The organism is Ruminococcus bromii, assembly GCF_928721825.1.
GTDB lineage: Bacteria > Bacillota > Clostridia > Oscillospirales > Acutalibacteraceae > Ruminococcoides > Ruminococcoides bromii.
In genome coordinates this window covers 807,402-865,072 of the sequence record NZ_CAKMVP010000003.1, presented here as the reverse complement: position 1 = coordinate 865,072, position 57,671 = coordinate 807,402, and the positions used below count along the sequence as shown (strand labels likewise).

The 57,671-nt window shown below is 39.4% G+C and carries 55 protein-coding genes, 3 tRNA genes and 1 pseudogene (2 of these 59 cut by a window edge); 49 read left to right on the top strand and 10 right to left on the bottom strand.

What is annotated here, in order from left to right; translation table 11 throughout:
* The 5 genes from QDI94_RS04385 to mscL form a co-directional block, all read left to right on the top strand.
* Positions 1–308 carry the final stretch of a DNA translocase FtsK gene (locus QDI94_RS04385; protein ID WP_278867454.1) on the top strand. It extends 2,449 nt beyond the left edge of the window, so only the last 308 of its 2,757 coding nucleotides appear in the window; the start codon falls outside the window, past its left edge; it ends in the stop codon at positions 306–308.
* A 30-nt stretch (positions 309–338) separates the two neighbouring features.
* Positions 339–2,252 carry a YgiQ family radical SAM protein gene (locus QDI94_RS04380; RefSeq protein ID WP_278867451.1) on the top strand — a complete coding sequence of 638 codons (1,914 nt, stop codon included), beginning with the start codon at positions 339–341 and terminating at the stop codon, positions 2,250–2,252.
* Between the two features lie 130 nt (positions 2,253–2,382).
* Entirely contained in the window at positions 2,383–3,144 is a 762-nt protein-coding gene (locus QDI94_RS04375) for a ComEC/Rec2 family competence protein (RefSeq protein WP_278867449.1), read from the top strand.
* A 73-nt stretch (positions 3,145–3,217) separates the two neighbouring features.
* Positions 3,218–4,444 carry a tyrosine--tRNA ligase gene (gene tyrS / locus QDI94_RS04370; protein ID WP_278867446.1) on the top strand — a complete coding sequence of 409 codons (1,227 nt, stop codon included), beginning with the start codon at positions 3,218–3,220 and terminating at the stop codon, positions 4,442–4,444.
* A gap of 33 nt (positions 4,445–4,477) precedes the next feature.
* Positions 4,478–4,915 carry a large conductance mechanosensitive channel protein MscL gene (gene mscL / locus QDI94_RS04365; protein ID WP_101029152.1) on the top strand — a complete coding sequence of 146 codons (438 nt, stop codon included), beginning with the start codon at positions 4,478–4,480 and terminating at the stop codon, positions 4,913–4,915.
* Positions 4,916–5,053: 138 nt separating this feature from the next.
* Here the strand turns inward: mscL and QDI94_RS04360 are convergent, their stop codons facing one another.
* The 3 genes from QDI94_RS04360 to QDI94_RS04350 all read right to left on the bottom strand — a co-directional run bounded on the left by QDI94_RS04360 (position 5,054) and on the right by QDI94_RS04350 (position 8,509).
* On the bottom strand, positions 5,054–5,359 hold the full coding sequence (locus QDI94_RS04360) for a phosphatase PAP2 family protein (RefSeq protein WP_278867442.1): 306 nt from the start codon (positions 5,357–5,359) through the stop codon (positions 5,054–5,056).
* A gap of 239 nt (positions 5,360–5,598) precedes the next feature.
* On the bottom strand, positions 5,599–7,431 hold the full coding sequence (gene asnB, locus QDI94_RS04355; protein ID WP_278867439.1) for an asparagine synthase (glutamine-hydrolyzing): 1,833 nt from the start codon (positions 7,429–7,431) through the stop codon (positions 5,599–5,601).
* 13 nt (positions 7,432–7,444) lie between these two features.
* Positions 7,445–8,509: a nucleoside recognition domain-containing protein gene (locus tag QDI94_RS04350; RefSeq protein ID WP_278867437.1), complete on the bottom strand. Its 1,065-nt coding sequence runs from the start codon at positions 8,507–8,509 to the stop codon at positions 7,445–7,447.
* A gap of 78 nt (positions 8,510–8,587) precedes the next feature.
* Here QDI94_RS04350 and QDI94_RS04345 point away from each other — a divergent pair, with 78 nt between their 5' ends.
* The 13 genes from QDI94_RS04345 to tnpA all read left to right on the top strand — a co-directional run bounded on the left by QDI94_RS04345 (position 8,588) and on the right by tnpA (position 20,580).
* The gene (locus QDI94_RS04345) at positions 8,588–8,860 is read left to right on the top strand and encodes a YabP/YqfC family sporulation protein (protein WP_278867434.1); all 273 of its coding nucleotides are present in this window, start codon (positions 8,588–8,590) and stop codon (positions 8,858–8,860) included.
* A 9-nt stretch (positions 8,861–8,869) separates the two neighbouring features.
* Positions 8,870–10,048 (top strand): sporulation protein YqfD, encoded by a 1,179-nt coding sequence (locus QDI94_RS04340; RefSeq protein WP_278867431.1) that lies wholly within the window; start codon positions 8,870–8,872, stop codon positions 10,046–10,048.
* Between the two features lie 81 nt (positions 10,049–10,129).
* On the top strand, positions 10,130–10,903 hold the full coding sequence (locus tag QDI94_RS04335) for a TIGR00282 family metallophosphoesterase (RefSeq protein ID WP_278867428.1): 774 nt from the start codon (positions 10,130–10,132) through the stop codon (positions 10,901–10,903).
* A gap of 221 nt (positions 10,904–11,124) precedes the next feature.
* Positions 11,125–12,771, top strand: coding sequence for a DAK2 domain-containing protein (locus tag QDI94_RS04330; protein WP_278867425.1), 1,647 nt, complete (start codon positions 11,125–11,127; stop codon positions 12,769–12,771).
* A 122-nt stretch (positions 12,772–12,893) separates the two neighbouring features.
* Positions 12,894–14,939 carry an ATP-dependent DNA helicase RecG gene (recG, locus tag QDI94_RS04325; RefSeq protein WP_278867423.1) on the top strand — a complete coding sequence of 682 codons (2,046 nt, stop codon included), beginning with the start codon at positions 12,894–12,896 and terminating at the stop codon, positions 14,937–14,939.
* 27 nt (positions 14,940–14,966) lie between these two features.
* Complete coding sequence (locus tag QDI94_RS04320) at positions 14,967–16,319, top strand: D-alanyl-D-alanine carboxypeptidase family protein (protein WP_278867421.1); 1,353 nt, start codon at positions 14,967–14,969, stop codon at positions 16,317–16,319.
* Between the two features lie 99 nt (positions 16,320–16,418).
* Complete coding sequence (gene nrdR / locus QDI94_RS04315) at positions 16,419–16,877, top strand: transcriptional regulator NrdR (protein WP_015524137.1); 459 nt, start codon at positions 16,419–16,421, stop codon at positions 16,875–16,877.
* Between the two features lie 368 nt (positions 16,878–17,245).
* Positions 17,246–17,752 carry a flavodoxin gene (locus tag QDI94_RS04310; RefSeq protein WP_278867418.1) on the top strand — a complete coding sequence of 169 codons (507 nt, stop codon included), beginning with the start codon at positions 17,246–17,248 and terminating at the stop codon, positions 17,750–17,752.
* A 20-nt stretch (positions 17,753–17,772) separates the two neighbouring features.
* Positions 17,773–18,207: a cupin domain-containing protein gene (locus QDI94_RS04305; protein ID WP_101029140.1), complete on the top strand. Its 435-nt coding sequence runs from the start codon at positions 17,773–17,775 to the stop codon at positions 18,205–18,207.
* Between the two features lie 20 nt (positions 18,208–18,227).
* Positions 18,228–18,701, top strand: a complete 474-nt coding sequence (locus tag QDI94_RS04300) for a flavodoxin (protein ID WP_046433678.1) — start codon at positions 18,228–18,230, stop codon at positions 18,699–18,701.
* A gap of 164 nt (positions 18,702–18,865) precedes the next feature.
* Positions 18,866–19,216 carry a DUF5412 family protein gene (locus QDI94_RS04295; protein ID WP_278867415.1) on the top strand — a complete coding sequence of 117 codons (351 nt, stop codon included), beginning with the start codon at positions 18,866–18,868 and terminating at the stop codon, positions 19,214–19,216.
* Positions 19,217–19,454: 238 nt separating this feature from the next.
* Positions 19,455–19,922, top strand: coding sequence for a hypothetical protein (locus tag QDI94_RS04290; protein WP_278867412.1), 468 nt, complete (start codon positions 19,455–19,457; stop codon positions 19,920–19,922).
* A gap of 196 nt (positions 19,923–20,118) precedes the next feature.
* Positions 20,119–20,580: an IS200/IS605 family transposase gene (tnpA, locus tag QDI94_RS04285; RefSeq protein ID WP_101105764.1), complete on the top strand. Its 462-nt coding sequence runs from the start codon at positions 20,119–20,121 to the stop codon at positions 20,578–20,580.
* Between the two features lie 210 nt (positions 20,581–20,790).
* Here the strand turns inward: tnpA and QDI94_RS04280 are convergent, their stop codons facing one another.
* Positions 20,791–21,846 carry a sodium-dependent transporter gene (locus tag QDI94_RS04280; RefSeq protein ID WP_341460958.1) on the bottom strand — a complete coding sequence of 352 codons (1,056 nt, stop codon included), beginning with the start codon at positions 21,844–21,846 and terminating at the stop codon, positions 20,791–20,793.
* Between the two features lie 570 nt (positions 21,847–22,416).
* Between QDI94_RS04280 and QDI94_RS04275 the strand changes: the two genes are divergently transcribed.
* The 11 genes from QDI94_RS04275 (at position 22,417) to QDI94_RS04225 (ending at position 29,908) form a co-directional block, all read left to right on the top strand.
* Positions 22,417–23,772 (top strand): AAA family ATPase, encoded by a 1,356-nt coding sequence (locus QDI94_RS04275; RefSeq protein WP_015524132.1) that lies wholly within the window; start codon positions 22,417–22,419, stop codon positions 23,770–23,772.
* A 4-nt stretch (positions 23,773–23,776) separates the two neighbouring features.
* The gene (locus tag QDI94_RS04270; RefSeq protein ID WP_278867408.1) at positions 23,777–24,088 is read left to right on the top strand and encodes an RloB domain-containing protein; all 312 of its coding nucleotides are present in this window, start codon (positions 23,777–23,779) and stop codon (positions 24,086–24,088) included.
* A 7-nt stretch (positions 24,089–24,095) separates the two neighbouring features.
* The gene (locus QDI94_RS04265) at positions 24,096–24,479 is read left to right on the top strand and encodes an RloB domain-containing protein (RefSeq protein WP_278868704.1); all 384 of its coding nucleotides are present in this window, start codon (positions 24,096–24,098) and stop codon (positions 24,477–24,479) included.
* An 86-nt stretch (positions 24,480–24,565) separates the two neighbouring features.
* Positions 24,566–24,910 carry a hypothetical protein gene (locus QDI94_RS04260; RefSeq protein ID WP_181980373.1) on the top strand — a complete coding sequence of 115 codons (345 nt, stop codon included), beginning with the start codon at positions 24,566–24,568 and terminating at the stop codon, positions 24,908–24,910.
* Between the two features lie 123 nt (positions 24,911–25,033).
* The gene (locus tag QDI94_RS04255; protein ID WP_278867403.1) at positions 25,034–25,495 is read left to right on the top strand and encodes a DUF2712 domain-containing protein; all 462 of its coding nucleotides are present in this window, start codon (positions 25,034–25,036) and stop codon (positions 25,493–25,495) included.
* A 120-nt stretch (positions 25,496–25,615) separates the two neighbouring features.
* Entirely contained in the window at positions 25,616–26,308 is a 693-nt protein-coding gene (locus QDI94_RS04250; protein ID WP_101070937.1) for a DUF4352 domain-containing protein, read from the top strand.
* 18 nt (positions 26,309–26,326) lie between these two features.
* On the top strand, positions 26,327–27,151 hold the full coding sequence (locus QDI94_RS04245; protein WP_278867400.1) for a hypothetical protein: 825 nt from the start codon (positions 26,327–26,329) through the stop codon (positions 27,149–27,151).
* On the top strand, positions 27,141–27,842 hold the full coding sequence (locus QDI94_RS04240) for a hypothetical protein (protein WP_278867397.1): 702 nt from the start codon (positions 27,141–27,143) through the stop codon (positions 27,840–27,842). Before QDI94_RS04245 ends, QDI94_RS04240 begins: the two co-directional genes overlap by 11 nt.
* Positions 27,764–28,675 carry a hypothetical protein gene (locus QDI94_RS04235; RefSeq protein WP_153045010.1) on the top strand — a complete coding sequence of 304 codons (912 nt, stop codon included), beginning with the start codon at positions 27,764–27,766 and terminating at the stop codon, positions 28,673–28,675. Before QDI94_RS04240 ends, QDI94_RS04235 begins: the two co-directional genes overlap by 79 nt.
* A 14-nt stretch (positions 28,676–28,689) precedes the next feature.
* Positions 28,690–29,346: an ATP-binding cassette domain-containing protein gene (locus tag QDI94_RS04230; protein WP_015524127.1), complete on the top strand. Its 657-nt coding sequence runs from the start codon at positions 28,690–28,692 to the stop codon at positions 29,344–29,346.
* Positions 29,330–29,908: a hypothetical protein gene (locus QDI94_RS04225; protein WP_015524126.1), complete on the top strand. Its 579-nt coding sequence runs from the start codon at positions 29,330–29,332 to the stop codon at positions 29,906–29,908. The genes QDI94_RS04230 and QDI94_RS04225 overlap by 17 nt, the downstream gene beginning before the upstream one ends.
* A gap of 688 nt (positions 29,909–30,596) precedes the next feature.
* On the opposite strand, the gene QDI94_RS04220 is transcribed toward QDI94_RS04225, so the two are convergent.
* The 3 genes from QDI94_RS04220 to QDI94_RS04210 form a co-directional block, all read right to left on the bottom strand.
* Positions 30,597–30,827 carry a DUF4368 domain-containing protein gene (locus QDI94_RS04220; RefSeq protein WP_242985671.1) on the bottom strand — a complete coding sequence of 77 codons (231 nt, stop codon included), beginning with the start codon at positions 30,825–30,827 and terminating at the stop codon, positions 30,597–30,599.
* On the bottom strand, positions 30,760–31,122 hold the full coding sequence (locus QDI94_RS04215) for a recombinase family protein (RefSeq protein ID WP_242958589.1): 363 nt from the start codon (positions 31,120–31,122) through the stop codon (positions 30,760–30,762). Before QDI94_RS04215 ends, QDI94_RS04220 begins: the two co-directional genes overlap by 68 nt.
* Positions 31,123–31,563: 441 nt before the next feature.
* Positions 31,564–32,919, bottom strand: a complete 1,356-nt coding sequence (locus QDI94_RS04210; protein WP_278867390.1) for a sodium-dependent transporter — start codon at positions 32,917–32,919, stop codon at positions 31,564–31,566.
* A gap of 193 nt (positions 32,920–33,112) precedes the next feature.
* Here QDI94_RS04210 and QDI94_RS04205 point away from each other — a divergent pair.
* Positions 33,113–33,487: pseudogene (locus QDI94_RS04205) on the top strand (response regulator); the annotation flags it as partial.
* A gap of 63 nt (positions 33,488–33,550) precedes the next feature.
* Here the strand turns inward: QDI94_RS04205 and QDI94_RS04200 are convergent.
* Both QDI94_RS04200 and QDI94_RS04195 read right to left on the bottom strand, forming a co-directional pair.
* Positions 33,551–35,635 carry a glycogen debranching protein gene (locus QDI94_RS04200; protein WP_278867389.1) on the bottom strand — a complete coding sequence of 695 codons (2,085 nt, stop codon included), beginning with the start codon at positions 35,633–35,635 and terminating at the stop codon, positions 33,551–33,553.
* 223 nt (positions 35,636–35,858) lie between these two features.
* Positions 35,859–37,535, bottom strand: coding sequence for a DUF1653 domain-containing protein (locus tag QDI94_RS04195; protein ID WP_278867386.1), 1,677 nt, complete (start codon positions 37,533–37,535; stop codon positions 35,859–35,861).
* Between the two features lie 169 nt (positions 37,536–37,704).
* Between QDI94_RS04195 and QDI94_RS04190 the strand changes: the two genes are divergently transcribed.
* From QDI94_RS04190 to QDI94_RS04120, 15 genes are all read left to right on the top strand, one after another.
* Positions 37,705–38,196, top strand: coding sequence for a hypothetical protein (locus QDI94_RS04190; protein ID WP_117519649.1), 492 nt, complete (start codon positions 37,705–37,707; stop codon positions 38,194–38,196).
* Positions 38,197–38,482: 286 nt separating this feature from the next.
* Entirely contained in the window at positions 38,483–39,748 is a 1,266-nt protein-coding gene (gene yfmF / locus QDI94_RS04185) for an EF-P 5-aminopentanol modification-associated protein YfmF (RefSeq protein WP_278867382.1), read from the top strand.
* 14 nt (positions 39,749–39,762) lie between these two features.
* Positions 39,763–41,040, top strand: coding sequence for an EF-P 5-aminopentanol modification-associated protein YfmH (gene yfmH, locus QDI94_RS04180; RefSeq protein ID WP_178586172.1), 1,278 nt, complete (start codon positions 39,763–39,765; stop codon positions 41,038–41,040).
* Between the two features lie 2 nt (positions 41,041–41,042).
* Positions 41,043–41,918, top strand: a complete 876-nt coding sequence (gene lgt / locus QDI94_RS04175) for a prolipoprotein diacylglyceryl transferase (RefSeq protein ID WP_278474729.1) — start codon at positions 41,043–41,045, stop codon at positions 41,916–41,918.
* Positions 41,851–42,702 carry a bifunctional methylenetetrahydrofolate dehydrogenase/methenyltetrahydrofolate cyclohydrolase FolD gene (gene folD / locus QDI94_RS04170; protein ID WP_278867381.1) on the top strand — a complete coding sequence of 284 codons (852 nt, stop codon included), beginning with the start codon at positions 41,851–41,853 and terminating at the stop codon, positions 42,700–42,702. The genes lgt and folD overlap by 68 nt, the downstream gene beginning before the upstream one ends.
* A 133-nt stretch (positions 42,703–42,835) precedes the next feature.
* On the top strand, positions 42,836–43,144 hold the full coding sequence (gene rplU / locus QDI94_RS04165; protein WP_101029331.1) for a 50S ribosomal protein L21: 309 nt from the start codon (positions 42,836–42,838) through the stop codon (positions 43,142–43,144).
* A 2-nt stretch (positions 43,145–43,146) separates the two neighbouring features.
* Entirely contained in the window at positions 43,147–43,464 is a 318-nt protein-coding gene (locus QDI94_RS04160) for a ribosomal-processing cysteine protease Prp (RefSeq protein WP_278867378.1), read from the top strand.
* 4 nt (positions 43,465–43,468) lie between these two features.
* Positions 43,469–43,753, top strand: coding sequence for a 50S ribosomal protein L27 (gene rpmA / locus QDI94_RS04155; protein ID WP_015523724.1), 285 nt, complete (start codon positions 43,469–43,471; stop codon positions 43,751–43,753).
* Between the two features lie 136 nt (positions 43,754–43,889).
* Positions 43,890–45,161, top strand: coding sequence for a GTPase ObgE (obgE, locus tag QDI94_RS04150; RefSeq protein ID WP_278867374.1), 1,272 nt, complete (start codon positions 43,890–43,892; stop codon positions 45,159–45,161).
* A gap of 22 nt (positions 45,162–45,183) precedes the next feature.
* Positions 45,184–45,585 carry a Mini-ribonuclease 3 gene (locus tag QDI94_RS04145; RefSeq protein WP_278867372.1) on the top strand — a complete coding sequence of 134 codons (402 nt, stop codon included), beginning with the start codon at positions 45,184–45,186 and terminating at the stop codon, positions 45,583–45,585.
* Between the two features lie 4 nt (positions 45,586–45,589).
* The gene (locus tag QDI94_RS04140; protein WP_176790103.1) at positions 45,590–46,483 is read left to right on the top strand and encodes a YitT family protein; all 894 of its coding nucleotides are present in this window, start codon (positions 45,590–45,592) and stop codon (positions 46,481–46,483) included.
* Between the two features lie 706 nt (positions 46,484–47,189).
* Positions 47,190–53,027, top strand: coding sequence for an InlB B-repeat-containing protein (locus QDI94_RS04135; RefSeq protein WP_278867369.1), 5,838 nt, complete (start codon positions 47,190–47,192; stop codon positions 53,025–53,027).
* A 65-nt stretch (positions 53,028–53,092) separates the two neighbouring features.
* Complete coding sequence (locus QDI94_RS04130) at positions 53,093–53,218, top strand: hypothetical protein (protein WP_270204139.1); 126 nt, start codon at positions 53,093–53,095, stop codon at positions 53,216–53,218.
* A gap of 4 nt (positions 53,219–53,222) precedes the next feature.
* Positions 53,223–54,098, top strand: a complete 876-nt coding sequence (locus tag QDI94_RS04125; RefSeq protein ID WP_278867366.1) for a leucine-rich repeat protein — start codon at positions 53,223–53,225, stop codon at positions 54,096–54,098.
* A 53-nt stretch (positions 54,099–54,151) separates the two neighbouring features.
* Positions 54,152–54,865 (top strand): hypothetical protein, encoded by a 714-nt coding sequence (locus QDI94_RS04120; protein ID WP_278867364.1) that lies wholly within the window; start codon positions 54,152–54,154, stop codon positions 54,863–54,865.
* 47 nt (positions 54,866–54,912) lie between these two features.
* Here the strand turns inward: QDI94_RS04120 and QDI94_RS04115 are convergent, their stop codons facing one another.
* Positions 54,913–55,938, bottom strand: a complete 1,026-nt coding sequence (locus QDI94_RS04115) for a branched-chain amino acid aminotransferase (RefSeq protein WP_015524014.1) — start codon at positions 55,936–55,938, stop codon at positions 54,913–54,915.
* 279 nt (positions 55,939–56,217) lie between these two features.
* Between QDI94_RS04115 and QDI94_RS04110 the strand changes: the two genes are divergently transcribed.
* The 4 genes from QDI94_RS04110 to QDI94_RS04095 form a co-directional block, all read left to right on the top strand.
* Complete coding sequence (locus QDI94_RS04110; RefSeq protein ID WP_278867362.1) at positions 56,218–57,318, top strand: AAA family ATPase; 1,101 nt, start codon at positions 56,218–56,220, stop codon at positions 57,316–57,318.
* 115 nt (positions 57,319–57,433) lie between these two features.
* Positions 57,434–57,510: transfer RNA gene (locus tag QDI94_RS04105), tRNA-Arg, on the top strand.
* Between the two features lie 6 nt (positions 57,511–57,516).
* Positions 57,517–57,593 (top strand) — tRNA-His (locus tag QDI94_RS04100).
* A 3-nt stretch (positions 57,594–57,596) separates the two neighbouring features.
* A tRNA-Lys gene (locus tag QDI94_RS04095) sits at positions 57,597–57,671 on the top strand (it continues 1 nt past the right edge of the window).

The window sequence follows — 57,671 nt, the reverse complement described above, 5'->3', positions numbered from 1 at the left end:
GAATTGCAGCTGAAGAGATTGCTCAGGGCAAAAAATCGGGTGACTCCGATTCAGCATCTGACGAAGGTCTTGATGTTGACAGCAAAATGGAAGAGGCAATCAAGTGCGTAATTGAGGCAGGACAGGCGTCAACCTCACTCTTGCAGAGAAGACTCAAGGTCGGCTACGCAAGAGCAGGCAGAATGATTGACGATATGGAACAAATGGGAGTTGTAGGTCCTCATCAGGGTTCAAAACCGAGAGATGTTCTTATGACCTACAACGAATGGCTCGAACGCAGAAATGCACTTGAAAACAGAGCCGATTGATAAACATTGAAAACAAAAGGAGGGTTCAATATGGCTTTTTTACCGATGAACGCAAAGGAAATGCGTGATCGAGGTTGGAGCGAAGTCGATTTTGTATATGTTTGCGGTGACAGCTATGTTGACCATCCGTCATTCGGTGCGGCAATAATCACGAGAGTTCTTGAGGATTGCGGTTACAAAACAGCATTCCTTGCACAACCTAATTGGAAAAACGATGATGATTTTACACAGTTCGGTAAGCCAAGGCTCGGTTTTATGGTGTCAGCAGGCAACATTGACAGTATGGTTGCCCACTACACGGTTGCAAAGCGTAAAAGACATGATGATGCCTATACGGCAGGCGGTAAAAACGGCAGGCGTCCCGACAGAGCCGTCACCGTTTACTGCAACATAATCAGAAAGCTATATCCCGATTCTCCCATTATAATCGGAGGTCTTGAGGCATCACTCAGAAGATTTGCTCATTATGATTATTGGAAAAACGAGGTAATGCCCTCAATTATTTTCGACAGCAAGGCAGATTTGCTTGTGTACGGAATGGGCGAGCTACAGACAATTGAAATTGCAAAAAGACTTTCCGAGGGCTATCCTGTTGAATCGCTTTACGACATCAGAGGTGTTTGTTATAAAATTCGTACAGACGATTATGTGCCAAAGTCGGTTGTCGAACTTCCAAGCTACGAGCGTGTAAAAGAGGACAAGCGTGACTATGCAATTGCATCACGCAGGGAGCTTGAGGAGGCTGATGCAGTAAGGGGCAAAACCCTCATTCAAAGGCACGGAAAGTATATTCTTGTGCAGAATCCTCCGATGCAGCCGCTTGACACAAAACAGCTTGATTATGTCTATTCTCTGCCGTATGAGCGTTGGTATCCAAAGTGTTATGAAAGTCTCGGCGGCGTACCCGGTATCAACGAAGTACTGTTTTCAATCACACACAACCGTGGTTGTTTCGGTGCTTGTAATTTCTGCTCACTCGCATTTCATCAGGGCAGAGCGGTAACCGTCAGAAGTGAAAAGAGTATTATTGAGGAGGCTGAAAGTTTTCTTGATAATCCACGATTCAAGGGCTACATAAGCGATGTCGGAGGACCTACCGCAAACTTCAGACTTCCGTCATGCGAAAAGCAGAAAAAGCTCGGACTTTGTAAAAACAGAAGATGTCTTGCACCGACACCCTGTCCGAATATGCAGGTGTCGCACACGGAATACCTTGATATTCTGCGAAAGCTGAGAAATCTCAAGGGCATTAAAAAGGTGTTTATCCGCAGCGGAATCCGTTTTGATTACCTTATTGAAGATGAAAATGACGAATTTTTCCGTGAACTCGTAAAGTATCACATCAGCGGTCAGCTGAGAGTTGCCCCCGAGCATTGTTCAGCGGCAGTTCTCGACAAAATGGGCAAGCCGCATATTGAAAGCTACAAGCGTTTTTGTAAGATGTTCTACGATTTTACGGGCAAGGAAAATAAAGACCAGTATGTAGTGCCGTATCTGATGAGCTCACACCCCGGGTCAACACTTTCGGATGCCGTAGAACTTGCACTTTTCTGCAAGCGTGAAAACATTCACCCAAAACAGGTTCAGGACTTCTATCCGACTCCGGGTACAATTTCAACGAGTATGTTCTATACGGAGCTTGATCCGTACACTCTCAAAGAGGTTTATGTTCCGAAGTCTGAAAATGAAAAGGCAATGCAAAGGGCGTTGCTGCAGTATTTCATTCCCGAAAACAAACCGCTTGTAATCAAAGCACTCATCAAAGCCGGCAGACGGGATTTAATCGGTAACGATAAAAAATGTCTTGTAACTCCGATGGCAGGACAAACACAGGGCGGTTACTCAAAGCAGAACAACAACCGCAATTCGCAGAATCAGAAGGGAAGAGGCAAAAACGGCAAAGATAAGTTCGCAAAGTACAGACGAAAAAATAAAAAGAAATAAAATCTTTTTCATACTGAAAATATCGGTATGTGTACTTTTTATTGCCTGTGTACTGCTTGTTTCATTCGGAAAACCTCTCGGAATTCCCGATTGGAACGATGTCTATACATTTTTTGGGATTTCAGCCGATATGGAGTCCGATTTTTCTGTTTCGTTTATCAATGTCGGTTCGGCGGATTGTACGCTGATTAAATGCGGAGATAAAAGCGTGCTGATTGACGGAGGAACAAATCTTGTTACCGATAAAATTACTGCCTATCTCAAACGCAGTTCGGTAACTCATCTTGATGCCGTAATCGTGTCACACCCCGACAGCGACCACATCGGTTCGCTGCCCGATATCATAGATGAATTCGGTACGGATGTTGTTTATTTCGGAAAATATTCCGACAGCCACAAAACACCCGAATACGAAAAGCTTGTTAATTCTATAAAAGAAAATAATATAAAAACCATAATTCCGGTTTCAGACAAACCCGTTGAAATCGGAAATATGACCTTTAAATTTTATCAACCCGAAAAGGACTTCGGCAACACAAACGATAATTCGCTTGTAACAATGCTTGAATATGACGAAAAGCGATTTCTTTTTACAGGCGACATTTCGTCAAAAAGGGAAGAATCAATGGTTAATTCTGACAAAGAATTAAAATGCGATGTTCTCAAGGTTGCACACCACGGCAGTAAGTATTCTTCAAGTGAAGATTTTCTTGCAAAGGCAAGCCCCGAAACCGCTGTAATAAGCGTTTCGGCTGACGATACGGCACTTCCCGATTACTACATAACAGCCTTGCTTAACAGCGTGTGCAAAAATGTTTATCGGACAGACAGCGATAAAACCGTTATGATAACAGTCGAAAACGGTGAGATTTGCACCAAAACTCATGCCTGAAAGGTTGACTATAAATTAAATAATGTTATAATATTATTGTTTAACTGACAAAAATCGAAAGGAATTTTTAAATATGGGAGTATATGAAGAACTCGTAGCCAGAGGACTTATCGCTCAGGTTACGGACGAAGAAGAAATCAGAGAGCTTGTAAACAGCGGTAAAGCTACATTCTATATCGGCTTTGACCCGACAGCCGACAGTCTCCATGTAGGTCACTTTATGGCTCTTTGCCTTATGAAAAGACTTCAGATGGCAGGCAACAAGCCAATTGCACTCGTAGGCGGCGGCACAGGTATGATCGGTGATCCGTCAGGCAGAACAGATATGCGTCAGATGATGACAAAGGAAACAATTCAGCACAATGTTGATTGCTTCAAAAAGCAGATGAGCCGTTTTATCGACTTTTCTGATGGCAAGGCTCTTCTTGTAAATAACGCAGACTGGCTTCTTGACCTTAACTATGTTGAACTTCTCCGTGATGTAGGTGCTTGCTTCAGCGTTAACAATATGCTTCGTGCAGAGTGCTACAAGCAGAGAATGGAAAAGGGACTCAGCTTCCTTGAATTTAACTATATGATTATGCAGTCATACGACTTCTATGCTCTCTATCAGAAGTACGGCTGTAATATGCAGTTCGGCGGCGATGACCAGTGGAGCAATATGCTCGGCGGTACAGAGCTTATCAGAAGAAAGCTCGGCAAGAACGCATATGCAATGACAATCAATCTTCTCCTTAACTCAGAGGGTAAGAAAATGGGTAAAACCCAGTCGGGTGCAGTATGGCTTTCAGCCGAAAAGACAAGCCCCTACGATTTCTACCAGTATTGGAGAAATGTTGATGACGGCGATGTAATCAAGTGCCTTAAAATGCTCACATTCCTTTCGCTTGAAGAAATTGATGAGCTTGCAAAGCTTGAGGGCAGTGAAATCAACAAAGCAAAAGAAATTCTTGCTCATGAGCTTACAGAGCTTGTTCACGGCAAAGAGGAGGCTGACAAGGCTCAGGAGGCCGCAAGAGCAATCTTCAGCAACAAGACAAATACTGACAATATGCCTTCAACAACTCTTACAGAGGCTGATTTTACAGACGGTGAAATCGGAATTCTTGACCTCATGAAGAAGTGCGGACTCATTCCTTCAAACGGTGAGGGCAGAAGACTTATTCAGCAGGGCGGTGTTTCTGTTGATGATGAAAAGGTAACAGATGTTTACGCAAAGGTTGCAAAGTCTGATTTTGAAAAAGGCTATGTTGTAATCAAAAAGGGTAAAAAGGTTTACCATAAGGCAATTCTTGGCTGATTTTGAAAATTAAATAAAGGGGATTAGGGCAAAATGAAAAAGTTTTTTTCGGAGTTTAAGGAATTCATAATGCGTGGAAATGTGCTTGATCTCGCAGTCGGCGTTATCATCGGTGCGGCTTTTCAGGCAATTGTAACTTCTCTCACAAGCGACATCATTTCGCCGATTCTCGGTATCTTCGGCGGTGTCAACTTTGACCAGTTTCAGGTTACAATCAACGGCGCAACAATTATGTACGGTAAGTTTATCACAGCGGTAATCAACTTCCTGATTATGGCTTTCGTAATCTTCCTTATCGTAAAGCTTGTCAACAAGGTTATGTCACTCGGCAAAAAAACTGAACCCGAAGAAGCTCCCACAACAAAAAAGTGTCCGTTCTGTTTCAGTGATATTGATATCAAAGCCACAAAATGTCCCCATTGCACAGGCGATATCATCGACCTTACAGAAAAAACAGACGACAAAAAATAATATCGCTGTTACATAAACAGATATTACACAACTTAACAACCAACAAAAAGCCACAGTAGAAAGTTAAAATCTACTGTGGCTTTTTAAATTGAAAATTATGATTGAGCGTAACATTGTTACTGTCTGCACAATTTTATATTAAAATACCAAAAACAAAAATACAATTCCGCAGAGGATTGCTATTGCTGCACCGACTATGACATCACGCACATAATGCACTCCTGCACACACTCTTGACACGGAAATCATAACCGCAATGAAGAGGTATGCAATCCCTGCCCACACATTGAACTGCAAAATTGTCATTGCAATGATGAATGCGCTTGCGGTGTGGCGGCTCGGCATACTGTCGGGCTTGCTGTTCTTTGAAAAAACAGGCGCAACTCCGTACCGCACATACGGGCGTTCTTCTTTTATGATAATTCGCAGAAGTGTTATTCCCAAAAACACCCCCGCAGGCACAGTCAGCGACTTTAAAAACAAATCTTTTTGCCACAAAAATGTATATACAAGCAAAATCGGATAGCTTGCAAATACTGTCAGCGGAAAAATTTTATATACGAATTTCAACACATTTTTTGCGGATTTGTTATTCTTGAAGAAATCGGTCAGTTTAATATATTGTTTACGGCTAATTTTCTACATCTCCCGGAGCTTTTTACACTCCGATTTTAACATAACCGTTACACTATTTCAACATTATATTTATCAAACCAGTAGTCAAGTTCGATTATATACGCAAGAATCTGCGGTGCTTTCATCAGTTGACCGTACCACGGATTTGTGATTTTATCGGGATTTTCAATGATATCTTCAATCCCTTTACTGTCAAGCAGTTCGTTTAGAATTGAACGCTTTTTAAGAATTTTTCTAACCCTTTTTACACACTCATTGAAGTAAATCGGATTGTGTGTTTTCGGGTACGGGCTTTTCTTGCGCCAGCAAATTTCTTCGGGCAGAATATTCTCAAAAGCCTTTCGCACAATTCCCTTTTCACGGTTGCCCCATGCCTTTAATTCCCACGGCATATTGTACGCATATTCAACAAGTCTGTAATCGCAGAACGGCACTCTTACCTCAAGTCCGCTGAACATTGAGCATCTGTCTTTTCGCTCAAGCAGACATTGCATAAACCAGTAAAAATTCAGGTAGAACATCTCTCGCATTCGCCTGTCAAGGTCGGTGTCGCTTTTAAGCTTTGGGGCAAGGCTTATTGTGTCAAGATACCTTTGTCTGACATACTCTTCGCCGTTTTTCAGCACACCGTCCTTGAGAATGCTCCTGCGAATATCCTGACTTTTTGACCACGGAAAACAATCCTCAAAAAGTATTTCATGGTTGTGATACCACGGATATCCGCCGAAAAGTTCATCGGCACATTCTCCCGAAAGTGCAACGGTGTAGTTTTGCTTGATTTCTTTGCAGAAGAGCAAAAGTGATGAGTCAACATCAACATACCCCGGCAAATCCCTTGCCTGAACACTTTCATAAAGTGCGTCGCACACAAGCGTGTTGTCAAGGACAATTTCCCTGTGCTTTGTGTCGGCATTTTTTGACATCATCGAAATAAATTCGTAGTCGGGAGTAGGCTGAAAATTGCTCTTCTGAAAATATTTTTTGTTGTCACGGTATTCAACCGAATAGGTGTTGATTTTGCCGAGTTTGTGTTCCTTGTTGTACATTGATGCGGTCTTGACAATTATACTGCTGTCAAGCCCTCCCGAAAGGAAAAAGCACAGCGGAACATCACTCACAAGCTGTCGCTGAATTGCATCAGTCAGCAGATATCTCGTCTTTTCAATGGTAGTAACTTCATTGTCGGTATGCTCTTTTGCCTCAACGGTGTAGTATTTTTTTCGGCGAAGCTTTGAGTGCCTATACATTGCACATTCGCCCGGATTAAGCTCAAATACTCCCTTGAAAACTCCGAACGAAGGCGTTCTTGCAGGTCCTAAAAAGAAAATTTCATTGAGTCCCTGTTCGTCAATTTGAGGCTTTACAACCTTGCTTGCAAGCAACGCTTTTATTTCTGACGCAAACAGCAAGCCACCGTTGTATTCGTAGTAAAACAGAGGCTTAACGCCGATTCTGTCCCTGCACAAAAACAGCGATTTGTCGCTTGTGTTGTAGATTGCAAAGGCAAAAATTCCGTTCAGCTTTTTGCAGCAGTCCGCACCGTATTTAATGTACGATTTCAGCACAACCTCCGTGTCGCTGTGACCTCTGAAATGAAAACCCGATGCTTTCAGTTCCTCACGAAGCTCGGCTGTGTTATAGAGTTCGCCGTTATAGACAATGACATAGGTCGTGTCCTTGTGACGAACCGACATCGGTTGTTTGCCGTTTTCACGGTCAATTACAACAAGCCGCCTGTGCATAAGCGCCGCCCCTCGGTTAATGTACAAACCGTTTTCGTCAGGACCTCGCCTGTCAAGCGTTTCAGACATTCTGTTGAGCAAATCAATTCTTTCGCTCATATCCTGTGAGTGGTCAATCCATCCTGCTATTCCGCACATAAAGTAACCTCCGTCAATTTTGTTTGTAATTTTTGAGTGAATATAAAAAGCATAAAGCGGTAAAAAGCAAAGCCGCTCCCGAAAGGACAGTTCCTCCGAAAAAGCCGGAGTTTTCAACCGTTGATGTTGAAAAAACATCGGTTGTGACGGAGAAAAGTTTTATTCCTAAATGCGTGAGCAATGCGGTGATAAATCCTTGCAAAATTCTGCAAAAGAAAAATAACAGTTTATTCACCTTAATATCTCCAAGTGCCGAGAAAATCTGAAAATGTACGCAAAGTCCGCCGAATCCTGCCGAAAACGCAACAACCTCAATCGGCAAATCTTTCGATACCGCAGTAACCGCATTGCAAACTTCCGTGAGTATCAAAAACGGTTTTTGAATATTTTCATCCGTAATGTGTGAGCAGAAAATCTCAGTAAATGCCGAAAACAGCACCACAAATGCACAGATTGCAAACATTCCCCTTGCACCTTCAAGAACAGACTTTACAAGTGCGTCGCCTTTTTGCGGAGTGCTTATTAATGTTTCTGAATTGGAATTATCATCAAGTTTATTTCTGCAAACGAATTTTAAAGCAAATCCGAGTGCTAAAACCGAGATGCATTGGGCGGCAAATATAATAAACCCGACTTCAATGCTTGAATAAAGCTGTACACCGATAAAATTCACAAGAAATCCCGGTCCCGAACACACCAAAAACAGACCTGCCCGTTTACACTCACTTTCACTTGCCGCACCTTTTTTATAAAGCGAATTTACCGTCTTTGCACCAACGGGATAACCTCCGACAAGGGAGAGAATTATTGCCGAGGCAAAACAACCGTCAAGTCCGAAAATCGGTTTTGTCAGCCATGAAAGATGTCTGCCGATTTTTTCTGCAAGACCGCTTTCGGTGATGTATGAGGCAAGCACCATAAACGGAAACAGTGACGGTACAAGCGTTGAAAGACACAAGCCTATGCCGTTTTCAGCTCCCTTTGAACATTCCTCCGAAAAACGCAAGGAGACAACGCACAACAGAAAAATCCCTGTTGCCTTAAAAATATTCACCGTCCTTGCGGCATTTTTACTCATAAACAAAACAATCACCAATTATATATATGAGCTGTATTGCATAAAAATAAATAAGAAACAAAAATAGGGGAGATTTTTTTGCCAAAGAACAAACGAACTGCCGATAAAAACGAAAGATTGCCTTCTCCGATGTTCGATATGGGAACAATGCCGTACATAGAAATGCTCGGAAACCGCAGGATAACAGTTGAGGGTTCAACGGGAATTTTGCTCTATGACAGCGAAAGCATAAAAATTAATACCTGCAAAACCGTAATTTCATTTTGCGGAAGAGGAATGAAATTGAGATGTATTTCAAGCTCCTGTGTTGAAATTGAAGGCTTTGTAACCGACATCAACTTTCTCTCGTGAGGTGAAACTATGCTCCTTAAAATAATACGCTTTCTCAGAGGAAATGTTGACTTTACCGCAAGCGGAAAATTTCCCGAAAGATTTATGAACATAACCTCAAAAAACGGTGTAAATCTCTGGAATCCCATACCGAAAAAGAACGCAATATCAGCCTCAATGTATCTTTCCGACTACAAAAAAATCCGAATTCTTGCACGCAAATCAAGGGTTAAAACAAGAGTAACCGCAAAACACGGACTGCCGTTTATTATTAACCGCTATAAGGCAAGGACAGGACTTTTTGCAGGTGCGGTATGTGGAATTATTCTCTGCATTTTTCTTTCAAATTTTATCTGGTCGGTCAAAATTTCAGGAACAGAGGAAATCAGCAATACATATCTTGAATCGTTGCTTGAAGATAACGGAATTTCTGTAGGTATGTGGAAAAACAATTCCGATGTTGACCAGATAGAACGCAATATTCAGCTGAAATGTGACGATATCCGCTGGATGAGCATAAACATAACGGGCAGTCTTGTTACGGTTGAAATTAAAGAAACCTACAAAAAGCCGAAGCTTGACACCTCAAAAAATCCTTGCAATGTAAAAGCCGTTAAGGACGGCGTCATAACACGGATTCAGGCATATAACGGCAGACCCGTTGTCACGAAGGGAAGCGGAGTTGTGAACGGTCAGCTTCTTGTCAGCGGTCTTGACGAAACCAAGCAGGGCGATATGCGTTACTTGAGAGCAAACGCAAAGGTCTTTGCCGATGTTTCAGAGCAGAGAACGCTTTCACTTCCTAAAAAAATAACTTACAGTACCGTTACCGATAATTATGTTGACAGGAAAAATTTCAGATTTTTATGGCTTGATTTTCCCTGTAACCTTGCCTTTGAAAACTACGACAATTTTGTAAGCACAGTTCACGGAGAAAATCTGTTTATAAATGATGTTGTTCTGCCGGTAGGACTTAAAATCAGAACCGACCGTGAACTTGTAACAACCGAAAACTCTGTAAGTAAAAACAAGGCTGAGGAGATTGCAAAGGCTGATTGTATTCTCTATGAGATTTTTACAAAGAATAAAAGCGAAGTTATTTCAAAACAAATTTCCGTTAAAGAAAATAAAGACGGCTACAGGGTGACAACAGATTATATTTTTAACGAAAATATTGCAGATCAGGTTGATTTTGATGTGACAGAATAGAAAAGTTGTGTTATAATCAACTTGTATGTTTTGCTTTGAACGGCTGAAATTTTGCAGTCGGACACAAACGGAGGGATAACTATGAGAATTTTATGTATAGGTGATGTCGTAGGCAGTATCGGATGTGAATTTCTTCGCAGTAATCTTCCCACGCTCAAAAAGGTAAAAGGCGTTGATTTTGTAATCTGCAACGGTGAAAATTCCGCTGATGGCAACGGATTGACTCCCGTGTCTGCAAAACACCTTTTTGACAGCGGAGTTGACGCAATTACTCTTGGAAACCATTCGTTTCGCAGAAAAGAAATCTACGACTATCTTGACTCAAATCCCTTTGTTGTCAGACCTGCCAATTTTCCCGAAAATTCAACACCCGGCAAAGGTATAATTAATGTTGACACAGGGCGAAGAATTGTGTCGATTATAAATATTATGGGTAATTCCTATATGGATAACAACCTGAATTGCGCCTTTGAATGTGTAGATAAAATGATTAAACAGGCTGAAAGCAAAATCATAATTGTTGATTTTCACGCAGAGGCAACGGGTGAAAAAAGGGCAATGGGTTATTACCTTGACGGCAGAGTTTCCGCAATGTTCGGAACACACACCCATGTTCAGACCTCGGACGCACAGGTTCTCCCGAAGGGAACCGGCTACATAACCGACACGGGAATGACGGGTACAATCCATTCCGTTCTCGGTGTAAAGAGCGAAATTATAATTGCAAAGCTGAAAAATAAGCTTCCGCAGCGTTTTGACCTTGCAAGCGGAGAATGCAAAATGGAATGTACGCTTTTTGATGTTGATGACAAAAGCGGAAAGTGCGTTTCAGCCGAGTCAATGCGTATTGAATAACACAAATCAGCATAAAGTAAATTGTTTCCAATTGTCAAAAAATATGAAACAATCCCGATTAAGTCGGCTTTTTTTGCAGATAATTAGTGTATTATACTATTGCAAAAAACAAGCTGATAATGTATAATGTTATAATGTGAATTATTGTAAAACTGCGTTTGTCGGTGCAAAATCGGCTTATGCAGTTGATTAAGAAATGTACATTAAAAGGATGTGCCTAAATGATAAACGGACAAATTCTCAAACAGGCTGTTATTTCGGGTGCGAATAATATTTCAAACCAAAAAAACAGTATAAATGATCTTAATATTTTCCCTGTACCCGACGGAGACACAGGTACAAATATGTCAATGACAGTCAATGCGGCTGTTGCAGCGCTTGAAGATTTTGACGGCTCCTGTGCAGGTGATGCCGCAGGTATCACAGCCTCTGCAATGCTCCGTGGAGCAAGAGGCAATTCGGGTGTTATCACTTCACTGATATTCCGTGGCTTTGCCCAGGGACTTAAAGACATTGAAGAAGTTGACGGCAAAAATCTTGCCGCAGCACTCGGAATCGGTGTTGACGCCGCTTACAAGGCTGTTATGAAACCGACAGAGGGAACAATTCTCACGGTTGCAAGAATGGCTTATGAGGCAGGTATCGAAGCCGCTAAGTATGACAGAGATGTTGTGTCTGTATGGCAGACAATCGTTGACAAGGCTAACGAGGCGCTTGCAATCACTCCTCAGCTTTTGCCTGTGCTTAAAAAGGCAGGCGTTGTTGACGCAGGCGGTAAGGGCCTTTGCGTAATCTTTGAGGGTATGCTCTCTGTAATTAAGAACGGCATTATGATTGAAGCTGACGATGACACAGCTCCTGCAACCGTCAGCACATTTGAAAGTGCCGCCGCTGAATTTGACGATGACATCAGATTCACATATTGCACAGAGTTTATCGTTGGCAGAAATGCCGAGATTGAAACCGAAATCGGCGAGCTTCGCAGTTATCTTGAATCAATCGGTGATTGCGTAGTTGTTGTAAATGATGATGAGATTATCAAGGTTCATGTTCATACGGAACAGCCGGGCAACGCTCTTTCAAAAGGACTTGAGTTCGGTCAGCTTCTCACGGTTAAGGTTGAGAATATGAAGGAACAGCACAAGAATGTCAAGTCAACAAAGAAAAAGGCTGAAAAGGAAAAGTTTGTTCCCGCAGAACCTGAAAACGATTTCGGCTTTGTTGCAGTTGCCGCAGGAAACGGTCTTAAAGACCTTTTTAAAGACCTCGGTTGTGACAATGTTGTTTCGGGCGGTCAGAGTATGAACCCCAGTACAGATGATATATATGAGGCAATTATGGCAACGCCTGCCAAGAATGTCCTTGTTCTTCCGAATAACAAAAATATAATTCTTGCCGCAGAACAGACAATCCCGATGGTAAAAGACAGAAATGTCGTTATTGTTCCGACAAGAACAATTCCGCAGGGTATGACGGCAATGCTCAACTTTGATCCCGAGATTTCTGCCGAAAGCAACGCACAGCTTATGACTGACGCACTTGCATCGGTGGGAACAGGTCTTGTAACCTTTGCCGCAAGAAGCAGTGAATTTGGCGGTAAGAAAATCAAAGAGGGCGACATTATCGCTCTTGAAAACGGCAAGCTGACAATTACGGAAAAGAGCACCGTTAAGGCTCTTGTTAAGCTTGCAAAGAATATGGTCAGCCGCGACACTTCATTTATCACTCTCATATACGGCGAGGATGTTACCGAAGAAGAGGCGGAAAAGGCTTATGAAGAGCTTCGTGAAAAATTCGGTTCAAAAACCGATATTACACTTGTCAAGGGCGACCAGCCTGTTTACTATTTCATTTTAAGCGTAGAATAAGCATTAAATCAGTTTTTTCAGGGAGCATAATTTTTTCGGTTATGCTCCCGATTTTGTAATGACAGGCTGTCCTGCGAATACGGATAGGCTGTTCTGAAATAAATAAAAACGGAGGTGCGGTAATGACATCACTTTATAAAACTCCTGTTTCAAGACTGAACGGAATAGGTGAAAAGCGTGCCGCACTTTTTGCAAGACTCGGAATAAAAAGCGTTGGAGATTTGATAAATTTTTATCCTCGAACATACGAGGACTGGAGCAATATCAAGCATATCAATGAACTTGAATACGGTGAAACCGCCTGTATAAAGGCGATTGTTGCAACCTCGGTAAATGACACACGCATAAGCGGCGGAAGAATTATTTCAAAAACCGCAGTCTATGATGACACGGGTTCAATCCAGCTTGTGTTTTTTAACAATAAATACATAAGCTCAATGCTCAGACAGGGCGGAGAATATTTCTTTTACGGAAAAACTTCATCCGACAGCTATGGAATGCAGATGCTGTCTCCGACCTTTGCGCCTGCAATTAAAGGAACGCAAATCCGCCCGATTTACAGGCAGACAGCAGGACTTCCGAGCAAATCGGTTGAATCGGCCGTGCGACAGGCACTTTCAATGCTGCCATCAAAAATCAATGACCCTTTGCCGGATGCCGTAAGAGAAAGATTTGACCTTTGCCCGCTCAGACAGGCATTGTTTGATATTCACTTTCCAAAAAATTGCCAACAGCTTGAAACAGCCCGAAAAAGGCTTGTTACCGAAGAGCTTGTTGTGCTGAACCTCGGAATGAGAAATCTGCGTGACCACAGCAGGGGAGTAACCTCGCTTAAAATTACAAAGGATTATTCAGAAGAATTTGAATCGCTTTTGCCGTTCACAATGACAAATGCCCAAAAACGGGCGGTGTCGGACTGCATAAACGATATAATCAACAAATCATCTCCAATGAACCGACTTGTTCAGGGCGATGTAGGTTCGGGTAAAACGGCGGTTGCCGCCTCGGTCTGCTACACGGTTGCCAAAAACGGATTTCAGACCGCGTTTATGGCACCTACGGAAATCCTTGCCCGACAGCATTACAAAACATTTCAAAGGCTTTTTGAAAATACGGATATCAAGGTTGGTCTGCTGACAGGCGCACTCAAGGAGTCCGAAAAAAAACAAATCAGAAAATCGCTTGCAGACGGTTCAATTGATATGGTAATAGGAACACACGCTCTTATTACCGATAAAACCGAGTTTAAAAATCTTGCACTTGCCGTAACCGACGAACAGCACAGATTCGGCGTTGCACAAAGAGCAAAGCTTCTCGGCAAGGGCAACAATCCGCATCTGCTTGTAATGAGTGCCACCCCGATTCCGAGAACCCTCGGACTTATTATTTTCGGCGACCTCGACATTTCAATAATTGATGAGCTTCCGCCGTCAAGAAAACCTGTGAAAACCGTGTTGCGAACTTCTGCGATGCGCGGCGGAGTGTATGATTTTATCCGCAGTGAGGTAAAACACGGCAGACAGGCGTACATAGTCTGTCCCCTTGTTGAAGAAGGCGAGCTTGACGATGTTGCGTCAGCCGAAGAATATGCCGCAGATTTGATGCTGAGGGAATTTCCTGACATAGCAGTCGGCATTGTTCACGGACAGATGAAGCCCGACGAAAAAGACGAGGTTATGCGTAAGTTTGCCGAGAATGAATATTCCGTTCTCGTTGCCACAACGGTAATAGAAGTCGGCGTTGATGTTCCTAATGCTACGGTTATTGTGATTGAAAACGCCGAAAGATTCGGACTTTCACAGCTTCATCAGCTGAGGGGAAGAGTAGGCAGAGGTAGTTCGCAGTCCTATTGTATTCTCATCAGTGACAAAGGCAGCAGAACAACAAGAGAACGGCTTGAGGTTATGTGTTCAACGAACAACGGCTTTGTCATTGCCGATGAGGATTTGAAAATGAGAGGTCCGGGCGACTTTTTCGGTCACAGACAGCACGGTCTGCCGCAGATGTCAATTGCCGATTTTGCCGACACAAAAAGCCTTGAGCTTTCGCAAAAAATTGCAGATTATATAATGAACCGTTACGGTGATATCCGAAACGATGAAATACGACTTTTAAAAGCAGAGATTGACCGCCTGTTTGATCGCGGCGGACAAAATGCTTTAAACTGACAAACTATAAATGGGAGAATTAAGTAAATGAGAAAAACAGCAATCAAAACACTTTCACTTCTCTGTATGCTTTGCATCATTATCTGTTCCGCCTTTACAACAGCGGGTGCTGCGTCCTATCCCAATGATGTAAAAACACAGTCGGATTCAATATTGCTTGTGAATATGGATTCAGGTCAGACCGTGTATGAAAAAGATGCAGATTCAAAGCGTTATCCTGCATCCACAACAAAGATTATGACCTACATAATTGCGGTTGAAAACATTGCCGACCTTGACAACACAAAAATTCCGATTAAACAGTCGGTTCTTGATGTTCTCAAAAACACAGGCAGTTCCCTTGCGAATGTTGAAAATCATGTCGGCAAGAGTATGACAGCAATCGACCTGCTCTACAGCATGATGGTTCCCTCGGGTAACGATGCCGCAATGGTTCTTGCCGATTATATCGGCGACGGAAATGTTGACAATTTTGTTGAGATGATGAACGAAAAGGCAAAGGAGCTTGGCTGCAAAAATACCCATTTTGCAAATCCTGATGGACTTCACGACCCTAACCACTATACAACTGCCCGTGATATGTACAAAATCACTACATATGCGCTCACGCTCCCTCGTTTTGAAGAAATCACAAACACCTGCACATACACTTGTGACGGTGACGATACACCCCTTGTTACCACTAACTACCTCATTGACGCTAACCGAGGCGGCGAGTATTATTATATGTATGCAAAGGGCATCAAAACAGGTACAACCAACGAGGCAGGCAGATGCCTTGTAACAACAGCGTCGGCTGACGGCTATTCATATATGGCAATTCTTCTTCACGCTCCTTATGAAGAGGGTGTGACCGAGGATTACGCAACAATGACCGATGCCGCTGACCTTTTTCGATGGGCATTGACAAGTCTTGAAATGAACACGGTAGCAACATCGTCAAAGCCGCTTTGCGAAGTAAAGGTTAACCTTGCTTGGGGTAAAAACAGTACATTGCTTTATCCCGAAACCGACCTCAGCGCAATTGTTCCTAAAGACTGCACAGATGAGAATATAATTATTGAACAGGATGTTCCTGAAAGTATTGACGCTCCAATCGACAAAGGCACGGTAGTCGGCAAGGCTACAATTTACTATAAGGCAGACGAAAACAGCAAAAAGCAAAAGCTTGCCGAGGTTAATGTTGTTGCAGGCGAAAAAATAGAACTCAGCGGAATCCTTTATGTGTTCAATGTTATCGGCACAGTGTTCCAATCATACTGGTTCATTGTGGTTATCGCACTCATTGTTCTTATCCTGATTATTTACCTTATTATTTCAAAAATCAGCTCGAAACGCAAAAAGAAGAAGAGAAATGTCAAGCATTACCGCAATCTCTGATGAAATAAAAGTGTAATTAAATTGTAAATTTTCTATACTTGAAATTTGAAAACGGTATGTTATAATTATTTTAGGGAATAATTATTCGGAGGTTTTCATATGAAGTGTCCATATTGCAGTTATGAAGAAAGCAAGGTTATCGACTCTCGTTCTGCCGATGACGGCGAAAGAATCCGTAGAAGAAGAGAGTGCCTGAGATGCGGCAAACGCTTTACCACACATGAGGTGATTGAAACTGTTCCGATAATTGTTGTTAAGCGTGACAAATCCCGTGAGGTTTTTGACCGCAACAAGCTTACAGGCGGAATTCTCCGTGCCTGCGAGAAGCGTCCCGTTTCAATTGAACAGATTGAAAATATGGTCAATGATATTGAGGCTCAGCTTCAGTCAAGCCTTGACCGTGAAATTACTTCAAAGCAAATCGGTGAGCTTGCAATGGATCAGCTCAAGAATATTGACGAGGTTTCATATGTCCGTTTTGCGTCAGTTTATCGCCAGTTCAAGGATATTAACACCTTTATGGACGAACTCAATAAACTTCTTACTGAAAAGAAATAGTTTCTTATAAAGAATAATTCCGATACTGTACAGCCTTTTTCGGTTGTACAGTATTTTTTTGCGGTGTACCGCAACTCTCCGTTCGTGCAGATAGTTTGCAATATCAAAAACATACTATGCCCGAGCGTAAGTATAGCGATTGCTTTTGCAATTTTAAATAGAGGAGTTCATCGGATGCCCACAAGTAACAGCAGAATATTTAAGCTAAGAGTGTTGTACGGAAAGCAACCTATGCAGTTAATTAAAAATTATACGAAAAAATCAAAAATGCCTCTTGACTTAAAGTCAACTTCAGGGTGTAATATATTCCTGTAAAGTAAAAAACAAACTGAAAAATAGTAAAAATTCTGAAACAAAGGAGATTTACAATGGCAAAGTTAATTGCATTTTATTCACGAGCAGATGAAAATTATTTCGGCGGTCAGTACCGCTATGTAAAAGTCGGCAACACCGAAAAGGTTGCAAAAATGATTTCAGACCTCACAGGAGCCGATATGTTTAAAATTGAGCAGAAAGTTCCGTATTCTGCAAACTACAAGGAATGTGTTGCTCAGTCGGTTAAAGACCTTAAATCAAAGGCAAGACCCGAACTTGTTTCATTGCCGAATCTTGACGATTACGATGAAATTTATCTCGGCTATCCAAACTACTGCGGAACAATGCCTATGGCGGTTTATACTTTCCTTGAAGCATTTGATTTTACGGGCAAAACAATTCATCCGTTCTGCACTCACGAGGGAAGCGGACTTTCAAACACAGTCAATGATATTAAAAATACTGCCAAAGGTGCAACCGTAACAAACGGACTTCCCTTGTTCGGAAGTGATGCCGATAAGGCAGAAGGCATTGTTAATGATTGGATTAAAAAATTTTAATTAAACAAGGAGATAATATTATGAAAATTGCAGACAAGGATGAATTTGAAAAGCAGAATGTATTCGGCACAGGCACTCCAAACACAGCCTATGCAAAGTATTTTATCGGAGAGTCATACCTAAATCCACTCACAAAGCCCGAGGACGGACTTCACCTTTTAAATGTAACATTTGAACCTGGTTGTCGTAACAACTGGCACATTCACCACGCAAAGAGCGGCGGCGGTCAGCTCCTCATCTGCACAGCAGGTGAGGGTTGGTATCAGGAAGAGGGCAAAGAGCCTGTAAGCCTTACACCGGGTAAGGTAATCGTAATTCCAGCCGAGGTTAAGCATTGGCACGGTGCTAAAAAGGACAGCTGGTTCTCACACATCGCAACCGAAATGCCGGGCGAAGAATGTTCAAACGAGTGGTGCGAACCCGTAACCGATGAAGAATATAATAAACTCGGTTAATCGAAAGGCGGTTTCTGAATATGAAAAAAGTTATCGTTTATTATTCCTATCGTGGCAACACAAAAAGCATTGCCGAGATGATTCAGAAAAGCACGGGTGCTGACATTGCAAGAATCGAAACTGTTGTTCCGTATGACGGAGACTACAACTCGGTTGTAAATCAAGGACAGGATGAAGTGAACAGCGGCTATTGTCCCAAAATAAAACCGCTTAATATTGACCTTAGCAAGTATGACGAGGTAATTCTCGGAACACCTGTTTGGTGGTACACTTTTGCCCCTGCAATGCACACATTTCTCAAGGAAAATGACCTTTCGGGCAAGACGGTTTATCCGTTTGCAACCAACGGCGGTTGGATTGGTCACACATTCAAAGATTTTGCAAATGCCTGCGGTACAGCCGATGTAAAGCAGGGAATGAATATCCGTTTTGACGAATCGGTTCTGCGTACACCAAAGTCTGAAATTCAAAAATGGATTGATTCAATTAAATAAGCCTTTCTGTAATGCGGTTCTACCGCAAAAATAAAAAACTGTACAGCCTTTTTCGGTTGTACAGTTTTTGTATATTGAGCAAATAATTTGTTATATGAGTATTGCTATAACTTGTTGCATTGTGTATAATACGATTAAAGGTTGGTGCTTTAAGGGACATTAAAATGCAAAGTAAACGCATTATTACAAACTTTCTTGCCGTTTTGATGATTATGCTATGTGCTTTCCTTTCAGGGTGTGGCTTAGATAATTTGCCTCAAGTCGAATTGATTGATTCCTCAGTATCTCCAAATGGAAAATATACGGTTAATGCTTATCTTTGTTCAGAAAATGCGACTACGGATTTTTCGGTAAGATGTGAGGTAGTGGATTCCGAAACAAGTAAATGCCGTAACATTTATTGGAAATATCATCAGGAAGATGTTTCTTTATACTGGAAATCTGATGAGGTTGTGGTAATAAATGATGTTGAACTTAATGTTTTAACTGATAAATACGATTGGCGAACAGATTGATAATTACATGAACAACAATTTGAATGGGTGGATGATGTTGAATTATACTGCAGCTTATTTTTATTCAGAGGGTAATCCGTTTGGCATAGTTTTTCTAATATTATTGCTTCTGTTTCAATTATCAAGATTGATTGTTTCACATATATTAGATAATCGAAATTTTGATTCTGTTGAGGTGGAAACTTCTTTTACAAATAAAAGAAAAAACAGAATTAAACATTTTGTTTATGATTCTTTAATGGATTTGCCAAGTAGTAGTTTTGTACTTGTGCTTGACAAAGGAACTAATTTAGTTTCTCCTGCAGTTTATACAAAGCAAAGCAACAGAATTTCTATGATTAACCGAAATGCCGAATATACTGCATTTGAACACATTGAACTTTCGGACGATACTTATTCAGGTGAATATACCTTTATCAGAACTTGCAAAGTAAAAGACAAGAAAACAGGTGAACAGGTTCTTTTCGCAGCAGTTCCGAATAGAGAAACGAATATTCTTGCATATTCCGATTCTGCACATAAAGCCGACAAAACCGTAACTTTCGGAAAATTCAGAATATTCTGTTTTGTCGAATCTGAAAACAGTCCCTATACTGATTTGCTTGCTGATTCCGAAAAAATTCATCTTGAAAAAACAAAAAGAAAAGGTATGCACTTTATAGGCTTGAATGAAGTTATAAAAACAAATCCTAAGTCTAAAAAGTAATACAAGATATAAAAAAACTGTACAGCCGATTATGGTTGTACAGTTTTTGTTTTAATGGGTTTACCCAGTGCCACGCTTGCGTGGCACAAACAACCACCCGCTATGCGGGTGTGCATAAAAAGTTATACAAAAAAATCACCAATCGTATTACAATAAGAATGTTCAAGTCTATTGTAAAAAAAGAAAGGTGATTTTAATGGCAAATAAAACAAATAGTTTATCCCACACAAAATGGATGTGCAAATACCATGTAGTGTTTGTGCCAAAGTATAGAAGAAAAATAATATATGCACAGTATCGACAGAGTTTGCAAGACATAATAAGATTGTTATGTCAGTACAAAGGAGTGGAGATACTAGAGGGGCATATGATGATAGATCATGTACACTTGCTCTTAAGTATACCACCGAAGATGAGTGTGTCAAGTTTTATGGGATATTTAAAAGGAAAAAGTGCGTTAATGATGTTTGAGAAACACGCAAATCTGAAGTATAAGTTTGGAAATAGGCACTTTTGGGCAGAAGGATATTATGTGAGTACAGTAGGTCTAAATGAAGCAACCATAAGGAAATACATAGAAGACCAAGAAAAGCATGATATAGCACTAGATAAATTAAGTGTACGAGAATATGAAGACCCTTTTAAGGGTGGCGAGTAATACAAACACCCTTTAAGGGGTGGCGAAAGAGGCAAAGGCAATAGGCTTGAACCAAGTGAAAGCCAGCGTCTTGAGACGCTGGCCGGTAGCATGGGCTTATAGCCCTAGAGCAAACCACCCGTTGGACGGGTGGTTTTGATTATATGTTATTTTGTCGGAATGTAACATTGTGTGAATTTGCACAATTTGAGCCGTGGGGGATTGTTAATCCTACCCGATAAAGCCTTGAACGAACACAATAACAATCAGCACGGGGAGTGCGTATTTAAGGTACGGTTTCAGCACCCTTGAAAGTTTAAGACCTTTACCCGTGTTACATTCTTCAAAGTAATTGTCAAAGCCCCAGCCGAATTTTGTTGTGCAGAACAGGAGGTAAACCATTGCACCGATCGGAAGAAGAAGGTTGCTGACAACGAAGTCCTCAAGGTCAAGCACACCCTTGCCGAGAATGTTGAAGTCGCTCCAAATGTTGAATCCGAAAATACACGGCAGACACGCAAAGAACATAATAATTCCGTTGATTATTGACGCCTTTGTTCTGCTCATGCCGAATGTGTCGGTAAGAAAAGCAACAAGGTTTTCAAACACGGCAATAACCGTTGAAAAGCTTGCAAATGTCATAAACAGAAAGAAAAGCGTACCCCAAATCCGACCTCCCGTCATATTTACGAAAACATTCGGAAGCGTCACAAAAATAAGGGCAGGTCCTTGGTCGGGCTGAACGCCAAATGAAAAGCAAGCAGGGAAGATGATAAGTCCGGCAACAATTGCAACAAAAGTGTCCAATGCACAAATCTGAACAGCCTCACCGTAAAGCGTGCGGTTTTTGTTCATATAACTGCCGAAAATTTCAATTGATGCGATTCCGAGTCCGAGTGTGAAAAATGCCTGACTCATTGCAGATGTGATTACCTTGCCGAGTCCTACATCTTTAACCTTTCCAAAATCGGGAACAAGGTAAAAGCTCAGGCCTTCTCCCGCATTTGAAAGCATCATACTGTTGATTGCAAGAATGACAATCAGCGCAAGCAACGCAACCATCATAACCTTGCTGACCTTTTCAATGCCTTTTTGAAGTCCTCGACTGCATACAAAAAATCCGAATACAACGATTATCGCAAGCCATATAATCATCTCAACAGGCGATGCCATAAGGTCGTTAAACACTCCCGAAACCTGTTCTGAGTTCATTCCGCTTTTAAATGTTCCCGTTGCAAATTTATAGAAGTAATCTAACATCCAACCAGAAACAGGTGAGTAGTTCACTAAAAGTGTACCATCGTATGAGTCAAAACAAATTATACATAAAGAAGTATGTCGAATTATAAATAGTTATGTTACGAGCCAGTAGGCTCTTTTTTTATACCCAAATTTAGGTCGTAAAAGTCTATTAACAGGTAATTTGTATAAATATAAGTATTTTATATTGCCAGATTTTACAAAAATAAAACAACGTTCAAAATTATATTTACAACTTTGCATAATGTGATATATAATAACACTATGCAAAAAATATATGCTAAACCAATAACATATTCACCGTATAACCAAAGTGAGGTGATAAAAACAATTTTTAGTAAAAATTAAGAAGAGGTGATAGTTGTAAAAAGAAAATGAGATTGTTACAGGTGAGCCTGATGAGGGTGAATCGAAAACAAGATACAAGAAAAGAAAGCGAACAAGATGAAATGTAAAATTCATCAAAAACAATCGCTCTATGGTTAAGTTTGTCGAGATAAATAGGTCATTTAGAGAAAATTTCTCCAAATAAACGGATACATATTGACTTTTTTGTAATTCTCCTTTACAATATTAAATAAGAAGGAGAGATTGATAATGCTTATTAAAGTGACAGTTGAGAATTTTAAATCGTTTTCTGAACCAACAGAGATGACTATGATTTCTTCTACAAAAATTCAAAAAGGCACTGATCATAGGGTTAAAATTAAAAGTACGAATATACTTAAATACGCAGTAATCTATGGTGCTAATGCGGCAGGTAAATCTAATCTTATTGATTTTTTTTGGTTTTTGAAAAGTACGCTTAATGATACAATTCCTATGGTAGCTACAAAATGGTTTTGTAAATGTAAGGAAGAAAATATAAATAAGAATAGCTCGTTTGAAATTCAGTTCACGATTGGTGATAAATTCTATGCTTATGGTTTTACGGCTTTATTAAATCAACGAAGAATCACATCTGAGTGGTTATATGAGCTTTATCAAAATGGTAATGCAAAATGTTTATTTGAAAGAAATGAAGAAGAAAAATTTCCACACTTGGGCGAAGATGTAAAATTAAACAAAATTGATGAAGCAAAATTCAAAACATATACTGATGATTTTGATGGTAATGAATCAATTTTGTTTCTTACGGAAATGAATAGAAACAAAAAATATTCTGAAGACTCCAAGCTGGTTTTCTTCAAGGAGGTTTATAGTTGGTTATCACAAAACATAATTATCGTTAAGCCTAATACTTCTTTTGATAACTTTCAATATTATAATGATGAAACATCCTTAGAGTTAATCAATAAATTAATAAAAACCTTTGATACTGGTATTGATAAAGTTAGAGTTGAAAAAACTGATTTTGAGGAATTTAGAAAAGCTTTACCGGCTAAGGTTTTTGATTTAGTTATGAAGGACATACGAAACAAGATGGCTCACAAGTCATTATATTCTTCGGCACGAATGACCATGAGAACTGACAAAAGCTTTTTTACTGTTACTTTGGATGACGATGAACCGATTGTATCTACTTTGAAACTCTATCATGGAAAATCATTTTATGATTTTAATTTCGATGAAGAATCAGATGGTACAAGAAGAATTTTCGATTTACTCGATATGTTACTTAACAAAAACGATGACATTATTTATGTTGTTGATGAATTAGAAAGAAGTCTTCATCCAAAACTTACAGAACATTTTCTTGAGCTTTTTATGAATTTCCATAAAGGCCATAAAACTCAGTTGTTGTTTACAACCCACGAAGCATCTATTATGGAGCAAAAGCTTTTTAGACGTGATGAAATATGGTTTGTTGAAAGAGATGGAAATAACACAAGTAATGTTTATTCGTTGGATAAGTTCAAAGAAAGATATGATAAAACATTGAGCAAAGCTTATCTTGAGGGGCGTTATGGTGCAATTCCTGTGTTTTCTAATTTTGATTTGACGGAGGAATAAATATATGGCACCGGTAAGAAGTTATTATAATTGGAATCAAAGAAAGAGCGACACAAATGAGGCTATAGAGCCTTATAGAAAGTATTTCTTTATTTGTGAAGGTGCAAATACTGAAACGTGGTATTTCGAAAAGCTGGTTGACTATAAAAAAGAATTGGGAATTAATCCTAATATTGATATTCGCTTTCTCGAAAAGACTCAACAAGATAAGAATATATCTTTCCCCAGAAGACTTATAGAGTTTGCCGAGGAGCAAAAACTTAACTCAGATATATCTTTTGATGCTGAAATGGATAGGATGATTATCGTTTTTTGATGCAGATATTTTCGAAGAAAAAGTTAAGGATTTTGATGAAGTTGTAGCATTTGGAGAAAATAATAATATACTTGGTATATCTAATCCTGCATTTGAATTGTTTTTACTTTTGCATTATAAAGATGCTTATGAGAAATATATTAAACCAAATGAAAAGGAGATAATTTCTAACGAAAAGGTAGGAAATCAAAGATATATAAGAAATTTGTTTACTCAGGTGTTTGGTATTAATCCAAAGAAAAATAAATCTATAGGAGAACTGGTTAAGCAAGTTGATTTTGCAATCGTTGAAGAATGCAAAATTAATGAAGATATCCACCAATGCTCAGGACAGGTAACTTGTAACATTGCAAAGATAATCAATGATATTCGCAATAACAAAGCAATTTAATAATACGCAAAAGAGTTAAGTCAAGAAATAAAAATTTCTTGGCTTTTCTTTTTGCGATAAAATAACAGAAATGGAGGTATGAATAAGTGCCATATATAGACCCTAAAGTAGTGCTTGAAGCAAAGAAAATGAACTTGCTAACCATTCTTAAAAACTTTGAGCCACACGAACTTGTAAGACTTGATAAGAACAATTACACCACACGAACACACGATAGCTTGAAAATTTCAAACGGAAAATGGATGTGGTTTTCTCGTGGGATTGGAGGTACAACAGCTCTCAATTATCTAATTGAGGTTAAAGGTTATAGCTTTATTGAAGTGGTGGAAACAATCACAGGTAAACAGGTTGTAGTTGTTCCAAAACCTATCAAACAGGATAATAAATATTATGAAAGACCACTTCTACTATATCGGTTCAGTTCATTATAAAATGATTAGATTTTTGTCTTGACAACTGAACCACTATATTCTATAATGGAGATGAAGTGAGTCCGGTGTTTTAATATTTCAAATCTTGAAAACTTTTAATTTTTTATTAACAGGAGATAAAAGATGAAGAAACTAAAAAAGATGATTGTGTTGGGTATGGTCGTTCTTTCTTTGATGTCTGCTCTTACTTTTTCAGTATTCTCTGCCGGTAATGTTTCAGATACAATTATCAACATTAGTGCGAGAAGTAACAACGGAGGTACTCCGTGCAGATCTATTTGGCGTGAGAAGAAAGATTATACATCTGTTTGGTGCGAAAACAAGAGCACATCAGGAGGTTCTCTGAGTGCTTGGGTTCAGCGTACAAATAATAAGAATACTTTCTCCGTAAAAACTGTAGACAGATATTACGGTTCATGGAGCTATAATGGGGCAACTAAGAATATGAAAAATTTACCAAAGAGTACATATTATTATTTGCCTAACTATGTTAAAGAAGACGGCTATAAATATGCTACTTTGGGCTACATTATGAATAAGGAAGCTGTGAGTTACCACATAGCATGGAGTCCTGACAGCATATAAAATATTTGTGGCTTTGTAAGTTATGCTCTGTGCCTTTTAATGAAGTTTTGACTTTATATATGCACGCAGAGCATGACTTTTAGACTGCGGTAGGGAGTTGCTTATAGAGGTGTTTATATATTGAATAAAAAAATAACAACCGTAATTATTTTGATTATCATCTGTGCTTCATCTATAATAGTTTCCATCTTATACTTGATAAAAAATGATATTATTGACATCAACGATATATACACTAATGCTGATGCAAAAAACACACAGGTTGCAAATGGAAGTAATATCTCTTCCACAGAAAATTCAGCGTTGGGCTCAAAAAGTTGTGTTCTGCTTGAGGAAGGTGCTGAATACGATACTATGTACGACGATAGAACAAGCATTTATGTTAAATTAAATGATATAAGCATTTCAAAAAACAAAGCAGAACTTCCCGAATTTGACACATTTGAGGACTGGGATGAAATTAAAGATAGCCAAGGAAATATTACAAATGAATATTCATATGTAGTGCTTAACATTACAATGATGAATAAAGGAAATGAAAATGTGGAGGTATCATTGAACAGCTTACTTTTGCATTTTGGTACAGACGGTGGATATAACGAAGCACGAAGTTTTAATTCAAGTGAGAAAAAGACTTCAAAAAATTATTTTGTAGAAAAACTTGAACCCGGTAAAAAATTGAATGTTAATGTAGCATATGTTGCTGAGGACAAACAACTTAATGAGTACAAAGACCAACTTTATTTGATGACAGTGCTCTCAGGCAATCCTTTAGGAGAAGGAACTATGCAAGTCATCAAATCCGAAAAATAATAAATGGAGAATGATAAAATGCAAAGAATGATTAAATTCGAACTGAAAAGAAGTTTTAAAAACAGGCTGTTTTTAATTTCTTTGCTAATTTCATTAGCATTGGTAACATGGTATTCGATTGAAAGAATACCATACTGTGTGCAGTTGAATTCTGAATTTTTAAATGATGAAAATTTAATGGGATTTTTTGAAATTTCATATACAAACTGGATTGGCAGTCATAATATCTATCTTCAGCAAAACATTTTTTATATGGCTATTCCAATTCTCGCCACTTTGCCATTTGGTAGTTCCTTTTATGATGATATAAACAGGGGATATGCAAGGAATGTGTGCGTTCGTGCCAAGAAAAAATATTATCTTGTGGCAAAATACATAGCTGTTTTCGTAAGTGGTGGTTGCGTGGTTGCTATTCCAATGGTTCTTAGTTTTCTCATTTCTTCAATGTTTTTACCAACAATGCTTCCTGAAGCATCTTATACATTTACTAACATATATCCTGCTTATAAATGGGCTGATTTGTTTTATGTGCAACCGTTATTATATACATCGATATATATTTTTATCACATTTTTGTTTTCGGGAGTAACAGCAAGTTTGTCATTGTTTATTACATTCTTTTTAAACAGAAAATTTGTGACTTTTGTTTTTCCTTTTTTCATTTACATTTTTTCATCATTTTGTCTTGAAATGTTGGGATTTGATGCCTACAGTATCAGAAATCTTGTCACGACTACAAGTGAAAGTGGGACTACCTTTTCTGTAACAATTTTATTTTTGATTTTCTTTTGCCTTTCATTTTTTCCGTATTATTTTATTGGAGCGAAAAAAGATGTTTTTTAAAGCGTGTAGAAAAACTTTTGTTGCAATGACATATTTTAAATATTTGGTTGTTTTCTGTTTACTCTGCAGTTTTGTATTGTTTTACTTTTTTGCTTTTTTAAAAAAAAATATGATGGATATAACAGACAACATATGTATGGCAGATTTTGTGGAAGCCGCCGGGGGTCACACGACAACTATCTTTTTTGTACCAACCGCCGCATTACTTTCAACGATATTTTCCGAAAAAAACAGTAACTTTACAAATGTCTATATTCGCTTTAGATTTAGAAATACATTGGTTGTCAGAAATAGTTTGAAAGTTCTTGCTTTTTCTGTGGCTTTTTGCATTTTATTCCTCGTCGCAGTTCTTGGTATGTCGAGATTTTTTTCACGAACAGTAATTAATTGGAATTCATATGAAAGCTATTATTATCTGTGTGAAGGATGCATAAGCAATGTAAGCTTTGCAAAAGTAGTGATGAAAACTTTTGTATGTCTTTTAATTCCTACAATATTTTTTTCTGAATTAATATGTGCTTTTGGCTGTATAATAAACAAAGTATTTCCGTTCTTAGTGACGGTCACAACATGTATTGCAGTTTCATTTGATGGTGATTGGAATATTGACTTTTGGCTCTTGATTTTTGGGACAATTATAGTATTCGTACTAAATTTATTGTTCATGAAAAGAAAGGATTTTTTAAATTGAAAGTTCGTCTTTTTTTTCGTTTGCTTTCGCATGATATAACAGAGGGAATCATACATAATCGTAAATTTTTTATTTTTGCTGCGTTGCTGTTCATATTTATTGATTTCGTGTATTGGCATAATATTAGCTTATATTTTAGTGATTATAATTCGGTTGTAGACTGCGGTGTTCTGGATTTTTTTATGAATGTTTTTGCCGGATGTGACCCTTTTGATCCGGAGGCAAATAAGGGTGTAGATATTCCCATAACGTGGTTTTCTTTTAATGTACTTCCTTATTTGTTTGTGGGATTATACATTACAAACGATTTGCAGACAAGTGCCGATACCTTTATTTTGCGGGTAAAATCCCGATATTTATGGTGGTTGAGTAAAATAGTTTGGTGTGTTGTTTCTTCAACTTTGTACTATTTACTGTTTTTTGTAATTTCGACAGCTTTTACATTGCTTTCCGGTAATTTTTCATTAACTCAAAACAGTTTAATAACTGAAGAATTTTTGGAGCTAAGCACTTATGGAAAAAGTATGACAGAAATTTTCATTTCCTCAGTACTGTTACCTTGGATGATTACAACTTGTCACATGACATTTGATGCAATTATCAGTATTACATTTGGACCTGTTGTCGCGTTTTTGATGATAGTCTGCCTTATGACCACATCTGTGTTTTATTGCAGCGAATTTTTGCCGTTTAACTTTTCAATGTTGATAAGAACTGATTTTTGCGCCATAAATAATATATCAATATATACAGAACTGGAGGTTGCCTTTTTAATAATCGTTATATGTTTATTTTTAGGCTTGCCAATTATCAAAAGAAAAAACATTATTTAAAGTAGGAGAGATTTATGAATATAGAAATTTGTAATTATACAAAAAAGTTATCAAAAAATCTTGTACTGGAAAATATAAATTTATCACTTTCCGGAGGAAAAATTTACGGTTTTGTAGGTAAGAACGGTTCGGGGAAAACTATGCTTATGCGTGCAATTTGCGGACTGATTTTACCTACCAGTGGTTTTGTAAAAATAAATAACAAAATCATAGGAAAAGACATATCGTTTCCTGATAGTGTTGGGGCTTTAATTGAAAATCCGGGGTTCATTTCTGAGTACTCCGGTTTTCAAAATTTGAAAATTCTCGCTCAAATACAAAAGAAAATAGACGATAAAAAAATAGTGGATACTATGAGAATGGTAGGGCTTGACCCAAACGAAAAGAAGAGTTTCCGAAAATATTCACTTGGTATGAAACAAAAACTTGGAATAGCAGCAGCGATGATGGAAGACCCTCAAATACTTGTTTTAGATGAACCTTTTAATGCGTTGGATGAAGCTTCATGTGAAAATGTCAAAAAAATGATTTTGTCCGCAAAAGTTCCCGATAGAGTTGTGTTGCTGTCATGTCATGACAAAAATCAGATTAACGCTCTTTGCGACGAAACTATAGAATTAGCGCAGGGTAAAATCATCAGGAGAGATAGTCTTTATGAGAAAGAAAAATAATTTAAAAGTTATTGTAACGCTCCTTATTGTAACAGTATTATGTATATGTGGTGTCATTAGGTTTTTTAGTATCAATTCAAAATATCCGCAAAACGAAAAAGTTGTATATAAAATGGGCGATTCATTTGTTTGTCAAAATGCAAAATTCACTATAACAGATACATACATGCTTAAGCGTATGGACATTATGAATGATGATGATTTATCAGAATATTTGGAAGAAAATTCTGACTATTTGAAAAGTGAAGATTTGAATCTTGGCTTAATAAAAATTATAATTTCCAATACAACAGATGATGAAATAACTGTTGATTTAACAGCTTTTCATATTGAATCAGGTGCTTTTTCATTACAATTTTATTACCCGCTCGTTATGTATTACAATGATTGTGGAATGTATATTAAACTTTCAAAAGGTGAACAAAAAACGTTTATTGCACCCGTTCCTATCTCTTCTGAACAATTTCTCAATTATGATTCCACCGATATTAGAAACAGAACGTATTATTTGGTATCATCTTTATATCCTCAAAAAATAATGTCAGAAGTCAAATTTAATTAAATTCAAGATATTTAAATTGGTCAAATAAATAACAATGTTGGTTTAGCATAATTAGTGCTGAATTACTTGGACATTGAAAAGTTGCCTCGTTGTATAATCATGACGAAAATCTGATTAACGCAAAACTGCAATACAGCAAGGTGTCGTAATCCGTTTCTTGTTCAAGCTTGAAAAAATATTTAAATTTCCTTTTAACGGTAAACTATTGTTTTTTCTCTTGTGTTCGTGCCGCATTGTATTTCTCGTCTGAGTTTGGTTGCAACGGCGGCGGGCATATTCACGGGCAGCTTGCACATTGATTTCATCATTCAGTTTGCCGTCAATCTCACTGTGCGGCGATATTAAAAACGGAAGTGGATTTCTTTTCATTTTGAAGTCCCTTCCGTTCATTTTTCTTTTCGTTTATCTGCTTTACGGCGGCTTTATACCGCGCCAAAGTTTCCTTTACAGACTTTGAATAATCCGTTATGCTCCACTTGCCGGTTTGAGTGTGTCGAATATGATAGTTGATGATTATCAGCCTTTCACGCAGGGTTGGTGGTGATCTGTTGACTGAGCCTGCACAATCTTAGCAAAGCATTGCTGTGCTTGGATTCAAATACCTTGTCACAGCCCTTGCAGCTAAGTGAAAACGGCTCGCCAACCTTGTGTTTTCTCGCCTTTATCAACTGATAGCATTCCCTGCTTTTTAGACGGGCTGTTTCAGCTGCTTCTGCCGCTTAATTTCTTCCTCGCTCAGCTGAGGTTGAGGAATTTCAAACTTGCCGATGAAATTGAGATAGATTTCAACCTCCTGCATACGTTCTCCGTCAATATAATACGGAGCGTGAACTAAAATTTTGTCGATAAACTCATTTATCATCGGCGTAGTAAGCTCGGAAAAATCGGTGGTTATACATCTTTGCACCGCAATCGGCACAATAAACAAGACCCGTCAGCGGATTCGCCACTCCGGTGGTGTCAACACGTCTCGGCGTTTTTGTCAGTTTCTGAGCAAGCTCCCAAGTTTCTCGGTCAATGATTGCTTCGTGCGTGTCATTGAATATCAGCCAGTTCTCCTGCGGATTTTTCACTGAGCTTTTGTCCTTATATGATTCCTTGTGCGTACGGAAATTTACGGTGTCTCCGCAGTATTCCTGTTTTGCAAGAATACTGCGGACAACATATCCGCTCCAACTGAACGGGTGGGTAAACTCCTTTTTGTTTTTCCTTATTCCAATTCCTTTTTTGTAAAGTAAACAGCCGGGGTTTCAACCTTGTCATCAAACAGCGTGCGGGCTATGTCATAAGGTCCGCAGCCTTCTATTGTGAAATGGAAAATTCTGCGGACGACTGTAGCCGCTTCCTCATCAATCAGCCAATGATTTTTGTTGTTCGGGTCTTTCTTGTAACCGTAAATAGCCGAGTTGGTTGTCGGCTTTCCCGATTCGTGCAGATAGTTTGCAATATCAAAAGCATACTATGCCCGAGCGTAAGTGTAGCAACTGGTTTGACGGTTATGTTACAAAAACAAATCCACGTCTAAAAGGTAACACAAGATAACAAAAAACTGTACAGCCGAATATGGTTGTACAGTTTTTAGTTTTATATGTTATTTTATAGGAATGTAACATTGTACAAATTTGCACAATTTGAGCCGTAGTGGATTGCTAATCCTACCCGATAAAGCCTTGAACGAACACAATAACAATCAGCACGGGGAGTGCGTATTTAAGGTACGGCTTCAGCACTCTTGAAAGTTTAAGACCTTTACCCGTGTTACATTCTTCAAAGTAATTGTCAAAGCCCCAGCCGAATTTTGTTGTGCAGAACAGGAGATAAACCATTGCGCCAATCGGAAGAAGAAGGTTGCTGACAACGAAGTCCTCAAGGTCAAGCACACCTTTGCCGAGAATGTTGAAGTCACTCCAAATGTTGAATCCGAAAATACACGGCAGACACGCAAAGAACATAATAATTCCGTTGATTATTGACGCCTTTGTTCTGCTCATGCCGAATGTGTCGGTAAGAAAAGCAACAAGGTTTTCAAACACGGCAATAACCGTTGAAAAGCTTGCGAATGTCATAAACAGAAAGAAAAGCGTACCCCAAATCCGACCGCCCGTCATATTTACGAAAACATTCGGAAGCGTCACAAAAATAAGGGCAGGTCCTTGGTCGGGCTGAACGCCAAATGAAAAGCAAGCAGGGAAGATGATAAGTCCGGCAACAATTGCAACAAAAGTGTCCAATGCACAAATCTGAACAGCCTCACCGTAAAGTGTGCGGTCTTTGTTCATATAACTGCCGAAAATTTCCATTGATGCGATTCCGAGTCCGAGTGTGAAAAACGCCTGACTCATTGCAGATGTGATTACCTTGCCGAGTCCTACATTTTTAACCTTTCCGAAATCGGGAACAAGGTAAAAACTCAGGCCTTCTCCCGCATTTGAAAGCATCATACTGTTGATTGCAAGAATGATAATCAGCGCAAGCAACGCAATCATCATAACCTTGCTGACCTTTTCAATGCCTTTTTGAAGTCCTCGACTGCATACAAAAAATCCGAATACAACGATTATCGCAAGCCATATAATCATCTCAACAGGCGATGTCATAAGGTCGTTAAACACTCCCGAAACCTGTTCTGAGTTCATTCCGCTTTTAAATGTTCCCGTTGCAAATTTATAGAAGTAATCTAACATCCAAGCCGAAACAGGCGTGTAAAACATCATCAAAAGGTAACAGCCTATCATACACAGCCAACCGTGAATGTGCCATTTGCTCTTTGGCTTTTCAAGTGTTTTATAGCTTAATACGGCACTTTTTCTGCTTGCTCTGCCGACTGCAAGCTCCATTGTCAGAACGGGAATTCCCATAAGCACAAGAAATGCAAGATAAAAAAGCACGAACAATCCGCCGCCGTTTTCGCCCGTAACATACGGAAAACGCCAGACATTGCCTATGCCAATCGCACAGCCTGCACTTACAAGGAGAAAACCTGTCCTCGACTTAAAATTTTCTCTTTGCATAAATATTCTCCTTAAAAATACTGTCACTTTAATTATACAAACTTTTCACCGATATTTCAAGGAATAAACTTTTTATTTATGCAATTTGACAGGGATTAAAAAGCTTTGTATACTTTTATTGACAGAAACATTTAAGCCTTGTTTAAGATTCGAAATATATAATAGAATAAGAAAACATTCGGGAGGTTACCAAATGCGACTTTTACTTGCAGAGGATGAAAAAGAGCTTTCAAAGGCTCTCACGGCAATTTTAAAGCATAACGGATACTCGGTTGACGCTGTTTATAATGGAAAAGATGCGCTTGATTATCTTCTCGGCGGTGACTATGATTGCGCAATTCTCGACATAATGATGCCGTTGCTTGACGGAATTTCAGTTTTGAAAGGAATCCGTCATGAGGGACTTGACCTGCCGGTTATCATGCTTACGGCAAAAAGTGAAATTGACGACAGGGTTTTCGGACTCGACAGCGGTGCTGACGATTATGTTACAAAGCCGTTTGTCGCAAAGGAACTTATTGCACGAATCAGAGCCGTTACACGCAGAAAATCCGAAACCTATAAAAACATAAAGCCCCCACACATTTTCGTGTAGGGGCGGTTTTCTTAAACAAAGAAATTGTCCTTATAATTAATATCTTTCTCCGACAGCAACAATGACACTTCTGCCTGCCATATTAATTCGTTTGTCATAGAGAATAACATTTCTGTCCTCAAGGATTACATCCTGCGGCTCGTTGCCTGTGTTTACATAAAGCTTCCAGTGGTATCCTTCGGGAAGGTCGGGAAGCTCAACATTTACATAATCCCAATAAGCATTGACGCCAAAGTAAACAAACTCGTCAAGTCCCTGTTGTTTAAGACTTGCACCGGCGTACATAACGCCAATCATTCTTGTATCATCGTAATACTTGGCACTCCACGCAACATTTGAATGGATGCTGACAGGCGGATAACTGCATGTTGCCTTGCCTCTGCTGTCTGTAATAATGTGGAATCTCTTTCTGAAAGCAATCATATATTTGAAAAATTCAAATACATCTTTATGCTTTTCTTTTCTTGTCCAGTCAAGCCATGAGATAATGTTGTCCTGACAGTAAGCATTGTTGTTGCCGAACTGAGTGTTGCAAAATTCATCACCTGCAAGGAAAAGAGCAGGTCCCTGACTGCACATAAGGGTTGCAAAAGCATTTTTTACCATTTTGATACGCAGTTTGTTGATATTGTAATCGTTTGTATCACCCTCGGCGCCGCAGTTCCAGCTGTTGTTGTCATTAGCGCCGTCAGTATTGTTCCAGCCGTTTTCGAGATTGTGCTTTTCGTTGTATGAATACATATCGTAAAGCGTAAATCCGTCATGACAGGTAAGAAAGTTTACCGACGCATTGTAGCCTCTGTAGGTAGGGTCATACAAATCTCTTGAGCCGGTAATTCTCTGAGCCGCATCCCATGCAAGATGGCTGTCGCCTTTAAGAAATTTTCTGAGGTCGTCACGGTATCTTCCGTTCCATTCAGCCCATCTGTTCCATGACGGGAAACTGCCGACCTGATAAAGTCCGCCTGCGTCCCACGCCTCTGCAATAAGCTTTACTCCGCCGAGAATCGGATCAAACGCAAGGCTTTTGAGAAGCGGAGGCTTATCCATAGGAGTACCGTCCTCGTTTCTTCCCAAAATCGACGCAAGGTCAAAACGGAAACCGTCAATGCGGTATTCTGTTACCCAATAACGCAGACAGTCGAGTATAAACTGCTGAACAATCGGCTGATTGCAGTTGAGAACATTGCCGCAGCCGCTGAAATTGTAATACTTTCCGTCCGGAGTGAGCATATAGTAAATGTTGTTGTCAATGCCCTTGAACGAGAAATATGGACCCATTTCGTTGCCCTCTGCTGTATGGTTGAACACAACATCAAGGATAACTTCAATTCCGTTTTCGTGAAGCTCACGAACAAGCTGTTTAAGCTCTCTGCCTTCGTGATGATGCTCGTGGTCGCTCTCATAGCTTGTGTTCGGAGCAAAGAAGCATACGGTGTTATAGCCCCAGTAATCGTAGAGCTGACGACCGTCATAATTACGATATGAGCCCATTTCGTCAAACTCAAAAATAGGCATCATTTCAACGGCATTGATGCCCAGTTCTTTAAGATAGGGGATTTTTTCACGGATACCTGCGAATGTGCCTTTGTTTTTAACGCCTGAGGAGCCGTCCTGAGTAAAGCCTCTTACATGCAATTCATAAATAATAAGCTCTTCAAACGGAAGCTTCGGCTGAGTGCAGTTGCCCCAGTCATAGTCGCTGTTTACAACTCTTGCCTTATAAACACCCTCATGCTCCTGTTTTTTACCCCAGCCGCTCTGACCGATTACAGCCTTTGCGTATGGGTCAAGAATGTATTTCTTTTTATCAAAAATAATGCCTTTTTCGGGTACATACGGACCGTCAAAGGAATATGCATACTCAAAATCAACCTCATCAAGACCGAACACGAGCATTGAATAGGTGTTGCCGATTTTGTAAGAATCCGGAAATCTGAGCCTTGCATACGGAAATTTTGCATAAGGTCTGAATAAAAGCAATGTACACTCAATGGCATAAACCGAATGAATAGTAAAGTTTACACCGCCGGAAACGGTTGTTGCACCGTTTAAAAGGAAGTTTCCGGGTCTGACATCGAAACCACCTACATTATCGGTTGGCTTTAAATCCCTCAACATAACATTTAATCCCCCTAAGTTCCTCTCAAAAAACAAAAATTCAGTCATAACACAACATATGTCTATATGTCTATTTTATCATATTATGTGATTTATTCAACACACTATTTGCAAAAATATAGTCAAATCTTGTCATCGCCGATTAAAAGTAGTATTTTTACACAAAAAAAGACCGGAATAAAAAATATATTCGGTCTTTTTAATCATTTGTTTACGCTTATTGTCAACCTATAAAAGTAAATCTGTCTGTTTCTTTGCCGTCAACATCAACTTTTTCGGCAAACATTTCGACAGGTCTTGCCCACACTTCACTTGTGTTGTGGAGATTTCTGTAAATTACAAGTTTTTCACCTGTTTCGCTGTGGGTTGCAAAGTTGATAACCTCATATTCGCCGCCCTTGAAATGTAGGTAAATACCCGGTTTGATTTCTTTTGTCGTATTTTCGGCATTGTCCGAGCTGTTTTCACAACAGTTTTCTGTTTCGGCAGGAGTTTCTTCATTTGCAGGAGCTTCAACCGCCTTACATTCTTTGTTGTCTGCATTGAAATCAACCTTGAAACTGCCGTCATTCACAACAAGAATTCTCGACTGATACGGCTGCATTTCAATTTCATAGTAGCCGTTTACATCTATAACTTCGTTGCCGTTGAGAACATCGGTAAGCTTTGCGTTGCAGCCTGTGTCAAAACCGATTCTTTCAACACGGTCTGTAAGGTTAAATGCAACAAAAACAGTCTGATTGTCGGTTTTTCTTCTGTATACAAGCTTTTCATTCTGAATATTTATGTTTTCAAAATCGCCGTACTTGAGAGCTTCGAGTGCAAGTCTTACTACACCGAGTTTTTTGATATGCTCAAGAAGTTCATAGTTCGGATTCGGGATGGAATCAAGGTCAAGACATGGACGAAGCTCGTAATCGCTGTAGGCAGTTCTCATACCCTCAATGCCGAATTCACTTCCGTAGTAAATTGACGGTACTCCGGGCATTGTATACATCATTGTGTAAACATTGTTGAGATGATTTTTGTCTTTAAGCATACTTGCAACACGGTTTACATCGTGGTTATCAACGAAATTATATGTGTAGATATTTCTGTAAATACCGCCGTTAGCAAACTGTCTGTTAAGAGAATGAGCAATTTCAAAATAGTTGTGGTCATTATGGCTTGAATAAATGCCTTTGTAGCATTCGTAGTTTGTAACCGAGTCAAGCACATCGGGATTTGCCCAATGATTGTAATCGCCGTGGGTAATCTCACCGTAGAGCCAGAAATCGGACTTTTTCTCTTTGCAAACATTTTTTAATTTTTTGAAAAATTCAATGTCAATGCAGTCAGCCGCATCAAGGCGAAGTCCGTCAATATCAAACTCATCAATCCAAAATCTTGCACAGTCAAGAAGATAGTTTACTACTTCGTCATTGTGGAGATTAAGCTTTACAAGGTCGTAGTAACCTGCCAAGCCCTCATAGCTGAAACCGTCATTATACGGGCTGTTGTTCCGGAAGTTTAAATTTTCAAACCAAGACGCATATCTTGAATTTTCACGGTTCTGCCGAACATCTTTGAAAGCAAAGAAATCTCTTCCCACATGATTAAAAACGCCGTCAAGCATAATTCTGATACCGTTATCGTGAAGTGTTTTGCAAATTTTTTTGAAAGATTCGTTGTCACCGAGCCGACAGTCGATTTTTTTATAATCAATAGTATCATAGCCGTGTTTTGAACTTTCAAAAACAGGGTTGAAAACAAGTGCATTTACCGACATTGACTTCATATGGTCAATCCAGCCGTAAATTTTGTCAAGTCTGTATTCCTGCTTAAAATCATTCTCCTTTGGTGCTCCGCAAAAACCGAGCGGATAAATATTGTAAATTACGGATTCATTTATGTATCCCATTATATTATCTCCTTTTTGCACAGAATAAAGCAATGTACGAATACAGTGTTTTGTGTACATTAGTCATAATTATAACACTAAAATTTCTATTGTGCAACTGAATAATTTGTGTTACAATGTAACATATTGATGATTTAAAAATGATTTTAAAAAATCTCGGAGGAACAAAATGCTTAAAATGCCCGAAAACAAAACAAGAAAAAAATTAAGAATCACACTTTGTGTGCTTTATCTCGTCGAAATCGTACTCTGTGCGTTGCCGTATTTCCAGTACATTGACGAAAAAAATGTACTTCATTCATATTCGGTATTCGATATTATGTCTGTGTGGGGACTCAGCGGTTCAAATGATGCGGTTTTTAAGTATTCGCTCTTTATGCCGATTTTCTTCATTATCCCGATTGCAGGATTTTTCTTCTGCGCTCTTGACAAAGAACGCAATATGAAGAATATCGTTTCAATCATTTGCTGTCTGCTCGGTGTGCTTTCAATTCTCACAATGGTAAGCTATACAATCAGCCTTGCTTCTGTAATTGCACTTCTTTTGTACATTCTCATCTGTTTTCTCACAACGCTTTCAATCTTTGCAAGATTTACCGACAAAGATGCTACAAAAGCTCCTGTTAAGCAGAAAAACACCGATCCGAACAGGGAAGTGTGATTGACAAATTAAAAATTTAAAATTGAAATTTCGGTCGGGAAGACAGTTTGTTTGATGCAAAAACATTGTTTTCCCGACTCTGCTTTATAAGATAAAAGTATTTAAATAAGGCTTTGTTAAGGCTCTGTGCCAATAGCAGGGGCGCCTCGTGATTTAATATTTTAAACCACGGAGGAAATACTTTTTGAATAAAATGAATATATTCGCTATTTTTTCTTATATCCCTTTTATAATAAATCAAAATGTGATACAATATGACTGATAATCTGAAAACGGAGTTGATTAAATGAATTTCATCAACAGAAATGAAATTGCAGACGGTGTATTCTTTACTAATATAAAAGACAGCCGTTTTAAAACAATGAAAATCAGCGTGAACATTGTTGTTCCGCTTTCTATCGAAACAGCGTCGGAAAATGCGCTTGTGGGCGGATTGCTTGTTCGTTCATGCAAAAAATATCCCGATTTTACTGTTCTCAGCAAAAAACTCAGTTCACTTTACGGTGCGGATCTCACTTCATCGCTTTCAAAACTGGGTGAAAGTCAGGTGCTTAAAATTTCCGTTTCGGGTCTTGATGACAGATATTCTCTTGATGATGTCAGCATTGCAAAAGAGCTTTCGGAGCTTTTGTGCAGTGTGATTTTTGAGCCGAATGTCAAGGACAACGCTTTTATCGAAAGTGAACTTGAACAGGAACGCAGACAGCTTCTTGATGTGATTGATTCTGAATTTAACGAAAAGCGAATCTATGCAATGGAACAGCTTATAAAACATATGTGCAAGGATGAGGTTTTCGGAACCAAGCGTTACGGTACTGCCGAAAAAATCAAGGCCGCAACTGCCGAATCACTCTACAGGGCGTGGCAGAATCTTCTCAAAACCGCAAAATTTGAGATTCTCTATATAGGCGACAGCCCTGCCGACAAGGCAAAGGAAGTTTTTACAAAGGCATTTGCAAATATCGAAAGAAATGTTGCGGCTTCATCTACCGATGTTGTCAAGAATGTTTCCAAAGAAAAACATATTACAGAGGAAATGGAGCTTTCACAGTCAAAGCTTGTTATGGGATTCAGAACACAGATTTCCGCAGGAGATGACGAGGCGGTTGCCGAAAGACTTATGTGCGCTGTTCTCGGCGGTACTGCAAGCTCAAAACTCTTTAACAATGTTCGTGAAAAACAGAGCCTTTGCTACTACTGCTCATCTGCCTACGATTCAATTAAGGGCATAATGTACATCAACAGCGGCGTTGAGGGCGAAAATCTTGAAAAAGCCGAAAAAGCTATTCTCAAAGAAATTGATGATATGAAAAACGGCGAAATTACGGATTTTGAAATTGAGGCAACAAAGCTTGCTGTTGTTAATTCATTCAAGTCAAGCAGTGACAGCGTAAGCGGTATTGAAAACTGGTACACAGGAAGAATCTTTAACGGCGACCTTGAAACTGTTGAAGAAGTTTCCGCAGAGGTAAATGCCGTTACCAAGGAACAGATTGTAAATGCCGCAAACAAGCTCTTGCTTGATACGGTTTATGTTCTCAAAAATAAGTAAGGGAGGCGGACAGAATGAATATTACAGAAATTAAATCGGAAATTGCAGGCGACAGCTATTATAAAGTTGAACACCCGTCGGGTCTTACAATTTTTGTTTATCCAAAAGAGGGTTACACTTCCTCATATGCAATTTTCGGCACACGCTACGGAAGTATTAACACAAAATTTTCCGTAAACGGCGGCGACATAATCACAGTTCCCGACGGTATTGCCCATTACCTTGAACACAAGCTTTTTGAGAGTGAAGAGGGTGATGCGTTTGTTAGATACGCAAAAACAGGCGCAAATGCAAACGCATATACAAGCTTTGAAAAAACCTGCTATCTTTTCTCATGTACGGACAAGTTTGACGAAAGTCTTGAAATTCTTCTCGATTTTGTTCAGGATCCCTACTTTACGGCTCAGACAGTTGCAAAGGAACAGGGCATTATCGGTCAGGAAATCAAAATGTATGACGACTCTCCCGATTGGCGAGTAATGTTCAATATGCTTGAGGGTATGTACCACAATCACCCTGTAAAAATTGATATTGCAGGTACGGTTGAAACAATTGCGGAAATTACAGCCGAAAAGCTTTATGAAGTTTATAATGTTTTCTACAACCTTAATAATATGGTTCTCTGCGTTGCAGGTAATGTAACGGTTGACGGCGTTCTTAAGGTTGCCGACAAAATGCTCAAGCCTTGTGAGAAGAAGGAAATCAAAAACTATTTTGAAACAGAGCCTTATGAAATCAAAGAGCCTTATATTGAGCAGACTTTTCCTGTTTCTATGCCTTTGTTCAACCTTGGCTTCAAAGAAAAGGCGGACAAGCCTCTTAACGAAAATCAGCTTGCCTGCACGGATATTCTGCTTTCTGCGCTTGCGTCAAATACAAGCACACTCTACAGAAAGCTTATGGATTCAAATCTTATCAATTCAAGCTTTTCTTACGAGCTTTTTGAAGGTCCCGGTTACTGCTCGGTAATCTTCGGCGGTGAATCAAGAGCGCCGAAGCAGGCGGCTGAAATGATTAAGCAGTATATCTCGGATATTAAGAAAACCGGTATTGACAAAGAGGACTTTGAAATTGCAAGGAAGTCTGTTTATGGCGATTCGGTTTCATCTCTCAACTCAGTAAGTGCAATTTCAAATTCAATCATCGACTATGAAATGCAGGGTAATGAAATTTTCACTTATATTGACGCGGTTGCAAACGCAAGGCTTGAGGATATCAACGCAAGACTTGCCGAGATGCTCGATGTCAATAACTGTACTTTGTCTGTTGTAAAACAGCCCGAAGAGGTGTAATTATGCCTTATCATGTACAGTTTCCCGGATTTGGCTGGGAATTTGATATTAACCCGATTGCATTTTCAATCGGTGATTACAAGGTCTATTGGTACGGAATAATCATAGCCTGCGGACTTCTGCTTGCCGTACTTTATGCGTGGAAAAGTGCTCCCCGTTACAAGGTTGACGGTTCAAAGCTTATCAACTGCATTTTCGCAGGAATAATAACGGGAATTATCGGTGCAAGACTCTATTTTTGTTTCTTCAAATGGGACTATTACGGACAGAATCCGATTGAAATTCTCTACATCAATAACGGCGGACTTGCCATTTACGGCGGAATTATCGGTGCGTTGCTCGGCGGCTTGACCGTTGCCAAAATACAAAAAATGGAGATTATGCCTGTTCTTGACATTGCAATGGTCGGTTTTCTTATCGGACAGGGAATAGGCAGATGGGGCAATTTTATGAATCAGGAGGCATACGGCGCTCCCACGGATTTGCCGTGGAGAATGCTGAGCGAGGGAACAGACAACATAGGAGTTCACCCATGCTTCTTCTATGAATCAATGTGGTGTCTGCTCGGATTTGTACTTCTTCATTTCTACGGAAAATACAAGCAAAAGTATTCGGGACAGATTTTCTTTATGTACCTTGTGTGGTACGGATTTGAAAGAACCATTGTTGAAGGACTCAGAACAGACAGCCTTTATCTTCCGTTCCAAGTTTTCGGAGCAGACATAAGGGTGTCACAGGTTCTTTCGGCAGTAATTTTTATAACAGGTATTGTATTCTTAATTATCAACAGAAAAAAGGAGGATTCTTTCTATGCAGATTATCGACGGAAAAAAGGTATCGGCACAGGTAAAGGAAGAAGTAAAAAAGCAGACGCTTGAGTTAAAAGAAACCCACGGAATAACACCGGGTCTTGCGGTAGTAATCGTAGGCGACGATCCGGCGTCAAGAGTATATGTAAACAACAAGAAAAAGGCTTGTGAATTTGTAGGCTTTAAGTCTGAGGAGTATGCACTCCCTGCCGAAACAACACAGGAAGAACTTTTAAACCTTGTTGAAACTCTCAACAATAAGAAGGATATCAACGGTATTCTTGTTCAGCTTCCGTTGCCGAAACACCTTGATGACAAGGCTGTTATTGAGGCAATCAGTCCGCTTAAAGATGTTGACGCATTCCATGCCGTAAATGTCGGCAAAATTATGCTCGGCGAGTATGATTTTCTTCCATGCACGCCTGCAGGCGTAATGGAGATGCTCCACTCCTACAACATTGAAGTAAGCGGTAAAAACTGCGTTGTAATCGGCAGAAGTAACATAGTCGGCAAGCCTATGGCAATGCTTTTGCTCCACGAAAACGGCACGGTAACAATCTGTCACAGCAGAACAAAGAATCTTGCTGAAATCTGTTCACAGGCAGATATACTCGTAGCCGCAGTCGGCAGACCGAAGTTTGTAACTGCCGATATGGTAAAAGAGGGTGCGGTTGTGATTGATGTCGGTATGGACAGGGATGAAAACGGCAAGCTCTGCGGCGATGTTGACTTTGAAAATGTCAAGGAAAAATGCTCGTTTATCACTCCCGTACCGGGCGGTGTAGGTCCTATGACAATTTCAACTCTTATGAAAAACACTCTCAAGGCGTGCAAAATTCAGAACAAGCTTTAATATTTAAAAAATATCGGGAAAATTGTTGACATCGAGTTTCCTTTGTGATATAGTATATAAGCCGCATATTGTGGGTTTTAAGTGATTCGTTCCACCTGCACATAGCGAGCCCAATGTAAAGGATGGTACTAAAATGTACGCAGTTATTCAGACAGGCGGCAAGCAGTACAAGGTAACTAACGATGAGGTTATCTTCATCGAAAAGCTTGACGCAGAAGCAAACGACACAGTAACATTTGATGTTGTAGCAGTCGGCACAGACAACGGCATCAAGGTTGGCACACCGCTCGTTGAGGGTGCTAAGGTTACAGGTGAAGTTGTAAAGAACGGTAAAGGCAAAAAAATCAGAGTTTGCACTTACAAGCCTAAGAAGGGCGAAAAGAGAGCAAAGGGTCACAGACAGCCTTACACACAGGTTAAGATTACTTCAATCGAAGCCTGAAAATGACTACGGTAACATTTTTTAAATCAGATGATATAATTTGCGGTTTTGAAATATCGGGTCACTCCGACTATGCCGAAGAGGGCAACGATATTGTATGTGCGGCAATCAGTTCTGCCGCATATATGACTGCAAACACAATCACCGAGGTTTTGCATATCAATGCGCAGGTTACCGAGGATGACGGACTTATGAAAGTAAGAATGTCACCGAATGATGCTTTAAAGGCTTGTGACATACTCTCAGGCTTAAAGCTTCACTTAACTGCTCTTTCCGAGCAGTACAAAAATCATATTAAAGTTAAATTTTCGGAGGTGTAAGGTAATGCTTAAAATAAACATTCAGTTATTCGCTCATAAAAAAGGTATGGGTTCTACAAAGAACGGCCGTGACAGTGAATCAAAGCGTCTTGGCGTTAAGCGTGCAGACGGTCAGAAGGTTCTCGCAGGCAACATCCTTGTAAAGCAGAGAGGCACACATATTCACCCTGGTGAAAATGTAGGCAAAGGCTCTGACGATACACTGTTCGCAAAGATTGACGGTGTTGTAAGATTTGAGCGTGTCGGCAAAGACAGAAAGCGTGCAAGCGTTTATCCTGTTGAGCAGTAATCTCAAAATTTATGAGGGTGGATTTTAAATCCGCCCTTATTTTTTACATTTTTGTTTATACTAATAACAAACAAGTCTGAAAATCTTTACATTTGTACTGATAATTTTGAACAGCAAAACTGTTACGGAGAAAAATATGTTTGTAGATACAGCGAAAATTAAAATAAAAGCCGGTGACGGCGGTGACGGTGCCGTTTCGTTTCACCGTGAAAAATATGTAGCGGCAGGCGGTCCCGACGGCGGTGACGGCGGCAGAGGCGGTAACATTGTTTTTGTTGCCGATTCCAACCTTTCAACGCTTGCCGATTTCCGCTACAAAAGAAAATATGCCGCAAAAAAAGGCGAAAACGGCAGGGGCGGCAGATGCCGCGGTAAAAATGCCGAAGACCTCATCATCCGTGTTCCTGTCGGAACTGTTGTAAAAGAGGAGAACAGCGGAAGAATCCTTGCCGATGTTTCGGGTGATGAACCCTACATTGTTGCAAAAGGCGGTAAAGGCGGTTGGGGTAATCCACATTTTGCAACTCCTGTCCGTCAGGTTCCCCGTTTTGCAAAACCGGGACTCCCGGGTGAAGAGTTTGATGTTGTTCTTGAACTCAAGCTTCTTGCCGATGTCGGTCTTGTAGGTTTCCCAAATGTCGGAAAAAGCACCCTTGTTTCCGTGGTTTCACAGGCAAAGCCTGAAATCGCAAACTATCACTTCACAACGATAACGCCCGTTCTCGGAGTTGTGTCAATGGGCGAGGGTTCGTCATTTGTTATGGCTGACATTCCCGGACTTATCGAAGGCGCATGGCAGGGTACAGGTCTTGGACATCAGTTCCTCCGCCATGTTGAGCGTTGCCGTATGCTCGTTCACATTGTCGATGTTTCGGGCAGTGAGGGCAGAGATCCGAAAGAGGATTTCATAACAATCAACAATGAGCTTGCAAAGTTCAATCCCGAGCTTGCCGAGCGTCCGATGGTTGTTGCAGGCAATAAGTGCGATATGGCAACCGATGAGCAAATTGCAGACTTCAAGAAGTTTGTTGAAGATCAGGGCTACGATTTCTTCCCGATTATGGCGGCAATCCGCTATGATGTTGATCCGCTCCTCAAAAAGATTCAGGAAATGCTTTCAAAGCTTCCGCCAATCACTCATTATGAGGCAGAGCCTGCTCCGATTGTGACCGTTGAAGATTTTGACGACCATTCTGTCACAATTAAGAATGTCAACGGAATCTATACCGTTGAGGCTGACTGGCTGTTGCAGGTTATGAAGGGCATCAATTTTGACGATTACGAAAGCCTTAACTACTTCCAAAAGGTTCTCATAAACGGCGGTGTAATTGACGCACTCCGCAAAAAGGGCTGTTCCGACGGCGACACTGTTTCGATTTATGAGCTTGAATTTGACTTTATGGATTGATATTGCATAATACGGAGTTAATATGGAAAACACATCTGTTCATTCATTAGCCGATGAAATTTCTCCGCTCACACTTGCCTTTGTGGGTGACGGTGTATATGACCTGCTTGTGCGTGAATACCTTGTCCGCAAGGCTAACCGCAGTGTCGGAGAACTCAACAAAATAAAAGTTTCGCTTGTAAACTGCAAAAGTCAGGCTGAATTTGCAAAAATTCTTATGCCGACTCTAACCGAAAAGGAGCTTGCCGTTTACAAGCGCGGCAGAAATGCCGCACCTAAATGCACCCCGAAAAACGGCTCTGTTGCCGACTATCACAGTGCAACGGGACTTGAAGCGCTTTTCGGCTATCTGCAAATAAACAAAGACCAAAGCAGAATAAATGAGCTTTTTGAAATAATTATACATACTCGTTTCGGGGAGTGATTTTATGCAAACGAATTTAAAACCGAATTCCTGTCTTGCAAAGGCAGGAACACTATTTTTTGATTATCTTGTAATTTTCGCCGGAGCAGTTCTTTACGGCATATCGGTAGCAATGTTTACATCACCTAACAATGTTGCGCCCGGTGGACTTACCGGTGTGGCAACAATGCTCAACTATATGTTCTCGTTGCCGATAGGTATTATGATTTTTGTAATGAACATTCCGCTTTTCATCTGGGGATTTATCGAAAACGGAAAAGGCTTTCTGACAAGAACCCTTGTTGCAACGGCACTTGTGTCTGTTATGATTGATGTTCTTACGCCGATTTTGCCCGCATACACAGGTGACACAATCCTTGCGGCAGGCTTTGGCGGAGTTCTGAACGGACTCGGACTCGGTCTTATCTTCTACCGAGGCGGTTCAACGGGCGGAACAGACATCATCGCCCTCAATCTTCACAAGCATTTTCCGTTCATTTCAACTGGTACAATAATTCTTGTGTCCGATATTCTCGTTCTTTTAATGGTATTCTTTGTATATCACAGCATTGAAAATGTGCTTTATGCTTTGCTTGTAATTTTTATCAGCATAAAGGTAATTGATGCTGTAAGCTACGGTACTTCAAGAGGCAACGGCAAATTGATGTTTGTTGTAACAGACAACTACAAAGAAGTCAGTATGGACATTATGAAGAACCTCAAGCGAGGTGTCACATATCTTGACGGCGAGGGCGCATACAGCGGAAAAGAAAAAAAGGTTATTATGTGTGCAGTCCGTCCGCAGGAAGTTTACAAAATCACTTCGGGAATCAAAAATGTTGACCCAAATGCCTTTATTATTGTAACAACAGCAGGTGCAATAAAGGGCAGAGGCTTTGTCAAAATAGATAACAACTGAAAAAGGCTCAATGTCAATAGTTGGGGTAACCCGAAAAAACAGAATATATGAGAATTACAAGTGGCAGCGAGTACTGGCTTGCTATTGATAACCTTATGAGCGGTAAAACTCTTGCAAACCTCAATGGGCTGTAAAAACAGCCCTGCAAAAACAAAAAGGCACATAACCGAAAACAGTGACGGTTATGTGCCTTTTGCGGTTTATTTATCCTTATTGTTGCTGAATTATTTCTTAATCCAAAACCCATATGAGGTTTATTTTTTAACAAAAAAACATCAGCATACCTGAAATATACCGCAAAATAATTGCTTTTTAAGAATAATGAAAATGCACGATATATTGACAAAATCTACAAAAAACATACCGTAACTTGTGCATAACATAAAACCCTGTTGTGAAAACGGCAAAACTGAATGTAAAAATAAATATAAAACTATCACATTAAACAAATACAAAAAAATGTTGTAATTTTATTGAAAAAATCTCTGTCAAATGGTATAATCAACTATAAAGAATATGGGTTAGTGTTCACATTTTGACTGAAACAGGTAAAGGATACAATTTTCGGCTGAATTCTCGTTGCTTTTTTGTAAATTAACTTCAAAATCCCGTGGCTTTGCCGATTATGTTTCACCGTTGGTCAGGCGGTAAAGGTCGAACCCGAACCTAACCAAAACCAAAATATTCGGTTATGGAGGTAATAATTATGAAAACAAAAATTTCTCATTTAGGCAGAAGCACTGTTTCCGTCGTCCTTGCGGTAATGATGCTCCTGTCAACAATGCTTATCGGTACTATAAGTGTTAATGCGGCTGATTATTTTACAGTTGGAGATACTTTATATTTGGATATTTCAGATGCAAATTATGATGCTACTGCGGATAATGCTGGGTTTTACATAAAATTTTATAAACAGGGTCATAATGATTTTAGTTGGTCAAAACTTAGCCAAATTAAAGATAAAGTATATTCCGGTACAGTTCCGACTGGAGAATGGGATCGTGCTGTATTTACAAGGGTTAATAGTCAAACTTTTGACTCCACTAAAAGTTGGATTGCTAGTACTGTTTACTCAAGCGCTACAACAACAATAAGTGATAAGGGCAATCATAACTGTTGGTCACTTAATAATGGAAATATGGAAGGAACTTGGACAACCTATTCAGGCGGTTCAGGCGGTGGTTCGACATCTACCGACTACTACATTGCAGGTAGATTTAAAACCAAATGGAATGCGGATACCACTGAATATAAGTTTACCGAGTCATCTGAACAGAAAGGTCTTTATTATTATGATACAGAAGAAACGGTTGCTTCACTTTCCGGACAGATACCTGAAGGCATATATGGTAATTATGACAGGTACTTCTATATCCGTTCTAGTAATGGTAAATATTTGACTTCTGACGATAAAGCAGGTCACAGTTTTCAAAATAATAAGAATAGTCAAAATTATTTAACGCTTGTTACTAATGAAGGCACGCCGGAAGAAAGACTTATAAAATTTAGTGATCCTTCTGATCCATCTAATGACAAAGTAACTATTTGGCTTGATACTACTAATAACGATATGCGGTTGTATTATACAGCTGGCTCTGAATCTTCGCTGACCCCTGTAGCACAAAGCGTATCACTTACAGCAAGTTCCTCACCGGTTCAAGTAGGTACAGAAGTTACACTTACTGCTTCTTTAAATGATAGAGCAACCGGTTTAAATGATACCGATGTAACTTATAAATTTGAGCAAACAAGCGGTGCAACAGTAACAGGTACTCCTAATGGAAACACCTATAAATTCACCCCTGCTACAGCAGATGATTATACATTTAAAGTTACCGCTTCTGCTGCGAATTATAGTTCAGTTACGAATACAGTAAAGGTTACTGCTACTTCTGATTCGTCTGATAAGTATGCTATCCATGTTAAGCTTGCGGACAATGTTAGTTCATATAGCTTTTCACTTTGGGCATATGGAGCTCCAAATAATACTAATGCATATGGCTATAATAACTGGGATTCTAAGGAAACTTTTACTATTAATGACCATGAATGGCATGATTATCCATTCATAAACACTATTAATAACTGGAACCTTATTATTTTTAATAATGGTACTGAAAAAAAATATGATGGTCAATACAATAGTGATCTTTGGGTTACTGTTAAGGGCGATAATAATTATGATGTTTCTACAATAGCCCCAACAAAATACACTGTAACTTATGGTGTGAATGGTGTCAATGGTACTCTTAGTGCCACAGGCGTATCTAGCTCAGGTTCTACTGTAAATAGTGGCACAAAGGTAACCTTTACAGCAAACCCAAACAAAGGCTTCGCAGTAGAGGGTTGGTACAGCGATGCTGAATGTACTAAAAAAATTGAATCTGCAGGAACTAATAAGACTTATACGGTAACAGTAAATGCAGATACCAATGTATATGTAAAATTCCGTACCGCAGAAACATACACAGTAACATTCAGTTCAAGCGACGAAACATACGGTACTGTTTCTGCAACGAACGGAACAACTCCACTCACTTCCCCTGCAACAGTAACCGAGGGCGATACAGTAACATTCACTGCAAAACCAAAGGATGGCTACGCTCTTTCCAGTTGGACTGTAAACGATGCATCAGTTTCTTCAACAACTAATCCGTATACAATTACAGTCCAAAAAGACACAACCGTAGTCGCTAACTTTAAAGTAGAAGATTCAGGTACACCATCCGGCTACTATATCCTTTGGGGAAAAAATGCTTCATTTTCCAAGTACGAAGCTAAAGAGCTTTATTTAAAGGATGATGGTAAGTATTACGCAAATTTTGATGTTGCAACTGACAAGATAGGTACGAAAGAAAATTGTTACTTTGTATTCTCTACAAGTAATACAACAAGTGGCGTTACAGCTGAAGAAACCAATGTAACAATTAATAAAGTCGCTCAAAACAAATTTTATTTTGAAAGCAACAATAGTGATATTAGTGGTGTAGGTAATACAAGGGTTCCAAAAATTTGGAACGAAAATGCTGATTTGCTTGGATTCAAAATTATTGTTTCAGATATTGATTCTTCTAATAAGAAAGTAACTTATTCTTGTGAGCCTACTTTTGATGTAGCTCCTGCTAATACTGTTGAAATCACGGCAAAAGACGGTACAATTCGTGCAGGCTTTACTAATACTGACGGTAAAACAACTACCGCTGTTTTAGGTGATACAACTCTTTCAATAACAACTCCTGATGCTAAAGAAATTACTGCATCTGATTCATACAAGATTGATGATAAAAATCGTGCTGTTACTGCTAAGAGAGTTCCTAATGGCTCAACAGTAACCGTTACAACCACAATTGACCCTAACGCAACCTTTGCAGGTCACAATGGCAGTGATTACTATGTTAAGGGATTCAGCGTAAACGGTATCTTTGGCGGAGTTCTTTCACAGACTGAAGGTAAAAATCATAGTAGTGATGTATATACTTATACTTTTGAAGTAAATCAAGAGATTTATGGTTCAAAGCTTGAAATCACTCCTGTGTATTTCCTTAAAGATGAAGCTAACTGCGTATATTTCTACATTGAGAACTACGATTCTGCAAAACAAATTTGGGGCAATACTCCTTCATGTTATGTATATTATGGTAGTGGTACTACAACATTAGAAACATTAGGCTATTACCCCGGACAACCAATGGTTGACTACAACGGTTCTATCTTTACTCAGATTCCTAAATCTATAGTCAATGGTGATACCACAGAAAAAATTACAGGTATGACGCTTAATAACTATGTTTGGGACGATGTTCATAGAGATTATAACGGTAAAAATCAAAAAAGTGATAATGCACAGACATACGACTACGATGATTTTGTTAAGATAGCTGAGAGCGGTGCTGCTGCTGATAACATTATTTATCGTTTTAAGTATAATGAATTCAATAATGAACCGGCTGATACATTTGCTGCTTCTAAAGCTGATGCTGCCGGTTGGGAAGTATTCCTTGACTACCAGAATTATCCGACAGATATTTTTGGCAATAAAATTGGTACAGAGAAGCTTGACTATAAGGACACTCAGAGTGTAACCAGTAAGGATAATTACCTGTCAATTATTTCGGACGGTTACCAGAATAACTACATCGGTAAATATGCAACTGCTTGGAGCATTTATAACAAGGCTGGCGATAGAGTGGCTACTATTCCTTCATCAGCTCTCTTGTATGCCCTTGGCAAGACCGATGCGCAAATGGAAACTGCCATTGGTTCTGAATCAACTCCTGCTGACTTCCTCCCTGGCAAGACAGATAGAGATTCTTATTGGGCAACATTTAAAAGCTTATATAATGATTATAAAGGTGTTTATGCTCAGATTAACTTTGAGGCAGCTATCAAAGGCGGTGACGATTATGGCAATCGTCTTGACGGTCGTTGGTACTATTCTCAGAGTAAACAGAAAATCACCGGTGAAATCAAGATTCAGTATGCAAATACACTTGATGACTACAAAGTAGGCGGTTTCCATGAAGATACATTTGCTGATGAAGATGCTTCATCAATTGTCGGTACGACAACAGGAGCAAGTGCATACTTTACCGATCCAGCGGATAGAGTAAGAAAACTTGAAACTGAAGCTGATAATACTCAGGATTATAAGTTTGAAGTTAATGCAACTTCAACTGCAGCATACACATTTGTTGGTTGGTACCGTCTTATTGATGGTGATTACAAGGCAATCAATCCTTCTGATATGAGCAGTTTGACAGGTGCAGTTACACGAAATTCAGATGTAACGCTTGTTGCTCGTTATATCAAAACCCCGGGCGGTTCAATGACCTTCCACCATTCATTGTACAACGGAACAAATGCAGGCGGCGGTAAAGCCACTCCCGAAATTCAGGTTGTTGTTAAAAACAACGAGGGTAAATCTCTTTATGATTCAGGCAGGATTGCCGGCACAGCTTCAATCGATAAGACTAAGATTGCTGAATTAGCAGCGCAAACAGGTCTTACTGTAACTGTTACTCTTTACACAACAACAAAGAACCTTTATAATTTCAATGGTTACTATTCTGCTGAAAACACAACAGATATAACTGCTTTTAATCCTACTACTGGTTTTACAACAAATGTTAGCGGAGACAGAACAGAAGGTCTTGTAACTACATCAGAATATACGTTCTCGTTTAATGAATACTATAATAAGTATGCAAGCACTCTTACTGCTGCTGATGCGGGAACAGTATATTATAATTTCTATTCTGACATTACTTCTATTAAAGTACCGTATAAGGTTCAGTTCTCTTATACTGACAGAATGGGTAATCAAAAGTATTACAACAAGGCAGGTTATGTTGATCCCGAAAACACTTCATCATACACATTTGATGAGAATGCTACTAATGTTGAAGGTGTAGAATCACATTCTGTAAAGGTAACTCTTACAAATAGCTTTATCCTTTCTCTTGCACCGTATGAGTCAAACTTTACAAAGAATCTTACTTGGAATGAGACTCCTGTTAGTAATACCGCTTTTGATTCATCAGTTACTAACTCAATAGCTTCAGCTGTTGTTAATTCAACTCAGTCAGACAGAACAATCCACCTTAATATTTATAAAGACAGTGAGGGTAATCCTACTCCGCTTATAAATAATGCTGGTACTTTTGCTCTTTACGAAAAAAATGGTTCATCTGAATTACCTTACGGTTCAGTGTTCTATGAACAAAATTCTGACGGAACTTATAAGTATGATATCACTGCTCCGAAAACATATAAAGATAGTGGTAAAGAACTTCAGTTTATGTATTGGGCAATCTACTCCGATCCGGAATGTAATAATCTTGTTATTAAAGCGTACAACAGTGAAGGACATTTCAGCTATGTAGCGTATGATAACTGTTGGATAGTTCCTGTTTATGGAGAAAGCTCAACTCCGGTTGCATCTGTTAAGGAAGTTTCTACTTCAACTCAGTTTATGGAAGTAACAAGAAACCAGTGGACAGCTGATAATGCTGACAGCTTCAACGGATTTGACGCTGATAGTATGACTACACTTGATACAGCTGAAGATTTCATTAAGGGTAACGGTGAAGACAAGCTTTACGCTGACTTTGTACTTAACTTCTTCTATAACGGCAAACAGCTTAGTGTATTTGATCCTGACAGCAAAAAGGTTCAGACGGGTATTGTGATGCAGAAGTTAGAGTTAGAAAAAGATTCCATTGGTGTAGGTTACAATACTGATATGAAGTACTACGCTAATAAGTACATCAATGATCTTCCTGTAGCAGCTGAAGAAGCTAAAAAAATAATTTTGACAGGTGAATCAAGTATCGAGTCGCTCACAAAACAGATTAATAATGGTAGACTTGATAACAAGAACAGACTTCAGTATTATGCTCGTTTCAATAATACCGAAACTAATGCAAATTGTGTTTATAGAGTTTACACTTATATTAAGTATGTTAATGAATCAAATGAAACTGTTGTTGAACTTGGTAATCCTATCTACTTTACACTCTATGATATTGCGAACGCAACAGTTTAATTTTAAATTTATTGTGTGCAACAGACAATACTGTTGCACACATAAAATTTAGGAAGGAGTTATTTATGAAAAAAGAGTATTCTTCTCCTGAATTTGAATTAGTAAAATTTAAATTCGAGGATATAATTTTGACCGGTAGTCTTGATGATACTCCTGAGGCTACTAAGAGTGATGGTGACGATTGGGGGTAACGATATGAAAAAAACATATTGTTTAAAATCCCTAAAACGCTTTTCCGGATTGTTATTATCTGTATTTTTGATTATTATTTCTACATTTCAAATTTCTGCGGCTTCATATGAAACCGACGGCTTTGTATATTCTGTTTCCGACGGTAACGCGAGCGTAACCGGATATAAAGGTGATAAGACCGATATTGTTCTTCCGCTTAAGCTTCAAAGCTGGTCGGTATCTGAAATTTCTGATTTTGCCTTTGTGGGAAAGACCGCAATAACATCGGTCAGGCTTAACGAAGCAAGATATCTTAGAAGAATCGGTACTGATTCTTTTTACGGTTGTACTTCGCTTGAATCAATTTCAATTCCTATCTGGGTGAGAGATTTTGGGGCTGCCGTATTTCAGAATTGCACAAGTTTAAAATCTGTTACCTTTAACTGTGTGCCGAGTAAAATTACCGATCAGATGTTCTACAATTGTACTTCTTTAGACAAGGTATATTTACCTGCCGGTACAAGTGCGATTGGTAAGAGTGCTTTTGCTGAATGTAAATCATTATCTGAGGTGTATATTCCTACATCCGTGACTTCTATTGCTTCTAACGCTTTCAGAAACTCTCCGAATGTAACAATCAAGGGCAGTTACGGTTCTTATGCAGAAGAATACGCAAAGGCTAACAATATTTCGTTTAACGGCATTTCTAACTATAAAATTGGCGATGTTAATATGGACGGTAATATTGATATTTCTGACGCAACCCTTGCGCAGAAGTATGTTGTCGGTATTGTTGAACTTTCGACAGAACAAAAACATCTTGCCGATTATAACAGTGACAGCAACATCACAGTAGTTGATGCAACCCAAATTCAGAAGTTTATCGTTCATTTAAACTAACCAATAAAAAACAGGCTCACTTTTTGTGAGTCTGTTTTATTTCGGAGGACGCTTTGCCAAAATACTTAATAGCTGATTTTATCGTTGAAATTGAGCCGAAATTTGATTACTTAAAAAAATTGTGCGAACCGTTTTTGTATGAAGGGGAGAGAAGTGCAGATTTTTCTGCCATACCGTCAGCCTCATACTTAAATTCCCTGTTGAGCCGTATGGTTGAAGGTTCAACCATTGATGAAGCCGAAGAATTTGCAACGGCGTCAATTTTTAACCGCAAAATAATTCACCTGGGGGCTATGCTTGTGCATTCCTCGGCACTCGTTTTTGACGGAAAAGCGTATTTGTTTTCCGCCGATTCAGGCGTCGGCAAATCTACTCATACAAAGATGTGGCTGAAAAGATTCGGCTCAAAAGCTCATATTCTCAATGACGATAAGCCTGTTGTGAAAATTAAAAACGAAGTCCCGCTATGCTGCGGAACTCCGTTTGACGGCGGAAGCGGAATTGCTGACAACGAAATCGTTCCCATAGGCGCTATAATATTCATTGAACGATCAGATACTAATTTTGTTACAGTCCCCGACACAAAGGAGATTGTACAAAGGCTCTACAAATCAACTGTCAAATTTGTGAATAAGTCAGACGGAATCTCTTTGCTCTCAAATCTCGATAATCTTATTCGGCATACAAAATTTTATGTACTGCATTGCAATACAGATGATTCTGCCGTTGATGTTGCCTATAACAATATAATTAAAAACTGCAAATAAAAGACGGTCTGTTCTCGCAGACCGTCTTGTTATATGTATAAAATTGATTACTTGATTTCCTTAATCCAGCCTTCGGGAGCTTCGATTCTGCCCATCTGAATACCTGTAAGTGTATCGTAAAGCTTCTTTGTAATCGGACCCATTTCATCCATACCGCTCGGGAAACAAATTTCCTTGCCGTGGTCGTTAATTTTGCCGACAGGTGAGATTACGGCAGCTGTACCGCAAAGACCGCATTCTGCAAAGTCCTTAACTTCATCAAAGTAAACTTCTCTTTCTTCAACCTCAAGACCAAGATAATGCTCAGCAACATACATAAGTGAACGGCGGGTAATTGAGGGGAGAATGCTGTTAGACTTTGGAGTAACAACCTTGTTGTCCTTTGTTACAAAAATAAAGTTAGCGCCGCCTGTTTCTTCAACCTTAGTTCTTGTAGCTGCGTCAAGATACATATTTTCGTCAAAGCCCTCTGCATGAGCGGTAACAATAGCGTGAAGGCTCATTGCATAGTTAAGTCCTGCCTTGATGTGACCTGTGCCGTGAGGAGCAGCTCTGTCAAAGTCTGAAACCTTAATTGTAATAGGCTTTGCACCGCCCTTGAAGTATGGACCAACAGGAGTAGTAAATACTCTGAACTGATATTCTGCCGACGGCTTAACACCGATTACAGGACCGCTGCCGAACATATACGGGCGAATATAAAGTGTTGCGCCTGTGCCGTACGGAGGAACATAATCGGCATTTGCCTTAACAACATTGCAAACAGCCTCAACAAACTTTTCTTTTGGGAATACAGGCATCTCAAGACGCTTACAGCTGTCTTCCATTCTCTGACCGTTAAGGTCAGGTCTGAACACAACAATTCTGCCGTCACAGGTAGTGTACGCTTTCATACCCTCAAAGCAAGTCTGAGCGTACTGCAAAACGCCTGCACATTCGCTGATAGTAATTGTGGTGTCGGCTGTCATACTGCCGTTGTCCCACTTACCGTCTTTATAATTAGCTACGAATCTTTCACCGATGGGCATATAACCGAAGCCGATGTTTGCCCAGTCAATATTCTGCTTTTCCATCATAAATACTTCCTTTCAATTTAAGAAAAACCTCATTGGTTATGTACATATTTTAGCACTTTAACACGCAACTTGTCAATGTTATAACAGCATATTTCACCGTTTTTATTATTATTTAGGCTGTTTTTAAAGCATAATATGAATTTTGACGCATACGCAACTTTCATTTAGCGGATATTATATGCAGAAAATTAAAAACATAATATTATATTCTTTTTTGGAACAAAAAACCCGCTTTGCGGATATATACTAAACTCAATAATTTATCGGGGTGATATTATGGCTGAGGTTGTAAAAATTGTTTTGACCGGCGGACCTTGCGGCGGCAAGACTGCGGCATTGGAATATATCAGCGGAGAACTTAAAAAGCTTAATATTCCGACAATTACAATCAGCGAGTCTGCAAGCAGGCTTTTAAGCGCAGGCAAAACTCCCGAAAATATGGGTTCATACGAATTTCACAGAGAGCTGTTTGAAATGCAGCTTGCCGAAGAGAATGAAAAAACGCAGCTTGCAAAGGAAATGAATTGCGAAAAAGCGGTGTTGCTTTTTGACAGAGGCTTGCTCGACAGCAGAGCATATGTTACGGAAGATGAGTTTGCAAAGTATGCAGGACTGCACAATCTTAATGAAGATGTGATACGAAATTCATACGATGCGGTGTTCCATCTTGTGACTTCCGCAGACGGCGCAGAAGAGTATTACGGAAAAGAAACCAATATTTTCCGCAGAGAAGACAGCCTTGAAAAAGCAAGAGAAGTTGACATAGATGTTATGGCTGTGTGGACGGGCACACCGCATTTGCGTGTTATCGACAACTCAACCGACTTTGATACAAAGCTGAAAAGACTTTTAAAGGAGGTTGTCGCTTTTCTCGGAATTCCGAAACCACTTGAAATTGAAAGAAAATTTTTGATTGAATATCCTGATATTGAATTTTTGAACAGCATAAAAACCTGTCGCAGAATTTCTATTACACAGGCGTACCTCACCACTCCCGATGAAGGATATTTCAGAATCCGCAGAAGGGGAGAGGGTGACAAGGCTGTATATATCAAAACCGTAAAAATCAAGATATCGGATATTAAGCGGATCGAAATTGAAAATTATATTTCGAAAGAACAATACGACTCATACCTTGCGCAAAGACAGTATGTTACGGGCATCATCAGTAAAGACAGATATTGCATTGTCGATAACAACACATACTACGAACTTGATGTTTATCCGTTCTGGAGTGACAGGGCTACAATTGAAATTGAATTGCTCAGCGAAAATCAGCCGTATCAGCTTCCTTCATTTGTTAAGCTTGTCAGAGAAGTTACCTCAGAGCCGAATTACAGGAATCTTGCACTTGCTCAGAAATACGGAAAGCCTTAATTTTTTCGGCATATAAGTTTGTGAAATAAATTTGAAAAATTTTGAAAAAAGTGTTGACAAATTAGCGTAATATGGGTATAATATAAAGGCTGACTGATGAGGTCAGCAACTTAATGCGCCAATAGCTCAGCTGGATAGAGCAACTGCCTTCTAAGCAGTAGGTCAGGGGTTCGAGTCCCTTTTGGCGCGCCACTTATGGTGGGATTAGCGTAGTTGGTTAACGCGCCAGTTTGTGGCACTGGAGACCGCCGGTTCGAATCCGGCATTCCACCCCATTTGACTCATTAGCTCAGTTGGCAGAGCACTTGACTTTTAATCAAGGTGTCCGGAGTTCGAATCTCCGATGGGTCACC

What these genes read in the sequence shown, in the direction of transcription:
- QDI94_RS04380 (WP_278867451.1), top strand. Translation starts at nt 339, where the DNA reads ATGGCTTTTTTACCGATGAACGCAAAGGAAATGCGTGATCGAGGTTGG.
- QDI94_RS04375 (WP_278867449.1), top strand. Translation starts at nt 2,383, where the DNA reads ATGGAGTCCGATTTTTCTGTTTCGTTTATCAATGTCGGTTCGGCGGAT.
- tyrS (WP_278867446.1), top strand. Translation starts at nt 3,218, where the DNA reads ATGGGAGTATATGAAGAACTCGTAGCCAGAGGACTTATCGCTCAGGTT.
- mscL (WP_101029152.1), top strand. Translation starts at nt 4,478, where the DNA reads ATGAAAAAGTTTTTTTCGGAGTTTAAGGAATTCATAATGCGTGGAAAT.
- asnB (WP_278867439.1), bottom strand. Translation starts at nt 7,431, where the DNA reads ATGTGCGGAATAGCAGGATGGATTGACCACTCACAGGATATGAGCGAA.
- QDI94_RS04350 (WP_278867437.1), bottom strand. Translation starts at nt 8,509, where the DNA reads ATGAGTAAAAATGCCGCAAGGACGGTGAATATTTTTAAGGCAACAGGG.
- QDI94_RS04340 (WP_278867431.1), top strand. Translation starts at nt 8,870, where the DNA reads ATGCTCCTTAAAATAATACGCTTTCTCAGAGGAAATGTTGACTTTACC.
- QDI94_RS04335 (WP_278867428.1), top strand. Translation starts at nt 10,130, where the DNA reads ATGAGAATTTTATGTATAGGTGATGTCGTAGGCAGTATCGGATGTGAA.
- QDI94_RS04330 (WP_278867425.1), top strand. Translation starts at nt 11,125, where the DNA reads ATGATAAACGGACAAATTCTCAAACAGGCTGTTATTTCGGGTGCGAAT.
- recG (WP_278867423.1), top strand. Translation starts at nt 12,894, where the DNA reads ATGACATCACTTTATAAAACTCCTGTTTCAAGACTGAACGGAATAGGT.
- QDI94_RS04320 (WP_278867421.1), top strand. Translation starts at nt 14,967, where the DNA reads ATGAGAAAAACAGCAATCAAAACACTTTCACTTCTCTGTATGCTTTGC.
- nrdR (WP_015524137.1), top strand. Translation starts at nt 16,419, where the DNA reads ATGAAGTGTCCATATTGCAGTTATGAAGAAAGCAAGGTTATCGACTCT.
- QDI94_RS04310 (WP_278867418.1), top strand. Translation starts at nt 17,246, where the DNA reads ATGGCAAAGTTAATTGCATTTTATTCACGAGCAGATGAAAATTATTTC.
- QDI94_RS04305 (WP_101029140.1), top strand. Translation starts at nt 17,773, where the DNA reads ATGAAAATTGCAGACAAGGATGAATTTGAAAAGCAGAATGTATTCGGC.
- QDI94_RS04300 (WP_046433678.1), top strand. Translation starts at nt 18,228, where the DNA reads ATGAAAAAAGTTATCGTTTATTATTCCTATCGTGGCAACACAAAAAGC.
- QDI94_RS04295 (WP_278867415.1), top strand. Translation starts at nt 18,866, where the DNA reads ATGCAAAGTAAACGCATTATTACAAACTTTCTTGCCGTTTTGATGATT.
- QDI94_RS04290 (WP_278867412.1), top strand. Translation starts at nt 19,455, where the DNA reads ATGGATTTGCCAAGTAGTAGTTTTGTACTTGTGCTTGACAAAGGAACT.
- tnpA (WP_101105764.1), top strand. Translation starts at nt 20,119, where the DNA reads ATGGCAAATAAAACAAATAGTTTATCCCACACAAAATGGATGTGCAAA.
- QDI94_RS04275 (WP_015524132.1), top strand. Translation starts at nt 22,417, where the DNA reads ATGCTTATTAAAGTGACAGTTGAGAATTTTAAATCGTTTTCTGAACCA.
- QDI94_RS04270 (WP_278867408.1), top strand. Translation starts at nt 23,777, where the DNA reads ATGGCACCGGTAAGAAGTTATTATAATTGGAATCAAAGAAAGAGCGAC.
- QDI94_RS04255 (WP_278867403.1), top strand. Translation starts at nt 25,034, where the DNA reads ATGAAGAAACTAAAAAAGATGATTGTGTTGGGTATGGTCGTTCTTTCT.
- QDI94_RS04245 (WP_278867400.1), top strand. Translation starts at nt 26,327, where the DNA reads ATGCAAAGAATGATTAAATTCGAACTGAAAAGAAGTTTTAAAAACAGG.
- QDI94_RS04240 (WP_278867397.1), top strand. Translation starts at nt 27,141, where the DNA reads ATGTTTTTTAAAGCGTGTAGAAAAACTTTTGTTGCAATGACATATTTT.
- QDI94_RS04230 (WP_015524127.1), top strand. Translation starts at nt 28,690, where the DNA reads ATGAATATAGAAATTTGTAATTATACAAAAAAGTTATCAAAAAATCTT.
- QDI94_RS04225 (WP_015524126.1), top strand. Translation starts at nt 29,330, where the DNA reads ATGAGAAAGAAAAATAATTTAAAAGTTATTGTAACGCTCCTTATTGTA.
- QDI94_RS04210 (WP_278867390.1), bottom strand. Translation starts at nt 32,919, where the DNA reads ATGCAAAGAGAAAATTTTAAGTCGAGGACAGGTTTTCTCCTTGTAAGT.
- QDI94_RS04200 (WP_278867389.1), bottom strand. Translation starts at nt 35,635, where the DNA reads ATGTTGAGGGATTTAAAGCCAACCGATAATGTAGGTGGTTTCGATGTC.
- QDI94_RS04195 (WP_278867386.1), bottom strand. Translation starts at nt 37,535, where the DNA reads ATGGGATACATAAATGAATCCGTAATTTACAATATTTATCCGCTCGGT.
- QDI94_RS04190 (WP_117519649.1), top strand. Translation starts at nt 37,705, where the DNA reads ATGCTTAAAATGCCCGAAAACAAAACAAGAAAAAAATTAAGAATCACA.
- yfmF (WP_278867382.1), top strand. Translation starts at nt 38,483, where the DNA reads ATGAATTTCATCAACAGAAATGAAATTGCAGACGGTGTATTCTTTACT.
- yfmH (WP_178586172.1), top strand. Translation starts at nt 39,763, where the DNA reads ATGAATATTACAGAAATTAAATCGGAAATTGCAGGCGACAGCTATTAT.
- lgt (WP_278474729.1), top strand. Translation starts at nt 41,043, where the DNA reads ATGCCTTATCATGTACAGTTTCCCGGATTTGGCTGGGAATTTGATATT.
- folD (WP_278867381.1), top strand. Translation starts at nt 41,851, where the DNA reads ATGCAGATTATCGACGGAAAAAAGGTATCGGCACAGGTAAAGGAAGAA.
- rplU (WP_101029331.1), top strand. Translation starts at nt 42,836, where the DNA reads ATGTACGCAGTTATTCAGACAGGCGGCAAGCAGTACAAGGTAACTAAC.
- QDI94_RS04160 (WP_278867378.1), top strand. Translation starts at nt 43,147, where the DNA reads ATGACTACGGTAACATTTTTTAAATCAGATGATATAATTTGCGGTTTT.
- rpmA (WP_015523724.1), top strand. Translation starts at nt 43,469, where the DNA reads ATGCTTAAAATAAACATTCAGTTATTCGCTCATAAAAAAGGTATGGGT.
- obgE (WP_278867374.1), top strand. Translation starts at nt 43,890, where the DNA reads ATGTTTGTAGATACAGCGAAAATTAAAATAAAAGCCGGTGACGGCGGT.
- QDI94_RS04145 (WP_278867372.1), top strand. Translation starts at nt 45,184, where the DNA reads ATGGAAAACACATCTGTTCATTCATTAGCCGATGAAATTTCTCCGCTC.
- QDI94_RS04140 (WP_176790103.1), top strand. Translation starts at nt 45,590, where the DNA reads ATGCAAACGAATTTAAAACCGAATTCCTGTCTTGCAAAGGCAGGAACA.
- QDI94_RS04135 (WP_278867369.1), top strand. Translation starts at nt 47,190, where the DNA reads ATGAAAACAAAAATTTCTCATTTAGGCAGAAGCACTGTTTCCGTCGTC.
- QDI94_RS04130 (WP_270204139.1), top strand. Translation starts at nt 53,093, where the DNA reads ATGAAAAAAGAGTATTCTTCTCCTGAATTTGAATTAGTAAAATTTAAA.
- QDI94_RS04125 (WP_278867366.1), top strand. Translation starts at nt 53,223, where the DNA reads ATGAAAAAAACATATTGTTTAAAATCCCTAAAACGCTTTTCCGGATTG.
- QDI94_RS04115 (WP_015524014.1), bottom strand. Translation starts at nt 55,938, where the DNA reads ATGGAAAAGCAGAATATTGACTGGGCAAACATCGGCTTCGGTTATATG.
- QDI94_RS04110 (WP_278867362.1), top strand. Translation starts at nt 56,218, where the DNA reads ATGGCTGAGGTTGTAAAAATTGTTTTGACCGGCGGACCTTGCGGCGGC.